This window comes from Prevotella sp. TF12-30 (assembly GCF_003436715.1).
Classification (GTDB): Bacteria; Bacteroidota; Bacteroidia; order Bacteroidales; family Bacteroidaceae; genus Prevotella; species Prevotella copri_A.
In genome coordinates this window covers 1-46,738 of sequence record NZ_QSQJ01000032.1, presented here as the reverse complement: position 1 = coordinate 46,738, position 46,738 = coordinate 1, and the positions used below count along the sequence as shown (strand labels likewise).

Below are 46,738 nucleotides of genomic sequence, written 5' to 3'. Positions count from 1 at the left end.
TGCAATGCAATGCGGGAGAGTAGGTAGCCGCCTTCTTTTATTTATTTTAACCTCGATTACGTCCTGTAATCGAGGTTTTTTTGTTTATTCACCTTCTATTTAACATAATAAAGAGGCTCATATTTCTTGTATTTTTGGCGAACTGTATGATTGCCTGCAAATACGAAAAATATGAGCCATAAAGAAAATGCAACTATTTTGCTCTTTAGGTATAACTATATCCCTTTTGTCTTGGGTATTAATTCTCCTTGATGAATACCAATTTCTTAGGGATCTTAACCCATTTGCGATTTCGCGCAATCTTGATGCTGCTTCCTTCTTTTTGCTGGAGCTCGTAGGTGCCATCCGAGAGTATAACTAGGTCAGCAACAAGATCTTCGCTTCCATAATCATTAATAATGGAGAGGTGAGCTATCTTGCCATCTACATTCGCATCAGTGATCAGCCATTTTCTGCTATCCAGTCTATCTCCAAAGTAACCAGGCATCTCTCCAAACACTTCCTGCCCCGGAACTTTGAGATTCTTGTGGTAGAAGTCGATGCTCATATAGACGTTCAACTCCTTGTTAGTCAGTTTACCTTTGAATAAAGTACTATCGTTTTGTGCCATGCATACTATGCTGATAAGGCACAATAATGTTATTAAAAATCTTCTTTTCATATATAAAATTCTATTAACTGCACAAAGTTATTCATTTAAATCAAGAAAACATTATTTTTTTTATGATTTTAATGAGAGATATTTGTTTTTTTGCAAATATTTACCTATCTTTGCGGTGTTTTATTGATATTTATATGGAAAAGAACAGATTATTTCCAGATTATATATTTGAGTCTAGCTGGGAAGTGTGTAACAAAGTTGGTGGTATATACACTGTTTTGTCGACACGAGCTTTGACTCTTACGGAAAAGTTACAGGACCGACTCATATTTATTGGTCCTGATTGTTGGGGAGAGAAGGTAAATCCTTATTTCTCTGAGGATGATACGCTTTATGCGGAGTGGAAAACAGAAGCTCTTAAAGAGGGCTTGAATGTAAAGGTAGGTAGATGGCAAATCCCTGGCGAGCCTGTGGCAGTCTTGGTAGATTTCCAACCTTATTTTGAACAGAAAGACCAAATCTATGGCCAGCTTTGGAATGATTATCAAGTGGATAGTCTTCATGCTTATGGTGATTATGATGAGGCATCCATGTTCTCTTATGCTGCTGCATTGGTTGTAGAAAGTTTCTATAAGCATGTTGTGGGCAAGGGTAAGAAGGTTATTTATCATGGAAATGAATGGATGACCGGTCTTGGCGTGCTCTATGTGAATAAGTATTTGCCAGAAGTTGCTACTGTATTTACTACACATGCTACTAGCATTGGTCGCAGTATTGCAGGTAATAATAAGCCTCTCTATGACTATCTTTTTGACTATAATGGCGATCAGATGGCACAGGAGCTCAATATGCAGAGCAAACATTCAATTGAAAAGCAAACCGCAAAGTATGTTGATTGCTTTACTACGGTAAGTGATATTACAGCCAATGAGTGTAAGGAACTCTTGGATAAGCCTGTTGACTTTGTATTACCTAACGGATTTGATAATAGTTTTGTACCTAAAGCTTCTGCATTCACCAAGAAACGTAAGGAGGCAAGAAAGCGTTTGCTCGATGTAGCTAATGCATTGATGGGTACCGACTTGGACGATGATACACTTATTGTTTCCACCAGTGGTCGTTACGAGTTCCGCAACAAGGGCATTGATGTCTATATCGAGGCGATGAACCGTTTGCTTCGCGATAGCAATTTGAAGAAGAATGTTTTGGCATTCATCGATGTACCTGGTTGGGTTGGTGATCCACGTCAGGATCTTCTGGAGCGTTTGGAAAGTGGCAAGAAGTTTGATACTCCACTTGAAGTTCCAGAGATTACCCATTGGTTGCACAATATGAGTCATGACAATGTCTTGGGTATGTTGAAGTACTTCAATATGCATAATAACAAGGAAGACAAGGTTAAGTTGATATTCTTGCCTTGCTATTTGACAGGAGATGATGGTATCATCAACAAGAGTTATTATGATGTAGTTTTGGGTAATGATCTCTGCATCTATCCTTCTTATTATGAGCCATGGGGTTATACTCCATTAGAGGCTGTTGCATTCAAGGTGCCATGTATCACCACCGACTTGGCTGGCTTTGGTCTTTGGGCGAACTCAGAGAAGGGAAGTTATAGCGAGATAGAGGATGGTGTGAAGGTAATCAAGCGTACCGATTACAATTACTCAGAGGTCGCTGATGCTATCAAGGATACTGTAGCCAAGTATTCTGGTATGACCAAGACTCAGGTGAACAAGTGCCGCAAGAATGCCGAGAAACTCTCTGAGAAGGCATTGTGGAAGCATTTCATCGAGTATTATTACGATGCCTATGACTTCGCATTGCGTAAGGCAGAGAATCGTATGAAGCAATAAGAATTCTCTCTCTTAATAGGGAGAAATCACAATATAATTAATGAGATATAAATAGTTTAATATAAATCGAAACACAATGAAAATTAAAGCAGACTATGCTAATGCTCCTCAATGGAAGGAGACTACTATTAAGTCTAGCCTTCCTAAGGAATTGAAGTGCTTGGACGAGATTGCTCACAATATGTGGTGGGCATGGAACTATGAGGGTCGTGACTTGTTTAAGAGTCTCGATGCTGATTTGTACGAGAAATGCAACGCTAACCCAGTATTGCTTTTGGAGCGTTTGAGCTACGATCGTAAGGAGGCTATTGTTAAGGATAAGGAGACAATGGCTAAGGTTAAGAACGTCTACAAGATGTTCCGTGAGTATATGGATGTGAAGCCAAACTCAAAGCGTCCTTCTGTAGCATACTTCTGCATGGAGTATGGTATCAACCAGGTGGTTAAAATCTACTCTGGTGGTCTTGGTATGCTTGCTGGTGACTACTTGAAGGAGGCATCTGATAGCAACGTGGATATGTGTGCCGTTGGTTTCCTCTACAGATATGGTTATTTCAAGCAGTCTTTGAGCATGGATGGTCAGCAGATTGCCAATTATGATGCTCAGAACTTTAATTCTCTTCCATTGGAACGTGTTCTGGATGAGAATGGCAACCCTGTTGTTATTGATGTACCTTATACAAACTATCAGGTTCACGCTTATGTATGGCAGATGAACGTAGGTCGTATCAAGTTGTATCTCCTGGATACAGATAATGATATGAACTCAGAGTTCGACCGTCCTATCACTCACTCACTCTATGGTGGTGACTGGGAGAATCGCTTGAAGCAGGAAATCTTGCTTGGTATCGGTGGTATCTTGACTTTGAAGAAACTCGGCATCAAGAAGGAGATTTATCACTGCAATGAGGGTCATGCTGCACTCTGCAACCTGCAGCGTCTCTGCGATTACATCGAGGAGGATGGCTTGAACTTCAACCAGGCTCTCGAGCTGGTTCGTGCTTCTTCTCTCTATACTGTTCATACTCCAGTTCCTGCTGGTCACGACTATTTCGACGAGGCTCTCTTCGGCAAGTATATGGGCGGCTATCCACAGCGCCTCGGCATCTCTTGGGATGAGTTCATCGGTATGGGTCGTGAGAATGCAGACGATCACAACGAGCGTTTCTGTCTCTCTACCTTCGCTTGCAATACTTGTCAGGAGGTTAACGGCGTAAGTAAGCTCCATGGTTGGGTAAGCCAGCAGATGTTCTCTAACATCTGGAAGGGTTACTTCCCAGAGGAGAACCACGTAGGTTATGTAACCAATGGTGTTCACTTCCCAACTTGGACAGCAACAGAGTGGCGTAAGCTCTATGATACATATTTCGACAAGAACTTCATGAACGACCAGAGCAACGAGGAAATCTGGCATGCTATCTACAATGTTTCAGATGCAGAAATCTGGAATACCCGTATGACATTGAAGAAGAAGCTCGTAGCTTACATCCGTGAGAAGTTCACACAGACATGGTTGAAGAACCAGGGTGATCCTGCTCGTGTAGTATCTTTGCTCGAGCGTATCAATCCTAACGCTCTGATGATCGGTTTCTGCCGTCGTTTCGCTACATACAAGCGTGCTCATTTGCTCTTCACCGACTTGGATCGCTTGGCTAAGATCGTTAACGACCCAGAGCACCCAGTATTGTTCTTCTTCTCTGGTAAGGCTCACCCAGCTGATGGTGCTGGTCAGGGCTTGATTAAGAGAATCTTCGAAATCAGCCAGCGTCCTGAGTTCCTTGGCAAGATTATCTTCCTCGAGGACTACGATATGACTTTGGCTCGTCGCCTGGTTTCAGGTGTTGATATCTGGATGAATACTCCTACACGTCCATTGGAGGCTTCTGGTACATCTGGCGAGAAGGCTGAGATGAACGGTGTTGTCAACCTCTCTGTACTTGATGGTTGGTGGGTAGAAGGTTACCGCGAGGGTGCTGGTTGGGCTCTTCCTGAGAAGCGTACATACCAGAACCAGGGTTACCAGGATCAGCTTGATGCTGCTACTATCTACAACCTCTTGGAGAACGACATCATCCCAATGTACTATAACAAGAACAAGGAAGGCTTCAGCAAGGAGTGGATCCAGGTAGTAAAGAACTCTATCGCTACTATCGCTCCTCACTATACTATGAAGCGTCAGTTGGATGACTACTATGATAAGTTCTACAACAAGGAGGCTGCCCGCTTCAAGAAGTTGAGTGCTAACGACAATGCTTTGGCTAAGGAGATTGCACTCTGGAAGGAAAGCGTTGCTGAGCGTTGGGATGGTATCCACGTAGTATCTAAGGATGACAGCAAGTTGATGGCTGCTGAGACAGGTCAGAAGATCAAGGTTCAGTATGTTATCGATGAGCAGGGGTTGAACGATGCAGTAGGCTTGGAGCTTGTTGTATTGAAGGATCAGCCTGAGGATGGCAAGCAGATTTATGCTGTTTATCCATTCAAGATGGTTGGTCATGAGGGCAACAACTTTACATTCGAGGCTGAGATTGAGCCAATCAATGCTGGTTCATTCAAGACAGGTGTTCGTATGTATCCTAAGAATGAGAAGTTGCCACATCGTCAGGACTTCTGCTACGTTAAGTGGTTGGACTAATAGGATAGCGGATTTCTATTCGTATCATATAAATATAATGAATCCTGCAGCTCGTATAGAGGTGCAGGATTTTTTTTGTTTTTTTCTCGGATTAGAAAGAAAACCGGGTATTCTTTGTAATCAGAAAATAGAAGAAGAATCAGAAAATAAACAAAAGAAAAGGAGCCTTCCCGCTCAAGAAGAGTAGGGAAGGCTCCTTTTTTTGTTTATATATAATAATGTGGGAATTATTATACGAGATACTGAGAAGAAATACTCTCGTTGTCCTCTACGCGGCGGATAGTCTCAGCAAACATATCAGCGATGGTGAGCTGCTTAACCTTGTCGCAACGCTTGGTGTAAGGGATTGAATCTGTGAAAACAATCTCCTCGAGAGCAGAATTCTGTACGCGTTCCGAAGCAGGACCACTCATTACGCAGTGAGAAGCACAAGCGCGAACAGTCTTAGCACCAGCCTGCTTCATAATATCAGCAGCCTTTGTGATAGTACCTGCGGTATCAACCATGTCATCGATGATGACTACGTTCTTGTCCTTTACATCACCAATGATCTGCATGCTGGCAACTACATTTGCACGAGCACGAGTCTTGTTGCAAAGTACGAGAGGGCAACCGAAGTACTTGGCATAAGTGTTGGCACGCTTAGAACCGCCTACGTCTGGAGAAGCAATTACCATATCCTCGAGGTGCAAGCTCTGCAGGTATGGCAAGATAACGCCAGAAGCATAGAGGTGATCTACTGGAACATCGAAGAAGCCCTGAATCTGGTCTGCATGGAGGTCCATAGTGATGAGGCGGTCGATTCCGGCAACGCTAAGCAAGTCGGCAACCAATTTAGCACCGATGCTGACACGTGGCTTGTCCTTACGGTCCTGACGAGCCCAACCGAAGTAAGGCACAACAGCGATGATGTGGCGAGCTGATGCACGCTTGGCAGCATCGATCATCAAAAGTAACTCCATCAAGTTGTCTGAATTAGGGAAGGTACTCTGCACGAGGAATACGTCGCGACCGCGGATAGATTCCTCGAAAGAAACGCCAAACTCACCATCAGAAAACTTGGTTACTACCAAATTACCCAGTGGGCAACCTAAACTAGCGCAGATTTTCTCTGCAAGGTATCTCGAGTTAGTACCTGAGAATACCAAATAAGAGTTCTTGTCACTCATTTCCTTTAGTGTTTACGTGTATTAATAGTTATGTATTATTCTAGATGATATATATATGAATCATTGCGAACTGGTTTTTAGCTGATAGCTTTTCTCAGTCTTTCGAAATGCTGAATCAGCTCCTTGAAGTCAGTCTCATTATGGATATCAAAGCGGTTCCAGATGTCTCCGCAGATTACCACGCCTCCAAATCCCAGGTCTTTGGCCATTTTGAGATTTTCCAGGCTCATGCCTCCCAGGGCGTATACCTTTTTGTCTATGAGACCAGCCTTTGCAGCCATCTCTAACTGCTGTGTAGAGAATGAGGATTTCTCGTCCTTGAATTCGATGCAGTCGAATATGTTTTTCAGAAAAACATAGTTTGACTTCTTCTTCATCTCCTTCAGCTTTAATAGGTCAGTACAGGTGCGGCTGTATTTGCCCTTGTAGCCATCAGGGACAGGAGCAAGAGGATCATCGATGTGTATTCCCGCCAAGTCGTATTCCTGCTTGAGGTAATAATGGTCGTGAACCGTAACCTTGCGTCGGTAGTCTTCTGGCAATAAAGTGAGCAAGCGCTCAGAGTATATGGGCGATGAACCTGGCTTGAAGAGATGCAGGTTGTCCATCCCCTCGTCGAACAGCGAGGTGAGTATTTTATCTTCCTCCACAAAGAATGTGGACTTGGTCATTATTGCTAATTTCATTGTCAAAATGCATTTTATACTGCAAAAGTATTAAAAATTTCGCAATCCTGCAATTATATCGGGATAAAAAGCTATCTTTGCACCATAAAATTAATATTTATCAAGAAATGAGAGTAAATTTATCGACTTTTTGTGAGATTCACACCCCAATTTATGTTTTGGAGGAGGAGAGACTGAGACGCAACCTGAGTCTTATCAAAAGTGTGGCAGAACGTGCCGATGTGGAGATTATTCTTGCCTTCAAGGCTTATGCCCTGTGGAAGACTTTTCCGATTTTCAGAGAGTACATTCATTCTACTACGGCGAGTTCTTTGAGTGAGGCGAAACTGGCTTTCGAGAAGTTTGGAAGTCCGGCGCATACATTTTCGCCGGCTTATACGGATTATGAGATTGATGAGATAGCCCGCTGTTCGAGTCATCTTTCGTTCAACTCGCTTTCTCAGTATGAGCGTTATCATGAGCGTGCCCGATTGGCAAATCCGGAAATCAAGTACGGATTGAGAGTGAATCCTGAATATTCTGAGGTGGAAACCTTATTGTATAATCCATGTGCTCCGGGAACCAGATTTGGCGTATCGGCAGATAAGTTGCCGGAAACCTTGCCTTCCGACATAGAGGGATTCCATTGTCATTGCCATTGCGAGAGTGGGGCGGATGTCTTCGAACGCACATTGGCACATATCGAGGAAAAGTTTGCCAAATGGTTCCCGCAGTTGAAGTGGATTAACTTTGGAGGTGGTCACTTGATGACTCGCAAGGATTATGATGTTTTACACCTTATTAATATATTAAAGGGATTTCATGCCCGTTATCCTCATCTGAAGGTTATCCTGGAGCCTGGTAGTGCCTTTGGATGGCAAACTGGTCCGTTGGTAACCCAGGTAGTAGATGTGGTAGAAGATAAAGGTATCAAGACTGCGATTATCAACGCCAGTTTTACCTGCCACATGCCAGATTGTCTCGAAATGCCATATATGCCGGCAGTGAGAAATGCTGAAACTTTGGAGGTTGAAGACCCGATGAAGGCTCCGGAGGGCGAACATATATATAGAATAGGTGGCAATAGTTGCCTGAGTGGTGACTTCATGGGGTACTGGAAATTCGATCATGAGCTGGAAATTGGCGAAAATGTCATCTTTGAAGACATGCTCCACTACACCACAGTGAAGACAAATACCTTTAATGGCATCACTCATCCGGCTATCGGAATCGTACATTTGGACGGAAATTTGGAAATTTTGCGTGAATTTGGATATGAGGACTATCGCGACAGGATGGATTGATGACTGGTTATTTGATGAAGTTTGTCCCTAAAATGGACGAATCATGCTTGAAATACGCCTAAAAATGCACGTTTTTCCTCTAAAATGAAGAAAAATGTGCATTTTTTATAAAAAAAACGCTGAAAAATTTGGTGGGTTCAAAAAAATGTAGTACTTTTGCACTCGCATTCAGAGGAACGCTCCTATGAAAGTTAGGAAATAAGCGGAAATAGCTCAGTTGGTAGAGCACAACCTTGCCAAGGTTGGGGTCGCGGGTCCGAGTCCCGTTTTCCGCTCCATTCTTTTACATATCTAGTTAGAAGGGGTGTGTATTTTTGAGCCCAAGTGGCGGAATTGGTAGACGCGCACGTTTCAGGTGCGTGTGTTTCACAACGTGCAGGTTCGAGTCCTGTCTTGGGCACTGATGTTCAAAATGGCATCTAAATGTTGGAGAGGTGGCGGAATTGGTAGACGCGCTACTTTGAGGGGGTAGTGACAATTGTGTCGTGGGAGTTCGAGTCTCCTCCTCTTCACTTCTTGAAGTTGTACAAGCGGAAATAGCTCAGTTGGTAGAGCACAACCTTGCCAAGGTTGGGGTCGCGGGTCCGAGTCCCGTTTTCCGCTCGAACATTTTGGACAACATGTCATTCTGTATTAGGTATGGAATTTCAAGGTAATGGAGAGGTGGCGGAATTGGTAGACGCGCTACTTTGAGGGGGTAGTGACAATTGTGTCGTGGGAGTTCGAGTCTCCTCCTCTTCACCATTTTCATTATTTTTGTTAGGCGGAAATAGCTCAGTTGGTAGAGCACAACCTTGCCAAGGTTGGGGTCGCGGGTCCGAGTCCCGTTTTCCGCTCTATTTTATTTGAAAATAGAGAAACATACCTATTATGAATTTATATTTAAGATATTTCGATCAGGAGACATTAGTAAATAATGTCGATGAAGCAATAGATTTTTTGAAAGGTATCCCGGAAATTGGTATGGATGCTGAGCTAGAGGCAGATATTAGAGATTACGCCGCTAGCGATGTTTGCTATCCTAAACGTTATAAAGTTCGTCCTCGTATTTATTTCATAGTTATCAAGACGGCTGCTGCTACGATGCAGGATTTCAAGGATAAGAAGGCCTTGCGTTCGTCTGCGCCTGCAGAACGCCAGGAGAATCCTGTAATGCTGAATCTAACACAGGAGTTGGCTGGCTGGTACGAGGGATCTTTGGATTTCAAGCGTGTTGTGATGGTGCCTGCTACGGGAAAGTTTGAATACCGAGATACTCACTTCGTGGCTCATGTAAAGGCTATGTCGGGGTTGGATTGCTACACTCGTATTGTAGAGCACTTGAAGGAGAGAGTTGACTCTCGTAGTCAGTTCCCTTCAGCTAAGGGTAAGAATTTCCATTTCCGCTATCTGGGAATGTGGAAGTAAAAAGATAATTATTAGGAAACTATGAATAAGGTAATGTTGATTGGTAATGTGGGCAAGGAACCTGTTGTGCATTATTATGATGCAGATCAGGCGGTAGCCCAAGTGTCTTTTGCGACAACGGAGAAAGGTTACACCCTGGCTAATGGTATGCAAGTACCAGATCATACCGATTGGCATAACCTCGTGTTCTTCCGTGGTCTTGCAAAGGTGGTGGAGAAGTATGTACACAAGGGCGACCGACTCTATGTGGAAGGCCGGATCCGCTATCGACTCTATGATGACAAGCAGGGTAAGCGACATAATATCACCGAGATATACGTTGATAATATGGAGATGCTGACCTCGCGGGCGGGAGCTTCTGCTCCAACTTCAGCTCCTGCTTCATCAACCCCATCTCCTGCAGAGACTACTGAGAACAAAGATTTACCATTTTAAATTTTAAGCTCAGAAATTGGATATATCGACCATAACGGATGCTTTTAGTGATGTGCTGCTCTTGCAGCCATCTACTGGTGTTTTTGTAGCTGCTATATTGGCAGCTATCCTGCTTGGTATGTCAGCTTTTGCCAGTGGTTCCGAAATCGCTTTTTTTAGTTTATCACCAGCGGATGTTGCGGAACTGGAGGACGAGAAAACTGACTGTGACAAGAAAATTCAGATGTTGCGTGAGGATTCAGAACGTACATTGGCTACCATTCTGATAACCAATAACTTTGTGAATGTCACCATCATCATGCTCCTCAATTATGTTTTTGCCGGAATCGTGGAGTTTGGTCCTAAGGCTTATTGGCTTCAGTTCCTTATCATCACGGTAATCCTTACATTCTTGCTTTTGCTCTTCGGAGAGATTATGCCTAAGGTTTATGCCCGACAGGATCCTCTCAAGTTTTGCCGTAGATGTGTGGGCGGCATTATGTTTGCACGCAAGGTGTTCTGGGCATTGGAGAATGTACTGCTGAAGAGTGGAATCGTTGCTGAAAAGATTATACAGAAAGAGAATCATGTCCTGAGTGTGGATGATTTGGAACAGGCTCTGGAACTCACCGACAAGGAAGATATCAAGGACGAGCAGAGCATGCTGAAGGGTATCATCCGATTTGGCGATGAAACTGCCAAGGAGGTGATGACTACTCGTCAGAACATCGTTGACCTGGATATTCGCAGTACCTATCCTGAGGTGTTGAAGTGTATTGTAGAGAACAACTACAGCCGTATTCCTGTTTATCAGGATAATACGGATAATATCCGTGGTGTGTTGTATATCAAGGACTTGTTGCCTCATCTGACGAAGACATCCAACTTCCGTTGGCAGAGTTTGATTCGTCCTCCTTACTTCGTTCCTGAAACCAAGAAGATAGATGATCTGCTTCGTGAGTTCCAGGAGAATAAGGTTCATATCGCCATTGTGGTAGATGAGTTTGGCGGTACTTCCGGTATCGTAACCCTGGAGGATATCCTGGAGGAAATCGTTGGCGAGATCAATGATGAATATGATGAGGAGGAGAAGTTCTATTCGAAATTAAATTATAATACATTTATCTTCGAAGGCAAGACCTTGCTTTCAGACTTCTGCAAGATTCTGAATGTAGATGACGAAGAGTTCGAGGAGGTTGAGGGCGATGCAGATTCTCTGGCTGGTCTGCTCTTGGAAATCAAGGGTGATTTCCCAAGTATGCACGAGAAGATAGATTATAAGAACTATACTTTTGAGGTGATGAATATCGAGGAGCGTCGCATCAGCAAGATTAAGGTGACGGTACATCCGGTAAGAAACGAAGAGGAGAATTCCTCCAAGTAGTTCATCCTCCTTATATTTGTAATATTTTGATTATATAGTATGGCAGTTGTCAATATACGAGAAGTTTATCCGGGAGTGAGTCTGGGCTTATGGCAGATGGATGAGACTGTAGAACAGTTGGTTGAAGCATATCCACTTCTGCAGGCTTACCGTTCCCAGATGGAAGAGAAATATAAGAACGATGGCAGGAAACTGGAGTTTCTTGCCATTCGTGCATTAATGTATGAGATGCTCAAGACGAACGGAGCTTCCAAGGGCTTGCTTTCTCATGCGGGTGACATTACTCACAACGAGGCTGGAAAGCCATTGTTCCGTGGTTATCATATCAGCGTTTCGCATACCAAGGGTTATGCTGCGCTTATCCTTTCCAAGAATCAGGAAGTGGCGGTGGATATCGAATACTTCAGCGATAGGGTAGAGCGCATCGCTTCCAAATTCCTGCGAAAGGATGAGAAGGCGGAAGATCTGGATGCCAAGCTGGTGCATTGGTGTGCCAAGGAAACGGTCTTCAAGTTATTCTCAGAGGAAAAACTGATGTTTGAGGATATGCGGGTAAAGCCATTTGATACGATGGCAGACTGGTCGTGTGATGTGGAGAATCTCAAGAGCAGAAAGACGGCGCATGTGGATTTCGAATTAACCATGGAGTTTGTTCTTACCTATGCTGCGTTGTAGTATCCTGACCATCTTCCTGGCATTCAGTCTGTTGGCTGGAGCACAGGATTGGAAAGTAGTGAGAGAGAATTCTCAGAAGGCTTTTCCTAATACAGTGGCTGCGGGCAACTACAGCGGCATTGCTCATCTGTATGATGATATCTATGCGGTGGTAAGCGACAAGTCGGATAGTGCTCTGTATTTCAACTTCCGAATTCAGGTGAATCCCAAGACCGGCGAACTGGAACAGGTAGAGAACCTGGGTTTTACCGAGAGAACAGATGGAACGCTGAACGACGGCAAGCCTTGGCAGGGGCTGGAGAAGGGATTTGACCATGAAGCCATCGTGAAGGTTTCTGATTCTACCTTGGTGATAGCAAGCGAAGGATATTGCCGTTTAAAGGAGTATCCTATTCTGCCTATTTCGGCGGATACTGCCAAGGTTGGCTATCGGCAGAACCTTTGGGAAAGCAGATGGGCTTCATCTGATTTTTATCCTAATTATAATTTTGAGTCTCTGGCTTTTGATTCCGTCCATCAGTATCTCTGGACAATACCTGAGAGCACGCTTCGCAAGGACGGACAGCCTGCTACTCCTCAAAACGGATTGACCAACCAGCTTCGTTTGATGAGGCTTGATTGGGGAAAGATGAAGGAAGATAGTAACAAGGAAGAGTATAGCGAGCAAGTGAATAGCAAGAAAGACTCTCGTTATATGACTACCTATGCCTATCAGATGGATCAACCTTCTACCCATAAGAAAGCAGATATCTATGTGATGGGTGTGAGTGAGCTTTGTGCCTTGCCCGATGGACAGCTTCTGGTTCTGGAGCGTGAGGCATTTATTCCTAAGATCAAGATAGGTGCTTTCTGCAAGTGCAAGCTCTATCTGATCAATCCTTTGAATTCTGAGGAGTTTTCTATGAAAGAGAAGTTTTCATCAGATACTCCTTTCTTGAAAAAGAGATTGCTCACGGAATGGAAAACCGGCTTGTCTCTTTCCAAGCGTTCCTTTGCCAATTACGAAGGTATGTGTCTTGGTCCTATGCTGGAAGATGGTTCCCAGGTTGTCATCCTGCTGTCTGATTCGCAGGATCAATATGCTGGAGTATTGAAAGACTGGTTCAAGACGATAGTCATCAGAAAGGAATAAAGTTGTTATGTTGTAATCTTCAATCTCATCCATAACCATCTAGGAATGAGTCGCCAGAGGAAGACGAGGATATCATATCTCCAGTCTATCACCTTAACTTCCTTTCCGTTTTCGATAGCATTCACTATATGTTTCGCCACGTCTTCCGATTTGAGCTGCAGTGGATAGCTGCTGCCTGCGATGAGGTCGGTCTTTACGAAACCTGGTCGGATATCTGTAATGGCGATGGGGAGATGACGCATCCGTGCCTGCTGCGACAGGCATTCCAGATAATGGTTCTGGAATCGCTTGGTGGCAGAGTAGGCAGGGGCTGCACCGAGACCTTTGGTTCCGGCGATGGAAGTGATGCAGGCAATGCGGAAATTCTGATAGGCATGGTTTGACTTCTTCTTACTTTCAGGAACAGAAAACTTACTCTTATTGGTAGGAGTAGAAGACTGGGCGGCAAACCAGTTGAATGCCGTATCCACCATTCTTGTGAATCCCAAGCCGTTTGTTTCCACGGTCTTCAATTCCTTTTCTATATCCAGCGTATTATTCTGCCAGCCAATGCCTGAACTATGGAAATACAAGTCCATGCCTCCCAACTTATCGATGAGTTCCTGAAGTTGGGCAGGAGCATCGGGAGAAGTTACGTCTATTTGCTGATAGCAGGTAATGCCGCCCTGCGAAATCAGAGCCTGCAATCTTTCGATTCTTCTTCCGGCTATTCCTACCTGCCATCCTTTTGCTGCAAGCAGTTTCGCCACTTCCATTCCGATGCCCGATGTGGCACCCATTACAATTGCTTTCTTTTCCATATTGTCTTATTATATAAGGTGAAATCTTGATATTCCTATTTTATAAAGGTGAAGTCTTGATAGTTCTTATTTTTATATAAGGTGAAGTTTTGTCTAACTCTATCTAAGCATTTAAATCGCTTTTACTCTTCAGCAGGTCTTCCGCCTTCTTCACGCTTCCAGCTTTCAGAATCAGTTGCTTTACTTCTTCGTAATCCGTATATTCCGGATTGCGTTCCATGAAGATGCGGCAGGCACGGTCGATGAGTTTATGATTGATGAGCTTGGCGTTCACCATCTTGTTGCCTTCCACTCGTCCTTGACGAATCTGAAGAGAAGTACTGATCATATCCAGAATCATCTTCTGCGATGAACCGGCTTTCATGCGGGTACTTCCCGTTACGAACTCCGGTCCCGTGATGACTTCTACAGGATAATCAGCAGCCTGGGCGATGGGAGCGTGGGGATTGTTGACGATGCATCCCGTAGGAATACCTGCCTCCTTGCAATGCTTCAGGATGGCGAGTACAAAGGGAGTAGTGCCACTTGCCGAGAAGCCCAGCACGAAATCTTGCCTTGAGATATGCTTGTCGCAGAGCTGATGCCAGCCATTCTCCAGGTCGTCTTCTCTTGATTCCCTGGTTTGTGTAAGGCAGCCGATGCCTCCGGGGAAGATGGCCTGTATCTGTGAACCGTCAATACCATAGGTGTTCTGCACCTCGATGGTATCGAGCGTAGCAAGTCTTCCGCCCGTTCCGCAACCGGCATAGAAGAGCCTTCCGCCCTTCTTCAGCTGCCCTTCGATGGCGGAAATCAGTTGGTTGATGGCAGGCAATGCTTCTTCTATTGCCAGAGCCACCTTCTTGTTTTCTGCATTGATATGAGCGGTGAGTTCATCCACGCTCATCTTTTCCAGATGCTCGTAGAGTGAGCTTTGCTCAGTTATTCTTTTATCTACTTTGTTTAACATATTACCAAAATCTTTAGATTGTAGAATGTCTTGGAGTATCCTATGTATAATTGCTGATCATATTTTATAGCCATCGTTCTCTTCTTTCTGTTTAGCGATACAAAGGTAATCTTTTATTCTTAAACTACCAAATAAAAATGGCACTAATATGGATGAGTGGTGGGTGCAAAGGTACTACTTTTTTGAATCCACCCAATTTTAGGGGGATAAATTTGCTGAAAATATTTAAGGTAGATAATAAATCTCCTTTCACGGAATGCGGATTGTGTTGAAAATGAGAGAGTTAAGTGTGAAAGGAAAAACCTCTTTATTTTGAGATGATAATTGATGGCTAAGCTTAAATTTGGCGATGTGCCTTGCTTTTAATGAGTATGGTATAGGTGGGGCAAGGATCTGGTATAGTCAATAATAGATGTTTTGATAATGAATAATGAGCGTCTTGATAGTAAATAGCAGGTATTTTGATAATGAATAGTGGGTGTCTTTGTTATGAATGTTGGGATGAAGCATAGTAACTAGAAGGATGAGGGATAGATATTGGCAGGCGAAAAGAGGCGATTTATCGGCTGGATGACTAAGGTCGTCTATATGGATGACTCGGGTCATCTATATGGCTCACTCCCGTCATCTATATGGATGACCCGGGTCATCCGATACAAAGAAGCCTTTTCTATTCCTTTTGTGATAGTTGCTTTCTCCTTTAGACTAAGTTGCCTTCTCCTTATATTAATAGTCCTTTCGGCTGATTATTATTGTTGTTTCAGCTCAAGGTAAATGGTGCGGTGGTAAGCGCAGTTGGTTCTTTTGTCGTTTCCCATGATAGCCGTAGTACTGGGGTGTTGAATTCTCCTTTCACACTTAAGTGATTGACTATAAGTATATTCTGGTGTTTGTGAAAGGAGAATAAAATTATAATTGCTGTTTTTGAGAAGCTATTTCTGAAGGTTAGTTTATGTTGAATCGGCTCAAAATACCATTGTATATTCAAGTTTCGCAAGTTCAGAAGTTAAAGAAGTTATCGCTCGTTGCGGTCGCAGAGGAGTTAAGACTTTAGTATATTACATCCACACGCTTTTGCAGTTGCCCCTCTATCTAATATCTTAAAATATGCGTTTGGGGAGTTTTTTATCTCGGTGATCTCTATGGCTTCATCTGCTTTTACGGTTAATTATCTGTAAATAAACAATCCAATAGAGTTGTAATCAAATAAAAATATGTACTTTTGTAGCCGAATAGCGTATTTAAAAGAGATCCGATGGCTTATCGGAGAACAGATAGAAAGAGTAATATTCAGAATAGCTTATGAATAAAGAAAAAGACGATTTCTTCCTCCATTCCAACGAGGTGAATCATATCAACAGAGAAGATTACGAGAAGATTGAATTATTGGTGAATGCGGCAAAGGCCTTTGCCCGCAGCACCTACCAGTGCGTCTATATCATCGACTATTTTCATCAGGACTTCATCTATGCATCAGATAACCTCGCTTATCTCTGCGGATTGGAACCGGAGCAGTTGATGGACGCAGGCTATCAGATGTATATAGACCATGTTCCGGATGCTGACCTGCAGATGCTGCTCGAAGTGAACAAGAAAGGTTTTGATCTTTTCAATGAATTGCCTGTGGGCGACCGTCTGGACTATACCATCTCGTACGATTTTCATCTTACCAATGGCAGACATAGCCGATTGATTCATCATCACCTTACTCCGATACTTCTTTCTGATGATGGAAGAATCTGGCTTGCCCTCTGCACCGTATCATTGGCAGCAACCGATGAACCGGGGCATATCATCATGCAGAAGAATGGTGAGCGTAGCTATTTTGAATATTCCACATTGCGCCATAAGTGGGAAAAGAAAGAAGGCATAACCTTGAGCGAGACTGAGAGAGATGTTTTGAGATTGTCTGCCCAAGGTTACACGATGAATGATATTGCCGACCGACTATGCAAGTCGGTGGATACGATAAAGGCTTGCAAGCGCAACCTTTTCGCCAAGATGGGCGTGAAGAACATTGCCGAGGCGCTGTTTCATGCCACGAACTATCAGATGATATAATCGCAATCATATCTCTTCCAACAATGGCGAGAGATAGAACTTGGGGAAGTATTTCACCTCCTTGCCTTCCGCAAGGTTTGCGAGAATGTTGGCACAATAGCCGGCGGCTATGTATGCCCCGATGCCCAGTTGCGGGAAAGATTCCTCAGAATAGTGCCTGATGGCTTCATCCACCCAAGGCACAGGCATCTGCCAGAACATTCCATACTGAGAGATATACTTGCCCAGTGAGCAACGGAAATCATCCGAACCTTTTTTCACTACTTCGCTGAATGGATAGCCTTTCGATTTCTCTACAGCGAGAAAGGCAGCCTTGCCAAGATTGACGGCATGGATAACGGGGATGCCCTGCTCCTTGCATTTCTCATCGAAAGCAAAAGAGGCTTCGTTGTCATGCAAGGTTGCATTCACCGCATATCGGATGCCCGACAAGTCGCATGCATCCACATCTTCCATCGTCAGCGTATCCTTTTCTATGCGATAGATTTGAAATCTATCTTCCTGCCGAGGGCTTTCATGGAAGTCATGGTGCAAGGCACAGGAAGCTATCAAGCCTCCCATGTCTGCGCCACTAATCAACAATTTTATTGGGTTGTTCATTTATAGAGAGATTTATTGTCATTACACCATTACCGGATGCTGCAGACAGATTACATTCTGTTCTTCTGGCTTTCTCCAGCACCCGTACCCTTATATTTGCTTCTTGTTGTGTTGAACTTATACCGTACAGTAAGCGAAACTTTGCTTGTTGACAGTCCATCATACACCATTTCCTTTATTTTGCCAAAATGAGCAATCATGTGGCTATCGTTTGTCCCGAACAAATCATAGATGAAGAGCTGAAACGACAAACGGTCTTTCAAGAAAGCCTTATATGCAGAAACATTCGTGCAAAACATTGGCTTGTACAGATACTGATTCTCTTCATGGCCTTTCGTGATATACGACATCATCAACGTAAACATTCCCAATTTGGTGTTGAGCGTATTGTCAAAACGGAAAGAAGCCATTGGCTTGTTGAGCGCTTTTCCATCGTGCGTCTCCATATCAAACCATTGCTTGTCAACGGATGCGGTAAACGAAGGATACCAAATGCCAAACGAAGGGCGCAAGTTGATGGATGCCTCTACGTCATTATACGAATTCCCATTCAAAGGCTTCAACAAGCCTATTGCAGGATTATCCTTATAAGTCTCCACTGTTGACATAATTGGATGTGAAGTATGACTGTAGGTCATGTCGAAAGTCAACCACTTGTAAGCCAATTCGTAGTTGAGATTTTTGCTTATCTCAGACACTAAGAATGGATTTCCCGTTTCATACGTGTAGCGGTTGTCATACTGTATGCCGCTGCGTAAATTTTGATAGGAAGGGCGATTGATGTCGGCTGCATAGCTCAGCTGCATCTGTACATTGCCCACAGGCAGCGACACGCTGAGCGATGGGAACCAATTGCCGTACGACTTGCTTTGCTCTGGCACATACTTGCCATACTCATAGTAATTGAAGTCGATGTACTCGTATCTCAATCCTGCCTCCATGCTCACGTTTCCGAAATCTCTTGAATAGGTCAAGAATGAAGAAGTCATGCTTTCTGTAATACGGCTGTCATCATCCGACACAAAGTTGGTTGGCACAACCTGATACTTTGAGGTACGATGGGTGTTAGAATATTCGCCACCCAAAGACAATTCACCACCTAATAATGGATAAGAAAGAACCAGCTTGGAAGCGAGCAAATGATAGTTCTTGTTAGTCAAGCTATGAACCGTCTGGCTTTGTGCATTCATCCCCACTTCCTGGTATTGCTCTTTGGTAACATCGTTCTGGTATTCCTTCGACCATAGCCAGTCGGTATTGAAGTCGATGCCGAGTTTGCCAATCTTTCCCACATAGTAAATGTTGCTTGAAAGATTATTCTTCTGCCAAAAGAAATCAGCATGACTATCAGAACTTTCAGACAATTCTTCGTCTTGCAATATAGAAGAACTCATATCGCCGTTCCATGTTTGTTTTGGATTTCTTAGAAAACCAAAGTTGGCACCTATAGAGTTATTGGCATCCAACTGGTAGCTGGCATCCAATCGAAAGTTCATGGCTTCGATAATACCTACTTGTCTTATCTCACTTTTCTGGTTCCACGTCTTGTCAAGATAAGTCTTCTGCTGTAAGTCTTTGTTATCGGGTTGGTATTGCTTTGCTCCAAAGGCGTATGCGCCCAGCTCTAATCCATTTTTGCGATAGTTCATATTCAGCCTGCCATATCCTCCAATGTTCTTTTTCTCGTCGTACGATCCTTCTGTTGTAGCGTCAAATCCGAAGCCCTCGCCTTGTATCTTCTTCGTTGTGATACGGATGACCGCCTTGGTGCTGGCTGCGTAACGAGCACCAGGGTTAGTGATGACTTCCACCGACTTGATGTTATCGGAATGCAAACGGTCCAGCTCGCTCTTGTCTCTCATCTGTCGTCCATTGATATAGATAACAGGCTCACCACGTCCGAATACCTTGATGCTGCCATTTTGGGCAGAAACGTTAGGGATGCGGTCGAGCAGGTGTTCCATGGTTCCTGCCTTCTCAAGAACAGAGCCGACAATGGTTGTTGTCATTCCGCCATTCTTCAGGATAGTCTTAGGCAGAGATGATTTCACGACTACTTCGCCGAGCATCTTGCTGTCTTCTTCCATCTTGATGATGCCCACATTCTCGCCCTCGCAATCCTTGCAGATTGTCTTATAGCCTACGGATGTCACCTTGATGATTCCGCCGTTGCAGGAAGAGTCGATGACAAAGCTGCCATCCGCTCCACTCACTGCGCCCTTGACGAAAGCCGAGTCTGTTCTATTCAATAATACTACATTGGCAAACGCCAAAGGTTCTCCCTTGGTATTCATCACCTTGCCGGTGATATTCTGCGCCATCATCGGAGTCATAGCCGAGAGGTACAACACTGTGGTAAAAATTACTTTTTCCTTCATATTGCTACAGTTTTGCTTGATTCATTTATTTTTCTGCTGCAAAAGTATAGCTTTATAGGAAAAAGCCTTTGACACAAAAGTGTATTTCTCAAGAGTGCGGCTTAAGAATTACACTTTTGTGTATAAAAAGAAAGGATAAATAGCGTTTGGTGATAGATTTTTGATGAATTTACCTTATTTTTTCATCACCAAATCAGCGAGCACGATGGCGGATTCCTTCTCATCCCTCGGTGCATCCTTTGACTTCCATGCCACGATGAAGCGGATTCGGGCAGCGGTTACCTTGTAACCTTTCAACTCCCATTTGCCTAGTTTCTCTTTCATCTTGATGGAGAGCTGGGCTATGTCTCTGCCTGTTGATGGGAGACAGAGGCAATGGTCGTGATAGGTTAGCGGCATACCGCTTCTCAGGCAAAGGATAGCATCCTTGTGAGGCTTGGAGAAGCCCAGGTTTACATCCTTGTGTGAGAGCTGAAGTACTATTTCTTTGGGCTCATCGTAGGCTTGGGCATCATAGAGATGCTGGGCACTTTTCAGACTGTCGAAGAGATTGCCGTTGGTGTGGATGGCAAGCGTACGCTTGGCACGGGTCATGCCCACATAGTATCGGCGCAGTATGTCATCTGTAGGATGCTCGGGATGGGTAATGAGCATCAGTACATGGTCGAACTCATGGCCTTTTGCCTTGTGGATGGTGCTGACCACGATGTCTGATTTCGAGATGTCACAGAAGTCTTCTACTGATGATTCGAACACGAACTCCCTCAGGTCGCTGTAGTACTTGGCACGATTGGTCTGCTCAAATATCTGTAGGCTGCGGCGCAGGTATGGCAATGCCTGGCTGGTGGCATACTTTTGGAATGTCTGCTGCTTAGCTGCTTCCCAAATATCATCAGGGATGATAGGGGATTTCGTCTCCTTGATGCCTTGGTCTATCTTCTTCAAGAAATATCTTACCTCTGCCAGATTCCAGAAGCGCAAGCCGTCCATTGATTGCACCAGCTTGGCCTTGATGCCATGACTGTGAAGAAGAGCCAGCATGATGACAGCCTCCTCATTGGTCTGCGTGAGGATACTGATAGTTTCGTTCTTCTTGCGGGAAGAAGCATCGGCTTTTTTTGAAGCGTTACTTCTTAGTAATCGCGTAACATCTTCAAGAATAGGCTGATACATATAAACCTTTTTCTTCTGAATCTCGTATGGATGCTTCACGATTCTTACCTCTCCATCTTCTTGACTCATGGAGATGATAGGGGTAGATTTGATTCGTTGGCGGATGTTACGGGCGAAGTCGTTGGCAGCATCCACAATATGGCGAAGGCTGCGGTAATTCTCGGTCATCTCAATGAAACGGCTGTGCTCTGTCTGGGTCAGTTCATAGAGATACTGTGAGTTGGAACCCCTAAACTCATAGATGTTCTGGTCATCATCGCCTACGGCTATCACCCTCATCTCTTCGTTGGCTTTCATTAGAGCTGTGACTAGAGCATAGTCATCCTTGCTCATGTCTTGCGCCTCATCGATCACGAGCACGGTCTTGCTGATGCGATTGGGTTCCACTTCTCCATTGTTGATCATTTCGGCAGCTTGCTTAACCACATCTCCAGCTTCATCCAGATTGCCAACCCTACCTAACAGGTCGAAGCAGTAAGAATGGAAGGTTTTGATTTCTACGAAATGGGCGGCATTGCCGATGAGTTGCATCAGTCGCTGCTTGAACTCGGTAGCGGCTGCACGCGAGAAAGTGAGCATCAGAAGTTGTTCGTGCTTTACATCTTCCAACAGCAGGAGAGAGGCAAGCTTATGCACGAGCACACGTGTCTTGCCGCTGCCAGGACCGGCAGCGACTACGATGCAGCGAGACTCATGGTCGTCGATGATTTCCTTCTGTCGCTTGGATAGCATTCCGAAGAGTTGTTTGTACTTCGAAGGTGTTACGTTGCGCTCTATCTCAGTCTCCCGGTTGCCCTTAAAGTACTTTAAGATGAAGCGGTGGTAGTCCATCTGGAAATAATCCTGCACATATTGAAGGGCGGCATCATAATCCCTTACCATCAGGTTGGCATATTCGCCCACGATGTGAATCTGCTGAATCTTCTGTTTGTAGAACTCATTGAGCATGCGATAATCCTCCTGCTTATAGCGCAGTCGGAGTTCCTTGGTACGCTTAATTGCCATTGCATTGTAGAGTACCAGGAATCCTCCTTCCAGCTTCATGGCTCCTATCTTGGAGAGATAGAGCAAGGCTTCCTCTACGTCTTCCAACTGCAGGGAAGAGAAGTCGGAGAAGAGTGACTGGTTGCTGGATTTCAGATCGTTCAGAAGTTCAACTACCGAGAATTGGAGAGGCTTCTCTCTTGAATTCTCTCTTGAATTCTCTTTTGAATTATCTCTAGAGCCAGAGGCTTTTCCTAAACCTTTTTCTTCAGAAGGATTCTTTTCTTCAGAAGAGCTATTGTTGCTCTCTTCCTCTGCCAGGCTGTATAGTCTTTCGATGATGAATCGGCAAACCTCAATTCGTCTTTCGAATCGCTTGATGATGGTCTCTATATCCTTGTCTCTTGTTACGATGAGATTGCGACCACCATCTTCCTTCTTGTGCGCATATCCCTTCACTGCCAGGAAGTATAGCAGTGTGCGGATTTTCTTTTCGGTTGAAGTGTTGATGCCGTCATGTACGGCATTGTCATTGAGTTGCTTGTATGTGATGTGCAGCGCTTCATCCGGGATATGTTCCAGAATGTATCTTTCCAGTTTGGCGAAGTTCTCCAGCATCTGCTGAGGCTTGCGTTGCTTGTCGCTGATGTCTTGCAGATAGGCAGAGATGTCACGGGTATCGGCAAGGATGCCTTCCTGTCGCATTCTGTCAACGGAGGAGATGACGTCTCGCTTACTGAGTCCTAGGATGTCGGCGAGGTAATCGATGCGGGATTCTGCCTCGCTATCCTGTGCCTTGGCTATATGCTTCTGGGTGATAAGCGACTTGATGATGCGGATGGCATTCTGCATCTCATCTTCCGAGAACAGGGGTGATTCGGTGAGGCGCAGTCTTGCCTCGTCCATGTTCTTGACGGTGATACCTGTGGCATAGACGTGCGGAATATTGTTGCCACGCTCTATGTATCCGCTCTGTTCTAGAGCAGATAGGGCGGTGCGGACACGGGTTTCTATGTCGGATACCGAGTCATCCCAACCGGCTTGACGGGCTATCTCCAGTGCCGAACAACTTACGTGTGGACGCTGCTTGGTAAGAACTTTGATGGTATTCCATACCTGTTGTATCTCGCTGATGCTCAGCTTGGTTTGATTGAGCAGGATGAAGTGCTTATCTAAGTCCTCGTCGCTATAGAGTACATAGCATTTGGCATTGAGGTGTGGATCTCTTCCTGCACGTCCAGCCTCCTGTACATAGTTCTCCAGAGAGTCGGAGATGTCGTAGTGGATAACCAGCCCCACATCGCTCTTATCTACTCCCATGCCGAAGGCGGAGGTGGCAACGATGATTCTAATCTTATCGCTCATGAAGGCATCCTGATTGTGTATCTTCTCATCAGCATCCATCTTGCCATTATAGGGCAGGGCGGATATACCGTCACGTGTCAGTTTTTGGGCGAGTTGCCGGGTTCGCTTGGTGCGGGATACGTAGATGATGGTTGGGCAATCTGCCTGCTCTACCAGCGAGCGCAGTAGATTGTATTTGTTGCCGTCACTATCTACGTGGATAACGGAATAGTGCAGGTTGGTACGTGAGGCTGATGAGGCGAAGAGCTGGAGATCGGTGCCCAGCCAATGCTTGAAGTAGTCGCAGATGTCCTGCACCACCTTCTGTTTTGCTGTGGCGGTGAAGCAGGATACAGGTATCAGGGTATGACCATGATTGCGGTCCATAGCGTCCTTGCCAAACTTGTGTTCCTGATATTTCTTGATAAACTTGCCGATGTATAGGTAATCCACCCGGAAGTCTTGTCCCCATGCAGAGAAGCAGTGAGCTTCATCAATGACGAATCTCACCACATGCCGTGCCATCAGGATGCGCTCGATGGTCTTGGAGCGCAACATCTCTGGTGCTATATATAATAAGGTGGCATCTCCGCTCAGAACTCGTTCGATGGCTAGAGAGCGGGAGATAGGGTCGAGGAGACCATTGATGGTTACGGCATCGGTGAAGCCACGGTCTGCGAGGTTATCTACCTGGTCTTTCATCAATGATTGCAAGGGCGAGATAACCACCGTGAGTCCATGTACGGTTCTGCCATCCATCAGGGCTGGCAACTGGAAGGTGAGCGACTTGCCGCCACCCGTAGGAAATATCGCCAATAGTGACTTGCCATCCACAGCAGCCTGCGATGCCTGTTCCTGCAGCGGTTCGCCGTCATAGGTACGGAAGGCATCATAGCCGAAGAGCTGTTTCAGGTTGTGATGAATGTCGAGCATGCGGTTGCAATACTCGCAGCCATCGGTGCATTGGGTATGGCAGAGCATATAGATGATATGTTCTACTTCGGGATAATGGCAGAGTACCCAACCTGGGGTAACAGATTGGTAATCGTCTGTGCCTATGAGAGCCAAGGCGTATGCCAAGCCGCAAGGCGACTGGGCTGCAAGAGCCGGAATGTCGGCATGGGCGCAAATATGATTCTTGTATTCAGAAAAAATGAATTCTGAAACGCCTATCATTGCGTCATCCTTTTCGATGGCTCCCACATACATCAGGAATCCTTTGAATTCCTCTTCATGCTGGAGCAGCAAGGTGAAGATTTTCCTTTTCCTTTCTGATAATTGATTCCATGCAGCGATTTCATCCATCAACAGCTCCTTGGCTTTCTCGCAGTCATTGACAGGATTGTTCATCTGCTCGCTCATCAATTTGTCGTCCTTTACCAGATGATGGTAAGGGCGCTTGGGGAAGAGGAGCGGGGAGAGATAGAGGGTATCTATCAGTATGCCGTTGAGTTGGAGATAGCGGGCATCGTGATGAATGAGGTTATGACCGCAGATATAGTCAACCTTTCCTTCTTGCAGGAACTTGTTCAGTGCCGTCTGTGATGCTTGGTGAAAGGTGGCTCCGTCATAACTTAATGCCCCGATATCGTGTATTTTATGGTCTTTCAGTCCCACTTCTGTATCCACGAAGGCAATGTTCCTGCTTCTGGCATCTTTCTTCCTGATGTCAGAGCTTACGGTGAGATTGTTTTTCCTTCCAAAGAGGCGACTGAATATTGACATAATAAACTTTTCTTTTTTGCTTTTTAGATGTATCAGAAAGCTGTCTTATCTATGCATAGACCATACCTTCCTCTATGATGTCGCAGACAGATATTTTTATCTTATGCTTTTTCGATTATCCAATTATCGATATTCCCAGTTTTACTGTCGAAGTTGATGCCGACCTTGGTTATTGGCTTGCCGCTTAGCGCAAATCGTTTGTGATAGTTCTTCAGGTTGATTTGCTGCATTGCAGACTTCGCACTCTTGTCTAACTTAATCTCCAACAGGAAAAGGTCTGTATGGGTGAGCAATACGATGTCAACTCTGCCGTTGGGTGTATGAACTTCAACGTCCACCTGATAGTCTGTAAGCAGAGAGAATATGATGAAGAGCATTTGCTGGTAATGTCCCTCATAATGAGCGTTGTTGCAGTAAGGAACGGTTCCCAGAAATGTCTGGAGTAAGGTTAATGCCTCCTCCATATTCTGCTTATCCAATGCCTGTGCGATACGACGGGCTGTATTGGTTGTTGCAAGTGTATTTTGTGTGACGTATGATGGAATCAGTGCCTTGGTCAGTCCCATTTTCACCTCCTTGTTAGGAACATCAAGAACGTAATAGTTGTAGTCTTCATGATATTCCTTGATTGTGATATATCCACTTTGGTAAAGCAGCGGCATGATGGTTGGCATATTCTCCGTAGGAGCATCAAACTCGCTGGCATCAGCCTCCACTCGGGTGATGACATCTGTAGGAACTACCTGATATTTGCGCATCATATTGATGAGATAAGTTGGAGTGCCGGAAGTAAACCAATAGGATCCGAACTTGTTTTCAGCAAAGCAATTCAGCAGGCTATATGGATTGAAGATATCGGGTGAGAATCTTGTAAAATGATAGCCGTCATAATTCTCTTTCAACTTGTCGATTACTTGCTCTTTCGTTATGTTTCTTCTTCGGGCAAGCTCCTTAATATCTTCCGACATCTGCGTCAGAAGTTCTTCTTTGGTGATGCCACAGATACCAGCATAATCATCATTCATGGATATGTTGGTGATGTTGTTCAGTTCGCTGAAGATGCTGACTTGCGAGAACTTGGTGATGCCCGTCAGGAAGACAAAGCGCAGTTTAGCTTCGCTGTATTTCAAAGGACTGAAAAAGTTGCGCATGATATTGCGCAAGGTATCCAACTGTTCTTGCTCGTGAACCACATCCAGCATGGGCGCATCATATTCATCAATAAGTACGACTACCTGTTTTCCGGATTTCTCGTATGCAGTATTGATCAGTTCTGTCAATCGGTTATTGGCATCAATTTGTGGCTGTGTGATACCCCATTTCTTTTCTTCTGTTTCCAGTATGAATGCGAGATATCTCTCCAGCTGTTCTTTATTCATGTGTTTGCCTCCGCTCAAATCAAAGTGGAGCACAGGATATTCTGTCCACTCCTTTTCCAGCTTTTCGATGGCAAGACCATTGAATAAGTCTTTCTTGCCTTCAAAGTAACTATGGAGGGTGGTGAGAAACAGGGATTTTCCAAAGCGGCGTGGACGTCCCAAGAAGAAATAGGTACCGCTGGTGTGCGTCAGGCGGTAAACGTATTCCGTCTTGTCGATATAGAGCTTGTTTTCCTTGCGGATTCGCTCGAAAGTCTGTATGCCTAATGGATATAACTTAAGTGCCATAATCTTCGATGTTTATATTTCCACCGCAAATTTACAATTAATATTTGATATATGCAAATAATCAAGCGCTTTTATATTCTTTAACTATTTTTTGTGCAGTATTCATGCTGGTTTCATATCTATATATAAATAGTACAAAAATAATATACTCATGGATTCAAATATACAAACTTTAGTATTTAAAGCAAAACAAGGAGATAATAGTGCTTTCAGCACATTGTATCAGATATATTATCCTAAAATGAAAGGTATATGTATTAATATTCTTAAAGAGGACAAGGATGTCATTGATGACCTTGTCCAAGATGCATTTATACTAGCGCTTGTATCTTTGAAAGATTTGAAGAATCCTAACAGATTCGGTCAATGGCTTACAAGTATAACTTCTAATCTTGCATTAAAATACAAAGAAAAGGGTAATACATTTAGATATATTTCTTTATCAGACATAGATGAAAGTGTGATTGACAGCTGTGATGATTGTAGAAATACAGTATCTTCTATCCAATACGAGGATATTATGGCTGAAATCGATAAATTACCAGTTGGATACAAAAAGGTATTCAAGCTTTCTGTGCTAGATGGTTTGTCTCATCAGGAAATTGCAAAGTTGCTTGATATAGCTCCACACAGTTCTTCTTCGCAATTAGCGAGAGCTAAGGCTTTGTTGAGAAACAAATTGAGCCAGAGAACAATACTAATTATGGTATTGGTTCTCATTATTATTCCTGTATATAAGCAACTTATAACCCAAAAACAGCTTATTTCAGAAAATGATACCAATATAACACGCAGACGTAAAATAAAAGGTCAAGTTAGTCCAGCATCAAAGAACGATGTTGACTCTACAAACTGTACCTCAAAGCAGAATCCATATACTCTTTATCACAAGATACTAACCGTAGAGACTATAGCAGCAATGCGTGATGATACAACGGAAATAAAACATAATATAATTGCACATATAACAGATACATTGCAAGATGAAAAGCAGTTTGCTGTAAATAGAACTGATAGTATCTTGGTAAAAGATTCTATCATCGCCCCTAATCTCTATAAGGAATCATGGATTACAGAAAATCTTGAGGTTCACAAAAGGAATAAGTGGCAATTACTGGCTGCAACTTCTTTAGGTACGACTCTTGTACAGAGTGTATGTAAGTTTATGAAAAGTAACGATATTACTAATGATTTGCCTTCTGGTCCGGACCAGCCAACAGACCCAACCAACCCTTCTGGGAAGTATTTCACGACATGGGAAGACTATGCAAAAGAACTACATCGCATTTCCCAGGCAGACCCTACTACAGAAAATGTAGCCATGGCAGATATTGCAGACCACAATAGTGGAGAAATAGTAGAAGTAGAACATCATGACAAGCCAATAACATTGAGCATTGCTGCAAATAAAAACATAGGTAAAAGATGGAGTTTAGAGACAGGACTTCAATATTCTTATCTGAAATCATATCTCATTCTTGGTACTGGCAGCTATCGTGTTGACAAGGAACAAAAGCTCCACTATCTTGGTGTTCCTTTCAAACTGTCTTATCAATTTATGAAGTTCAAGAGATTGTCAACTTATGGTTCTGTAGGCACAGGTATTCTGATTCCTGTATATGGAAAAACTGATGCAGATTATATCGTTGGAGATAAGTCTGCATACACAACAGATTGGAAACTGACGCTCCCGATACAGTGGTCTGTAAATACAAACATCGGAATCCAATATCAGTTTGCACCAAATCTGAATCTGTTTATAGAACCAACTATGAATTGGTACATTCCGAATGGTAGCTGTATTAAGAATGCTTGGACAGAACGTCCATTCACATTTACCGTTCCATTTGGAATAAGGTTCTCTTGGTAAAAAGTCTCTTTTCGCATGCAGTCTTTTTGGCAAATTTGTATCTATATGATAAAAGGTCAAAACATTATATAGATATGCAGAAAAGACATACAGATAGAAAGATGTACTTCCATGACTTGGAAATTACCTCTAAAGAGTTTTACGTCAGCTATTTATCAACTTTCAAAAAGTTGACTTCGAAAAGTAGAGTATTAGAGGTGGGTTGTGGCGAAGGAGGCAATTTAGTCCCCTTTGCCCAACTTGGCTGTAGAGTTACAGGAATAGACATAGCAGAATGCAGAATAATAGATGCGAAAGCATACTTTTCGGAAATCTGCGAAAATGCCACATTCGTGTGTTGCGACTTTATGAAATACCATGCGCCAATCAATGAAGAGGAAAAGTTTGACGTGATACTATTACATGATGTAATAGAACATGTTCCAGCGAAAGGAAAATTTCTGTTACACCTCAAAAGTTTTCTAAAGTCAACAGGCGTTCTCTTTGTCGGATTCCCTGCATGGCAGATGCCGTTTGGTGGACATCAACAGATTTGCCGAAGCAAACTCTGTTCGCACTTTCCGTTCATACATCTGTTACCAAACTCTATGTATAATTCATTATTGAAACTATGCAAAGAGGAAGAGGGTACTATAAGCGAGCTGATGAGCATAAAAGAGTGCAGAACAAGTATAGAGTTATTTGAAAAATTGATAAAAAAATGTGAATTTTCTATTGTTGACAAGAAGTTTTGGTTTATCAATCCTCATTATAAGCAGAAGTTCAAGCTTACTCCATCGCTGTTGCCTCGTTTTGTTTGGAAAATTAAGTATGCAAGAAATTTCTTCACTACTTCTTGTTGGTACATATTGAATTTGAGCAATACGTAAAAGTAATACTCTCTTGTAGAGTGATAGAATATAAAAAAGTAAAAAGAGAAATCTCATGCAAGTTTTGAAAACGAGTTGCGTTTATTAATTAGTTATAACCCTTTAATATAAAGAAGCGTATGAAAATTAGAATGATTCTTATGGCATTAGCAGCTTTGCTCTGTTTGACAAGTTGTAGCGATGATGATTCTGGAATTCAGCTCACTGATGACGAAGTAACCGGTGATATAATTACTGGTAAGCAGATTGTTATTAACACTCTTACAACCTATACCGATAGTGGCAGCAAGGTGAATGTTAATGGAGCTAAAGGTAAAGTATCAGCAACTTCTTCTGATGATAGTGTTGCCAAGGTTTCGTGTTCTTCAAATGAGTCTGAGAAGGAGATATACGTAAGTGGCGTTTCTGAGGGAAATGTGACTATAACCGTAACCGACTCAGACGGAAATTCTGCTATCTTAAAGGTAGAAGTAAAAAATTGGACTGCCCGTTGGAAGATATATAGAACGATATATGTGGTAAATAGAAAATGTTTAGTTGAAGGCGTTTCTTCCGAGGATTCCGCAGCTATCGCAGCCGATGCCATAGAGAACGACAAGTTCTATAAATATTATACTTTCCGTACTCCTACTAATAATCCTTTTGGTGTTATAACCAAAAGACTTACCATAACTGACAGTGAAGGAAATACTCGTATGGAGGGAGTTCTTAACATCCAACAAAATGCTGATAATACAGAAGTTTGGTATTTGTTGCCTTTCAAAGATTATAGAGCAGTTGTCTTGGCTACATTCTATAGTGACGGTGAGAGTATCTTTAAAGATGTGACAGATAATTATAAGAAGACTTATCCTCACATTAAAAAGGTCGAGCTACAAGCCATTTGTGCAATAGAGGAATTGGAGCCGGACAAATAAGTAAGAGTGTTTCTTGTAACATTTTTGTGGATAAATCCCGAGGAAAGATTTCTAAAGAAACGTTTCCTCGGGATTGTTGTATTTATACAATTCCAAGAGGCTCGTGAAGATATCTTCAAGGCAGATTAATATGCCCCTAAAACTTTCCAGTCGTCTATGAGTTTGAACAGTCGGGGCATGGCTGGCTTGTAACTGTCGGGATAGGTGAGGGAATAGACGAAGAGTATTCTGCCACTCTTGATGAATTTATCGTAATGACTGTAGCCATCTACTCTTACTCCGTTTTCATAGACAGGACCGGAGAGGATGAATGCCTTATTCGATGCCTGCATCGTCCTTTCCGAATGAAGCTTCTGGGCTAGAGAATCGGCACAAGCCTGGAGGGTGTTGCTATAGTTGGGGGTAACGTAACTCTCCAGAATGATGTTGGCATGATTGGTGAATGAGAAGCGGGCATAGCCCTGATATCCCGATACCGAAGTATCCTCCTGCTGGAAGAAGCAAGGATACTTGACAACGTAGCCGAAGTCCGGATCATTGTATTCCTTCATGGGCGCCATCTCTACCTTGGTCTTGAAATCCGCCATCGGTGTATGCTGCTCTTTCGTAGCCTCATGATGATAGTTGATGATGAAGTTTATCATCATCAGCAAGACAACTGCTATCAAAAAAATCTTCTTCATATCTTTGCTTCTTTTGCTCCTTTTGTATTTTTGCTGCAAAGGTATGAAGAAGATTGAAAACTGCCAAATAACAAGTATGACATTTGACTGTTATTTGCCTGACATTTGGCTGACATTTCTGAACTTATCTGATTATCAGTCGGTAAGACTTGCCTCTTTCCGACTCAATCATGAGGTTGCTATTCTGCTCAATCACCGGTTTGATACGGCGAATCAAGGTATAGAGCGTTTCGCTGGCATCCGGTTTCTTGGGCCAAAGAGCATCACAAATCTCCTGTTTGGAGAGTTGATGATGCGTATTGTTGAAGAAGAGTTGCATCAGCTGGTGCTGCATCGGAGTAAACTTGATGGCTTGTCCGCTTTCCTGATTGTAGAAGGAATCCTCGTCTTGAGAATAGCACATGGTGCCGAACATATCAGTCTCATGATTCCAGGGTTGTTTTCTGCGATGATAGTATAGCGATGCAATTGCCCAAATCATAGCCATGAGGGTAAGCGTCAAAGATGTCCGCTGGTTGCTCATACTCAAAACATCTGCCATCGAACAGTTAGCATAACTTTGGATAGAATGCTCGTTGAGGAGCATCTGTTTGCTGCTGAGTAGGTTGGCGCTATTTACCAGCTGGGAATTGTTCTTGCCTCTTCTTCTGTCTTCCATCACATAGCAGAGATTACTGGTCGACTTCAGCAGGTCGATGCTGAGATGTGAGCGGTAGCTCTGGATGGTATCAGGCGTAATCCATTGATATTTATTTTCCTGAAGAGTCAGAGCCAAAGCTTTGTTCATATCTTGTACAATGGCATACTGTGCCTTGCGGTAGTTACTCACGCTGGAGAATGCCGCAGACATCACAAGGATGGCGAAGATGAGGATGGAATGATATGCTTTCAGTTTCATATTATCTATTCTGTTTAAATGATATACTGTTTAAAGATTCAAATGCAAAAGTACAGAAATTCTATGAAAGATGGAATAAAACTAGATATAATATTCGTTAATTGATAAATGTCAGACTCATGTCAGTCATATTTTTCGCTTTGGTCTTCTCTTTTTGATACCTTTGCAGCAGAAAACTAGTTTTAGAAAAGTATATGATGACAATGAAGAAAAGTAAATTGTTAACAGCTATGGTGATGCTGTGGGCATTGATCTCTTGTGCAGAAATAAGTGCCCAGGAGATCCAGAAGGTATCGAATGATTCTATAGCCTTGCAAGAGGTTGTTGTGAAGGCGGCACGAGTAGTCAACAAGGAAGATGGCAAGTTGATATTCCCAAGCGATATTCAGAAGCAGCGTTCTTTTTCTGGTTTTTCGCTTTTGGGAAAGTTGGCTTTGCCTCATATCAGGGTTGATGAGGCTGGCCGTTCCATTTCTGCTACCGATAATAAAGGAGAAGTGCAGATTCGTATCAATGGCATTCTCGCCAATATGCATGACGTGCAGATGCTGGATGTAGCTTCTATTATGAGTGTAGATTATATCGACAGTCCTGGCGTAAGATATGGAAAGAATATTGCATATGTGATAGATATTCATACCCGCAGGGCTTCATCGGGTGGCAGTTTGGGCTTCAACCTGACTAATGCGCTAACTACCAAGCTCGGTTCGAACGATGTCTATGCATCTGTCAATAGGGGCAAGAGCCAATTGAATATTTTATATGAGCAGACTTATGTGGATAATAAGGCATCCGAATATAATGAGGATGCTCAGTATCTTCTACATGATGGTTCTGAGTATCAGATATCTCGAAAAATCATGCATGGGGCAACTCGAAATTATGATAATACATTGCAGTTGAAGTATAATCTGGCTGATTCTGCCTTATATGTATTCCAGACAACGCTTACCACGGATTTCTGCAATCAGCCTTATACATCGAATGAGATGTGGTTTTCTGAATCAGGGAAGCCTGCGTATCCTGTTTACAGAACCAGCAAGGGTAGGGATTTTACTCCTGCTCTCGATTTGTATTTCTATCATCAGTTGGGAAAGCATCAGTCTTTGTCGGCAGATGTTTTGGGCACTTATATCCACACCAAAGGAGCCTATTATGAAGGTGAGGGTGAACCCTATCAATATCAGGTAGATGGAAAGACCTATTCGCTCATAGCCGAGGCTATCTATGAAAACCGGTTGAAACCCTTTACATTTTCTGCAGGAACCAACTTGAACTGGAAATATATGGATAATCAGTATTTGGGTGATGTGGTTAGCGAGAATGGTATCCGTTCATTGGGTATTTATGGTTTTGCACAAATCAAGGGAAGTTTGGGACAATTCAAGGAAGGAACATCCCGTTTAACTTATGTGGCTGGCTTCGGGTTGAGTAATCAGTCTTATCGACAGGGAGATGAGGAATTTAGTTTTTGGCTTTGTCGTCCGAAACTCACTTTAGTTTATTCCCTTTCTTCTTCGTTTCAGATCCGCTTGGGAAGTGAATTATCACAGCATATTTCGCAGATAGCTATGATTTCGGATACCCGTATTCGAAAGAACAGTATGGAATGGACTGTGGGTAATCCTTCGCTTAAGCCTAACAGTAGATATGAGAACTGGGTTGCGTTCTCTTTCAGTAAACCAAGGATAAATACTGATTTTACCTTGAATTATCGCATCAATCGTCATTGTGATTTGGCGAAATACACCCGCACGGAAAATGATCAGTTTCTTTATTCCCAGACAAATCAGCCCCATTGTAATATGTTGTATCTTACGAATGATACCCGGTTTGACATTATCCCCGACCACCTTATATTATCTGTGAACGCAGGTATTTACCGTTTTTTCAATAAGGGCGATGAGTACAGTCATTGTTATACCGCTTATAATTATGGTGGAACATTACAGGGATATTGGGGAAAATGGACTGTGATACTGTATGCTGATAACGGTTGGAACTTTATGGAGGGAGAGAACATCGGGCATAATCCTCCTTCATTGGCTGCCTCAGCCAGTTATCATATAGGTGATTTCGATTTTACGCTCTATATGCATAATCCGTTTATGGCTCATCCGAAATCCTATTCAGCAGAAATCGTCAACGCATTACTCCGTAAGCAGGTTTGTGGTTATGACAATTCGGAAGGTAATTTGTTCCGTATCGGTGTTGCCTGGAATATCAATCGGGGAAAGGACTACCGTAAGATACAGCGGAATATCAACAATGAGGAGCGCGAAACGGGTATCTTGAAATAGGTGGCTTTGCTTTCTATATGGGTTGCATGGGCAACAGCCGGAATTTATTTCTTCCCTTTATTGATGATATAAATTCCGGCAGTAGCCAATGCGCCTGCTATCAGATACTTCCAGTAGAAGGTTTCACCAAGACAGAGGCAGGAGGTGATGGCTCCTACTACGGGGATGAGCGAATTGTATATCGCTACCTTTCCTACGGGATTGCAGCTCAATAATTTGTTGTAGAGAGCGAAACTGATGGTTGAGATGGCAATGAGCAGCAGAAGGATGGTGATGCCCCAGAGGCTGATGACTGGCAGATAACCACCCATTAACAATGCAGGAATCAACAGCAAGGCTCCACCGATGCTTAGCGAATAACCGGTTCCTACGAAAACATCCACCCTCTTGCTCAATCCTCGGGTCAGCAGGGAAGCACTGGCTCCACACAGGGCATTGAGGATAATCATACCATCGCCCAGGAATGTGAAACTTCCGCTTTCCTTTCCGCCAAGGTTCAAGGCAAGGATGCCCAGGAAGCCGATGATGCAGCCCAATGCCTTTCGCCACGTCATCCTGTCGCTCTTGAAGAAGATGCAGGCAAGGATAACCACCGTGAAGACGCTCATAGAATTGAGTATCGCTGAACGTGCTCCTGCATTATGCGAGAGTCCGAAATAGAAGAAGGCATAATGAAGGGTAGTGTTGAGGAGTGCATAGAGGAGAAGGAACCAGACATTCTCTTGAACAGCTTTCTTCTTGAATCCGAATTTACGGTGCGAGCTTCTGGCGATGGCAAGGATGATGATGCCGGAGATGAAGAAGCGGATGCCTGCAAAAAGCATCTTGCTTCCGGTCATGTCTGCTGTAATCTGATATTCCTCCATTCCCATTTTAATCAATGGGTAAGCCCATCCCCACGAGATAGCAGCCGTAAGGGCGAACAGGCTTACCCATACCGGGCGCTGAAATATACTGAGTGTATTTGTTTCTTTCTTTTCCATTTATATTTATTGTAGGAGTATTGAAGGGTTATTTTACCTCTTCAAATTCCCAGTCTTCTACTGTTCTGGTTTGAGTACTGAAGCTGATACCTATTTTATATATTTTTCTTTCATCTGCGGAGTAAGGAATCATATAACCTTTCTCGTTTATTTGAGCCAAAGCCTCTTGGGCAGGTTTGTTGATCTTTATCTCAAAGACAAAGATTGCTGTAGGAGCAAACATTACAGCATCAGCTCTTCCCCTGCAACTTTTTACTTGTGTATAGGTTGCCACATTCATCATTGAAAGAACGATGTAGAGAATAGTCTCATAATAATATTCGCTCTTTTGCATATTCTCCAATACGCTCTTTCCTCCCTCTGGGTATGGAATAGAAGCAAAGTAAGCCTTCATCTGCTCCATGGCTTGGTCTATGTTACCCGTCAGCAGGTCACGATAGAAGAGTGCTGCAAAACCTAAGGACTGGCTATCGCTCTTGCCGGAATAGATGGGAAGGAGATTCTCCATTAATCCTGCCCTTACCTCTTTGTTTGGAATGCCTAGATAATACCCATTGCTCAGCGGGTCATACTTTTTGATGGTAAGATAGCCGCTTTGGTAGAGCAAAGGCAAGGCATCGCTCATCTTTTCCGTAGGACGGTCGAAGGATGAGGAAAAGGCAAACATATCGTCAAGTGTTGTGACATCTGTATGGAAATGTTGCATCTGATGAATCAGGTAGGTTGATGTCCCCGAAGCATACCAGTAGTTGTCGATGAATCCTGCCGCAAAACTTCTCATGAGACTGTATGGATTGAAGATATCTTCACCTTCCCGGCTGAAGTGGTAACCATCATAGTTTTCTCTTAGCAATTCTCTCATTCTTTCGAATGATACATGATTTTTGCTAGCCAGCAAAGCAATATCTTCTTTCAGAACGGTGTCCAGTTCATCCTTGGTGATGCCGCAGATGGTAGAAAACTCCGGATCCATACTGATGTTGGTAAGATTATTGATGGTGCTGAAGATGCTGAGTTGAGAGAATTTTGTGATTCCCGTGATAAAGGCAAAATGAATATGCGAACTGTTGGCTTTAATAGGCGCATAAAACTCCTGCATGATAGTTCTTACAGCTTCCAGTTTGGTCTCATCATGCAACACATCAAGTAGAGGAGCATCGTATTCGTCAATAATGATAACGACTTTTCTGCCGGTCATCGATTCTGCCTGTTCTATGAGCTGGGTTAAGCGGTTACCGGCACTTTTCCTCATATCTTCTATTCCGAATTGCTTTTCGAACCTGCGTAATTGCATGTCGAATTTTTCAGGAAAGAGAGATAAATCGCAGTTCTTGAAGGTTGACAGATCGAAATGGAGTACAGGATATTCTGTCCATTCTTTCTCCAAAGTTTCGATAGCGAGTCCTTTGAAAAGCTCTTCCCTTCCTTCAAAGTAAGAGTGCAGCGTACTGCTTAGCAGGGACTTACCAAAACGGCGTGGACGGCTGAGAAACACATATTTGTATTTCTTTGCCATATTGTAAATGAGGGCGGTTTTATCTACATAGATCATACCTTCCTCTATGATGTCGCTGAAGGTTTGCACCCCAACGGGATAGATTCTTTCCTTTGCCATAATCTTCGAAGTTTATATTTCCACCGCAAATTTACAATTATTATTTGATATATGCAAATAATCAAGTGCAATTGTTTTCTTTGAAGGCTAGTTTTTATACTAGCCCAAGAGACTCAGCCGAGGTTCAAGGCAAGGATGCCCGGAAATCCGATCTACAAGTCCCCCAGATGTCTTTCTATCGGAATTCCGCGGTTCTTGTCCTTGTCATCCTTGTTGATGTCTATCCAGTTGCGCAGGGTATCCATGGCGATGCGGGTGGCATGGCGAAGATGATCGCCATCCTTCAGTCTGCCCACGATGATGCTGGAGAAGATGTCGCCGGTGCCCGGGAACTGAACGGGGATTTCTTCGTAGGGCAGGAGGAAATACTCTTCTGTAAGATGATTGAAACCTACCACGGCATGCTGACCCTCTACGATGCACGAGGTGATGAGCACGGAGTGGGAACCGATGGCTCTCAGTTTATCTATCAGTTCATAGGCTTCCTTCTCAGAGATTCCCTCTTCCTTATATTCCGAATCCGTCAGCAGACAAGCCTCGGTATAGTTGGGAAAACAGAGATGCGATACGCTCAGCATCTCCTTCATGCATCTCACGGTACTCTCACTGGCTCCACCATAGAGCTTGCCGTAATCGCCCATCACTGGATCCACATAGATGTCGGTGCCCAGTGCAGCCTGTTCTCTGCAATAGCGTGCCACCAGCTTAGCCTGACGCTCCGAAGCCATGAAACCCGTGGTGATGGCATCGAAGTGAATGCCCAGTTCGTTCCACTTCTGCAAGGCTTCCTCGATATACGAAGTGCATTCCAGAATGGCGTACTTGCCGTATGGGAAGGTGTTGCTGATGAGCATGGTTGGCAGATTGAACACGTCGAGTCCCATATAAGAGAGAATAGGCATCTGAACTGCGGCAGATACCTTTCCGTAACCACACATATCGCTGATAATAAGGATATTACTTTTCGCTTTCATTCTTTCTTTTTTCTACTTGCTTTTCTTTCTTATCCTGATTATCTCTTAATAGCTGGCTGTACACTTGATGCCCAGAGCCTCTACACGGTCCTTGATGGCATTGAGAACTTCCTTTGGTGCCTTTTCCAGCAACTTGTCTGGTGTTTCGCGGGCGATGGTATAAACCATTACCTGCTGAGGCTGGATGTCTTTCACTGCCTCCAGCCAAGGAGCTACGAAGTGTTCGCTGGTATTGTCCAAACCGTCACCTCTCAGGAACATGGTCTGGATGATGACGTGCCCCTTGAACATCTTCAGATATTTGATCACATCCTTCACGTCGTAGTTAGGCTGCTGAGGGCGGTCCAGCTTCTTGATGTAATCCATATCCACGGTATCCAGTTTCAGGATGTTGTTATCCACGAGCATCAGCGCCTCTCTCACTTCCTCCTTATATATATAGGTGGCGTTGCTGAGTACGGATACTTGTGCTTCAGGGAAATATTTCTTGCAGAGTTCCATCGTATCTTCCACGATTCCCTTGAAGTCTGGGTGTCCCGTAGGTTCACCGTTTCCTGCGAAGGTGATGTCATCCAGAGGCTGGTTGTTGTCGTGGCGCTCTTTCAGAACCTTCTCCAATCCTTCTCTTACCTCCTCGCGGGTAGGGCGCTTCTTCTTAGGACGGAAGTCGGCGTTGAATCCGCATTCGCAATAAACGCAGTCGAATGAGCAGACCTTGCCATCAGATGGCATAAGGTTGATGCCCAGTGAAACTCCCAGACGGCGAGAGTTTACCGGACCGAATATCGGTGATGGATAAATAATCGTTGACATAATCTTATTCTCCTTTATCTAATCTATTCTTTATTTTATCTTGGTAATACCTATTTTATACCAATCTTATTTACTTGTTCGTAATTTGGTGGGCAAAAGTACTAAAAAATGTTGGAATGAACAAATAAATCAACTGAAAATCGATTTATCCTTACCATTTGTCTTCTATCTCCGATAGTTTGTGTACTTTTGCATTCCAATCCGGGGAGATTCTTGGTGATTTCGATTCGGATTTAAAGAAAAAAACAAAAAAGTTGATGTTTTGCTTAGTTTTTCGCTTGGCTCAACTGTATAGATAGTATATGAACAGAAAAAAGGACATAGAACAGTTATTCCGTCAGCATTACGCGAAGATGTACAATCTGGCCAGATGCATTCTTTCGGATGATGACGAGAGCAAGGATGTGGTGAGCGAAGTATTCGCCCAGATTCTTGCCGATGATGTGGTTCTGGTGCCTGGAAGTGAGGAAGGTTACTTGATGCGGAGCGTACGCAACCGCTGTCTCAACCTGATAGCTCATAAGAGCGTGAAGGAAAGGGTGGCGAAGCTGCTGCTGGATGATGCTGACGTGATTCTCTCGGAAGAGACCGACGAACGGCTCGACCGGCTGATGCTTCTCATCGAAGACCTGGAACCGCCTATCCGGCAACTCATTTTCCGCCTGCGCTATCTTCAAGAGAAATCTTATCAGGAGGTGGCTGATGAAGTGGGAGTGAGCAAGGTGACGGTATTCAACCATCTCTCGAAGGCGATGGACTGGATTAAGAAACAATTTAAATGAGCAAGACAATGACAAACATGAGTAAAGACGAAAAGCGGATGATGCTCTTTGACATGCAGGAGCATCCCGAGAAATATACCGACGAGCAGGTGGAGCACTTGCTTGCCGATGAGGAAGTGAAGGAGTTCTTCCATGAACTGGCGATGGCGAGAATGGCTGGCAAGAAAGCCAATCCGAAGGAGGTGGATGTGGATGGGGCTTGGAAGGAATTTGTTCAGGCACATCACGAGGGTAAGATGGAGATAGATGCCGGCAAATTCAAGAGCGTTTATCGCAACCGGATGAAGATTGCTGCATCCATCGTCGGCATCATCTTTCTTTCGGGTGTAGCCTTGGCTGCGATTCACAATGGTTGGTTGGGATTCCCGGCTTCTGATCAGGCAGCGGATAACAAGGCTGCGACAGAACAGAAGGCAATACCCCAGGCGCTTGCGAATGACAGTATTCGTGCTGCAACAGCAGAAAACAAGGATTCGCTTGATATGAAGCCGGTGGTGTTTGATGATGCTGAATTGGGAACCATTCTGGCTCAGCTATCCGGTTTCTATCATGTCAAGGTGGAGTATGTAGATGCCGGTGCCCAGCACATCCGTCTCTTCTTCAACTGGAACAAGACGAAGACTTTGGAGCAGAACCTTGAGATTTTGAATGCTTTCGACCGCATACAGATAGAGTATATTGGCGGTACATTGATGGTGAAATAAGATAGGAGGAAATGTTTATGAGAGATTTTTGGAAACCAATGCCCGTTAACGGCAAGCCTGTCAGAGAGCTTCTTCTCCTCTTCCTGTTGCTTTTGGTTCAGCAGTCTTATGCCCAGCGCATCACCCGACAATATAATAATGTGTCGTTCTCTGCGGCGTTGAAGGATTTGAACGCCCGCCAGCATAAGTACACCATCAACTTCGTGTATGATGAACTGGAGGATTTCAGGGTAACCAAGAGCATCAGAAACCAGAGTGTTCCCGATGCCATCATGCAGCTGATAGGATTCTATCCCATCAAGATGACGCAGGTGGAGGATAATATTATTGTGGAGTGTACGCAGAAGACTCCCACCAAGATGATAGGCCGTATCATCGACAATAAGAAACGCCCTGTAGATTTCGCCAATGTAGCCCTGCTGAATGTTAGTGATTCTTCATTGATAAATGGTGGCGTGACGAATGAGAACGGCCAGTTCGTGATTCCCTGCGGAGCCACAAAGGCGATAGTTAGAGTAAGTTGTGTGGGCTATCATACGGCTGTAGATACTTATAATACAGGTAAAATTGGGTCGATAACATTGAAGGAGGCAACGATGAACCTGCAGAAGGTGGTTGTGAAAGCCGAAAGAGGACATGTCGTCAAGAAGAAGGGAAATGTCAAGACCTTCTTTTTCAGTCACCACGCCAATGAAACCAAGGATATTTATACAGCCTTGACAGAAGTCCCAGATCTGCGTATTGATCCGACGATGAAAGCCATCAGTCTCGCCAAAGGTGGTGCGCCATTGGTCTTGATAGATGGTATTCCCAAATCTCACTCCTTGGCAAGTATCTCACCAGCTATGATCGACAAGGTGGAAGTTTCAAACAGCGTTCCTTTGGAATATATGGGACAGGGATATTCTGGTGTTGTCAATATCATAACCAAAAAGCATAAGGAAGTGAGCAGATACTTCAACATGGGAGTATTGTCTCATCCCGTCGTGGCTTTTGGTTCGGCTGATGCAAGCTTCTCCTACGATAAGAGCAGGTTTTCTATCTACTCTGGGTTGACCGGTTTCGCCTTTTTGGATAATAAGTCGAAGACAACAGATGCATTAACCGTGTCTGGCAAGAATCAAAATACAGAAACCGAACGCACCAATTATTATAAAGATTGGAAAGCTATGGTAGGAGGAGATTACCGGTGGACAGACAAATCGGTCTCTTCCTTAGGCTTTGTATTTGAACTGATTCCTCAAAACTCGTTCGATACAGGTAAGATAGAATATTCATCAGAAGATGACTTGCTCGGAAATAATATTTTGGATTATCATCGTAAATATGATGATGACTTATACAAGTATCAAATGAATTTGTATCATAAATCTTCATTCGGCAAAGCATCTTCCTTGACATTCCATTTTAGTGGCATCTATTCCTACAATACAAATACCACTAAGCGTCAGGAGAATCAAACCGAATATCTTTACTCTGCTAAGTATAGACAAAAAGAAGTGAATGGTGGACTGGATTATGCCTTTCCATGGGTTGCAGCTAATTGGAAGATAGGAGCCAATTCCGTATTCCTGTGGCACAACATCCAGTCGCAGGCTGACCATACTCTGTCAAAATATAATGAGTGCAACAATTATGGCTATCTTGAGGTAGAAAAGAACATGGGAAATCTTGATGTTTCTGCTTCCTCGGGAATAAACATCGCGTATAGGAGTATGGGGAACGACCATTTCAGCTTTGTCAATTGGCATCCGATCTTAGACTTGTCATATCATATGGGAACCAATCACAATTTGGAATTCTCTTATGAATATGCAAGTTCGAATCCGGAGATAGACCAGTTGTGTGATGTAAACTCTGCCACTAATCCTCTGTTTGTGAATGTAGGAGATAAGAACATCAAACCGGCATATACTCATGATTTGCAATTGGATTACACAGCCAATATTAAGTCTCTGTACATAGATGTTTTTGCTCAATATGAGAATATCCGACAGCGCATAGCCCAGTATAGCAAGGTGAATATGCAGCAAGTGGTGATGTCTTACTATAACGATAAGAACAGCTACAATCTGTATAACTGTGGCGCAACTGTCCGGTATATGATTCCTCACTTTGTCTTATTGGGGATGATACAACAGAATTGGGTGAAATGTGCAGGCTATTCTGATAACTATTTCTACGGGATGCTCCAGGGACAATATTACAATGATAGAGTCAATGTCAATTTAATGTTTGATACGAATGAGGTAAAGAATTCAACGCCAGAGGCAAGGTATAAGACTTCTCCGGAATCACAGTTTACTATATCTTATTCCATATCGAAAAGCTTTGACATCAGTCTCGGAATGCGTTATCTGTTTACCCATAAGCATATATGGAATACCGTACAGACTGCGCAAGTCCAGGAATCCTATTGCAACAACTTCAGTACAAGACAGAATTTGGTGATGTTGGGTTTCAGATATAACTTTAATGGGCAGGACAAGAAGAATCATAGCGACCAGGTTTTCAAGTCTGCCAATTCAAAGAGTTTTATCAAGGATTATTGATGGTTCATTGAGTCCACTTGAAAAAGTTGTCTAGGTTTGAAATCGATCAAGCGAAAGCAAAACCATATTGGCTTGCTCTTTGCTTGACCGATTAAAATTTTGTCTTGTGATGGAATCTTTACAGGTGTGGCGTGAGCCCAAAAAGCCTTTAAGGAGATTTATTCCTTCCCTTAAGGAAAAATATATTTTCTCTTAAGGATATTTTTATTTTTCCTTAAGGGAAAATTTTAAATCTCTTTATGCCCCGTTTTTCTAGCATTTCAGGCGAATATGTATTTCCTGGAATATTGTTTACATAGATATGTTTTTTATCTCTGTTACTTCCTCTTTTTGGGGCAACTCTTTCTTCTTTCCTTGCCCTCTCAGCATCTTGCAGAGTGGGAGGGTGAGGAGAAGCCAAAGCTGGCGATGTATGGAAAAACTCCGACATCTCCGGCAAAACCATATTGGTTTGCTCTTTGCTTGACCGATGTTTTTTATTAAGTCCCTTTGTTGTTTTGTTATATTTTAATTAAATATGGTTAAATTCTGTCGTTTTGTTGTGTTGTTGTTTTTTTTTTGTACTTTTGTAAGCGAAATATAAGGTTTTACTAACTCGAAAGAAATATGAGGAGATTTTTATTCGTTATAATCAGCTTGCTATCATTAGTCATGGTAAAAGCGCAGGAGCCCAATTCGGGAGTTTCACAGCAGAATGTTTTTCATGGAGAAATTGTGTCGAAGGAAGGAAATGGCGGAATTGCAGATGGCTATGTCCTGCTTATACTAGATGGAAAGATATTTAAAACCACCGCTTCTGATAAAAAAGGGCATTTTTCAATGAAGAATGTTCCTGACGGTAATTATATTGTAGAGGTGACGTGCTTGGGTTATCAGTCGGTAAGTGATTCTCTTAAAATAAAAGGTTCAACCCGTCGTAATTTTCAGTTAATAGAAGAGGCAAAGGAATTGGGAGAAGTGACAGTTGTTGCAGACCGTAGCCAAATAGTAAAAAGGACAGCTAATGGTGAAGTGTTCTATCTGTCGTCTGCAGCCAAGAAAATGAGCAATCCTTTCAGGGCTTTGCAGGAGATTCCTGCCATCATATCAGATGCTAACACTTCGTCTGTAAAGACACTTGACGGTAAAGCTCCTTTGATTCTCATCAATGGCAATATGGTCAATTCGGGTATCGGACCGATTTCTCCAGCAGACATTGAGTCTGTTGAGGTTGTAAACTCAGTATCTGCCCGCTATTTGCAAGAAGGTGTTACGAGTATTTTGAACATAAAGCTAAAAAGACATACCAAACCATATTTATGGCTTGAAGGGGCAACACGTCATGAAATTCCTGTTGGCAATGGTTTTGGTGTGGGGTATTTTGAAGTGGGAAACCATAAGATAAGTCTTTATGGTAGAGCTGCCTATCACTATAAATATCATGAAGATGTGGAATCTTCTGTTAATCGCACGAACACAGGTTATAAACAGACTTATGACCAGTCAACTCGTAATGACACTCACAAATGGATAGGGGAATTGTTACTGAAGTATCTGATTACGTCTAATGATTACTTTGCGGCTCAGTTCTACGACTCATATAATTCTACAGAAGGAAAAAGCTTGGCACAGGGAAATTATCTTACGGATATTTCGCAGTTGTATGGCTTTCAATCCTTTGATAAGAATAAGAGTAATATTCTCACAACGAGTCTGTATTACAAACATTCATTTTCAAAAAGTAGTGATTTGGAGTTGCGCTTAGCATACAATTTCAATAAAAACGATTATAGTGCCAATCGTGTAGATTATTACGACGAGCAGCAGGTTGATGCTAATACTCTATATAACAACAAGCGTCATTCTGGAAGTTTTAATATAGACTATTCCAAAGAATATGCCAACAATAGCTCTCTTATAGCGGGAAGTCATAGTACGCTTATTATGGATGACATCGATAATGCCATTGGTGAAAATCCTCTTTTCAAACATCATAGCTATAATCAATATGTGTATGTAGGTTATGGTGGTTCTTTCAAGCAATTACGCTATAATGCATCAATAGGAATGGAGGGTATATGGGCAAAGGCAGGCGAAGCCAGCTACAGTTATTTCCGTCCAAGGGGCAATGTTAGTATGACATGGATAGCCAACAAACACAACTCTGTTCGCTTAAGTTACCAGCTTACAAATATGGCTCCGAATGTCGCCTATCTGAATCCTTACAATACATCAACAGATTCATTGTTTGTAAGTTTAGGTAACCCGAATCTGAAACCTCAGATGACACATTACGCCTCTATGTCATATACTTTGAATGTCGGAAAACTCTACTTTATCCCTACTGTTGGGTATAAATACGTAAGTGATGTGATAGAAAACTACGGTTATTCCGATGGGGGCATTTATTATAGCACTTATGCCAACACTGGGCATTTCTCCCGAGTATCAGCAGGCGCAGATTTGAGTTATCGTTTTAAGTGGGGACGGGTCTATGCCGGTGGGGGCTGGAAAGCCGATCGTTATATGGGGCAAGATGCCAAAAACTCTGCTTATGCTTCATTTGGCTTTAACGCACAAGTGAAAAACTTTTCATTCTATGGTGATGTAGATTATAATTCAAGAGATTACACGGCATTGGCTTGTACCAGATATAAGCATCCGTCAGTTGCCAATCTTCAGGTAAATTTCAATTTTACGCCAGACTTTTATATGGGTGTCTGCTTACAGCATCTTACGGGTGAATATCAAAGCAAGGTGACGACGGTTGACGGATCTTTCCATTCTGTAATAGAGAATCATTACAAGGACCAGAAATTCCGTCCATGGGTAATTCTAAGATATACTTTCCGCAAGAATGCTGAGAAGAAACATAAACTCGGCAAAGTCTTGAATAGCACAGAAGAGGGTATCTCTATTTTGAAGAAGTAGAGTTCTTAGGTTTGAAATCGGTCAAGCGAAGGCAAAACCATATTGGTTTGCTCTTTGCTTGACCGATGTTTTTTATAATTCTTCTATCATCTTATTGATTGTTTCTAACATTCCAGGGAGTTTGTTCTTGACTACATCAAAGACAATAGATTCATCTATGTCAAAATAGTGATGAGCAATAATATCACGGATACCCATAGCTCCTTTCCAATCTACTTCTGGGTAGTTAGGTAGAAGCTGCTTTTGAGTCATTTTATCAATACCTTTGATACTTTCTCCTATTGCAAGGAGCAACATACAGGTACTTTCGAGACGTTCCATGCCAGCAGGAGAAAGTACATAGTATTGAGAATCATCAATTGTTTTGGAGTTGTTGATGATTCTTTCAATAGTTGAAGCTATTCGTTTGAGTGAATAGTATAAGAGTTCTTCGTCATGCATAGATTCCATCTCTTTTAATTTGCTTCAAAAGCATCGGATTCATGTTATTGCGAAGTCGGACAATATCTACAGGCTTACCAAAGAGCTCTTGCAGTTCTTCCTTGATGTGAACCATTGTAAATAAGTCGGGCTTTTTCATTTCCACACAAACATCAACATCGCTGTCTTCGGTCTGTTCGTTTCTAGCCACAGATCCAAAGATTCCTATCTTTGTAATGCCATAAGCATCTGCTTTGGTGCTCAGGTATTTGCGAAGTATGGTAATATAATCGTTTGTCGTATTCATTATCTTTCCATTTTTGCCACAAATATACGATTTTATTTTTTATGTTCCAAGTTTTTGCAGGGTTTTCTTGCAATGATAGTTCAAAATTCTTGGTTTTATGGTGTTTTTTATTACCTTTGCATAAGTTTTTCGAAAAAAATAGAAAATTTCTTCATTTTAGGGGTAATTGATTTCAGGAAAGCTTGTATATAAGAGTAGAAACAAGAAGAAAATGACGT

General features: G+C 43.1%; 35 protein-coding genes and 6 tRNA genes. 23 read left to right on the top strand and 18 right to left on the bottom strand.

Going from position 1 to position 46,738, the window contains the following annotated elements; all coding sequences use genetic code 11:
* Window positions 1-238: 238 nt before the first annotated feature.
* Window positions 239-661 carry a hypothetical protein gene (locus tag DXD25_RS11720; protein WP_117663662.1) on the bottom strand — a complete coding sequence of 141 codons (423 nt, stop codon included), beginning with the start codon at window positions 659-661 and terminating at the stop codon, window positions 239-241.
* Window positions 662-795: 134 nt separating this feature from the next.
* On the opposite strand from DXD25_RS11720, the gene DXD25_RS11715 reads away from it, so the two are divergent.
* Window positions 796-2,457, top strand: a complete 1,662-nt coding sequence (locus tag DXD25_RS11715) for a glycogen/starch synthase (RefSeq protein ID WP_117663664.1) — start codon at window positions 796-798, stop codon at window positions 2,455-2,457.
* Between the two features lie 76 nt (window positions 2,458-2,533).
* Window positions 2,534-5,092: an alpha-glucan family phosphorylase gene (gene glgP / locus DXD25_RS11710; protein WP_117663661.1), complete on the top strand. Its 2,559-nt coding sequence runs from the start codon at window positions 2,534-2,536 to the stop codon at window positions 5,090-5,092.
* Between the two features lie 230 nt (window positions 5,093-5,322).
* Here the strand turns inward: glgP and DXD25_RS11705 are convergent, their stop codons facing one another.
* Window positions 5,323-6,261, bottom strand: a complete 939-nt coding sequence (locus DXD25_RS11705; RefSeq protein ID WP_117663660.1) for a ribose-phosphate pyrophosphokinase — start codon at window positions 6,259-6,261, stop codon at window positions 5,323-5,325.
* A 77-nt stretch (window positions 6,262-6,338) separates the two neighbouring features.
* Window positions 6,339-6,947 carry a thiamine phosphate synthase gene (locus DXD25_RS11700; protein WP_089544501.1) on the bottom strand — a complete coding sequence of 203 codons (609 nt, stop codon included), beginning with the start codon at window positions 6,945-6,947 and terminating at the stop codon, window positions 6,339-6,341.
* A 107-nt stretch (window positions 6,948-7,054) separates the two neighbouring features.
* Here DXD25_RS11700 and nspC point away from each other — a divergent pair, with 107 nt between their 5' ends.
* The 12 genes from nspC (at window position 7,055) to DXD25_RS11640 (ending at window position 13,242) form a co-directional block, all read left to right on the top strand.
* Window positions 7,055-8,230, top strand: coding sequence for a carboxynorspermidine decarboxylase (nspC, locus tag DXD25_RS11695; RefSeq protein ID WP_089544502.1), 1,176 nt, complete (start codon window positions 7,055-7,057; stop codon window positions 8,228-8,230).
* Window positions 8,231-8,432: 202 nt separating this feature from the next.
* A tRNA-Gly gene (locus tag DXD25_RS11690) sits at window positions 8,433-8,508 on the top strand.
* Between the two features lie 40 nt (window positions 8,509-8,548).
* Window positions 8,549-8,630, top strand: a tRNA-Leu gene (locus tag DXD25_RS11685).
* A gap of 28 nt (window positions 8,631-8,658) precedes the next feature.
* A tRNA-Leu gene (locus tag DXD25_RS11680) sits at window positions 8,659-8,742 on the top strand.
* An 18-nt stretch (window positions 8,743-8,760) separates the two neighbouring features.
* Window positions 8,761-8,833 (top strand) — tRNA-Gly (locus DXD25_RS11675).
* A 54-nt stretch (window positions 8,834-8,887) separates the two neighbouring features.
* Window positions 8,888-8,974: transfer RNA gene (locus DXD25_RS11670), tRNA-Leu, on the top strand.
* A gap of 19 nt (window positions 8,975-8,993) precedes the next feature.
* Window positions 8,994-9,066 (top strand) — tRNA-Gly (locus tag DXD25_RS11665).
* A 34-nt stretch (window positions 9,067-9,100) separates the two neighbouring features.
* Complete coding sequence (locus DXD25_RS11660) at window positions 9,101-9,637, top strand: hypothetical protein (protein WP_089544503.1); 537 nt, start codon at window positions 9,101-9,103, stop codon at window positions 9,635-9,637.
* Between the two features lie 21 nt (window positions 9,638-9,658).
* Window positions 9,659-10,072, top strand: coding sequence for a single-stranded DNA-binding protein (locus DXD25_RS11655; RefSeq protein WP_117663659.1), 414 nt, complete (start codon window positions 9,659-9,661; stop codon window positions 10,070-10,072).
* 16 nt (window positions 10,073-10,088) lie between these two features.
* Window positions 10,089-11,435 carry a gliding motility-associated protein GldE gene (gene gldE / locus DXD25_RS11650; protein ID WP_117663658.1) on the top strand — a complete coding sequence of 449 codons (1,347 nt, stop codon included), beginning with the start codon at window positions 10,089-10,091 and terminating at the stop codon, window positions 11,433-11,435.
* Window positions 11,436-11,474: 39 nt separating this feature from the next.
* Window positions 11,475-12,110 carry a 4'-phosphopantetheinyl transferase family protein gene (locus tag DXD25_RS11645; protein ID WP_117663657.1) on the top strand — a complete coding sequence of 212 codons (636 nt, stop codon included), beginning with the start codon at window positions 11,475-11,477 and terminating at the stop codon, window positions 12,108-12,110.
* Window positions 12,097-13,242 (top strand): esterase-like activity of phytase family protein, encoded by a 1,146-nt coding sequence (locus DXD25_RS11640; RefSeq protein ID WP_117663656.1) that lies wholly within the window; start codon window positions 12,097-12,099, stop codon window positions 13,240-13,242. The genes DXD25_RS11645 and DXD25_RS11640 overlap by 14 nt, the downstream gene beginning before the upstream one ends.
* Before the next feature lie 5 nt (window positions 13,243-13,247).
* Here the strand turns inward: DXD25_RS11640 and DXD25_RS11635 are convergent, their stop codons facing one another.
* Both DXD25_RS11635 and DXD25_RS11630 read right to left on the bottom strand, forming a co-directional pair.
* Entirely contained in the window at window positions 13,248-14,042 is a 795-nt protein-coding gene (locus DXD25_RS11635; protein ID WP_117663655.1) for an SDR family oxidoreductase, read from the bottom strand.
* Between the two features lie 103 nt (window positions 14,043-14,145).
* Entirely contained in the window at window positions 14,146-14,991 is an 846-nt protein-coding gene (locus DXD25_RS11630) for an N-acetylmuramic acid 6-phosphate etherase (RefSeq protein WP_117663654.1), read from the bottom strand.
* Window positions 14,992-16,293: 1,302 nt separating this feature from the next.
* Between DXD25_RS11630 and DXD25_RS11625 the strand changes: the two genes are divergently transcribed.
* A complete protein-coding gene (locus DXD25_RS11625; RefSeq protein WP_117663653.1) occupies window positions 16,294-17,052 on the top strand; it encodes a helix-turn-helix transcriptional regulator in 759 nt (252 codons plus the stop codon).
* A gap of 6 nt (window positions 17,053-17,058) precedes the next feature.
* On the opposite strand, the gene DXD25_RS11620 is transcribed toward DXD25_RS11625, so the two are convergent.
* The 4 genes from DXD25_RS11620 to DXD25_RS11605 all read right to left on the bottom strand — a co-directional run bounded on the left by DXD25_RS11620 (window position 17,059) and on the right by DXD25_RS11605 (window position 26,923).
* Complete coding sequence (locus DXD25_RS11620; RefSeq protein ID WP_147327903.1) at window positions 17,059-17,652, bottom strand: hypothetical protein; 594 nt, start codon at window positions 17,650-17,652, stop codon at window positions 17,059-17,061.
* 50 nt (window positions 17,653-17,702) lie between these two features.
* Window positions 17,703-20,030: a TonB-dependent receptor domain-containing protein gene (locus DXD25_RS11615; RefSeq protein WP_117663651.1), complete on the bottom strand. Its 2,328-nt coding sequence runs from the start codon at window positions 20,028-20,030 to the stop codon at window positions 17,703-17,705.
* A 174-nt stretch (window positions 20,031-20,204) separates the two neighbouring features.
* Window positions 20,205-25,256: a RecQ family ATP-dependent DNA helicase gene (locus tag DXD25_RS11610; protein WP_117663650.1), complete on the bottom strand. Its 5,052-nt coding sequence runs from the start codon at window positions 25,254-25,256 to the stop codon at window positions 20,205-20,207.
* A 101-nt stretch (window positions 25,257-25,357) separates the two neighbouring features.
* The gene (locus tag DXD25_RS11605; protein ID WP_117663649.1) at window positions 25,358-26,923 is read right to left on the bottom strand and encodes an ATP-binding protein; all 1,566 of its coding nucleotides are present in this window, start codon (window positions 26,921-26,923) and stop codon (window positions 25,358-25,360) included.
* A 151-nt stretch (window positions 26,924-27,074) separates the two neighbouring features.
* Here DXD25_RS11605 and DXD25_RS11600 point away from each other — a divergent pair, with 151 nt between their 5' ends.
* From DXD25_RS11600 to DXD25_RS11590, 3 genes are all read left to right on the top strand, one after another.
* On the top strand, window positions 27,075-28,793 hold the full coding sequence (locus DXD25_RS11600; RefSeq protein ID WP_117663648.1) for a sigma-70 family RNA polymerase sigma factor: 1,719 nt from the start codon (window positions 27,075-27,077) through the stop codon (window positions 28,791-28,793).
* A gap of 74 nt (window positions 28,794-28,867) precedes the next feature.
* Entirely contained in the window at window positions 28,868-29,662 is a 795-nt protein-coding gene (locus DXD25_RS11595; RefSeq protein ID WP_117663647.1) for a bifunctional 2-polyprenyl-6-hydroxyphenol methylase/3-demethylubiquinol 3-O-methyltransferase UbiG, read from the top strand.
* 119 nt (window positions 29,663-29,781) lie between these two features.
* Window positions 29,782-30,579, top strand: a complete 798-nt coding sequence (locus DXD25_RS11590) for an Ig-like domain-containing protein (RefSeq protein ID WP_117663646.1) — start codon at window positions 29,782-29,784, stop codon at window positions 30,577-30,579.
* A gap of 125 nt (window positions 30,580-30,704) precedes the next feature.
* Here DXD25_RS11590 and DXD25_RS11585 read toward each other — a convergent pair whose 3' ends face one another.
* Together DXD25_RS11585 and DXD25_RS11580 are read right to left on the bottom strand one after the other, a co-directional pair.
* The gene (locus tag DXD25_RS11585; protein WP_117663645.1) at window positions 30,705-31,262 is read right to left on the bottom strand and encodes a hypothetical protein; all 558 of its coding nucleotides are present in this window, start codon (window positions 31,260-31,262) and stop codon (window positions 30,705-30,707) included.
* 124 nt (window positions 31,263-31,386) lie between these two features.
* Window positions 31,387-32,160, bottom strand: coding sequence for a helix-turn-helix domain-containing protein (locus tag DXD25_RS11580; protein ID WP_233522297.1), 774 nt, complete (start codon window positions 32,158-32,160; stop codon window positions 31,387-31,389).
* 203 nt (window positions 32,161-32,363) lie between these two features.
* Here DXD25_RS11580 and DXD25_RS11575 point away from each other — a divergent pair, with 203 nt between their 5' ends.
* Window positions 32,364-34,460: a hypothetical protein gene (locus DXD25_RS11575; RefSeq protein WP_147327902.1), complete on the top strand. Its 2,097-nt coding sequence runs from the start codon at window positions 32,364-32,366 to the stop codon at window positions 34,458-34,460.
* Between the two features lie 44 nt (window positions 34,461-34,504).
* Here DXD25_RS11575 and DXD25_RS11570 read toward each other — a convergent pair whose 3' ends face one another.
* The 4 genes from DXD25_RS11570 to DXD25_RS11555 form a co-directional block, all read right to left on the bottom strand.
* Complete coding sequence (locus tag DXD25_RS11570; protein WP_117663643.1) at window positions 34,505-35,443, bottom strand: DMT family transporter; 939 nt, start codon at window positions 35,441-35,443, stop codon at window positions 34,505-34,507.
* A 28-nt stretch (window positions 35,444-35,471) separates the two neighbouring features.
* Complete coding sequence (locus tag DXD25_RS11565) at window positions 35,472-37,058, bottom strand: ATP-binding protein (protein WP_117663642.1); 1,587 nt, start codon at window positions 37,056-37,058, stop codon at window positions 35,472-35,474.
* Window positions 37,059-37,210: 152 nt separating this feature from the next.
* Complete coding sequence (locus tag DXD25_RS11560) at window positions 37,211-38,032, bottom strand: bifunctional hydroxymethylpyrimidine kinase/phosphomethylpyrimidine kinase (RefSeq protein WP_117663641.1); 822 nt, start codon at window positions 38,030-38,032, stop codon at window positions 37,211-37,213.
* A gap of 45 nt (window positions 38,033-38,077) precedes the next feature.
* Window positions 38,078-38,845, bottom strand: coding sequence for a radical SAM protein (locus DXD25_RS11555; RefSeq protein ID WP_117663640.1), 768 nt, complete (start codon window positions 38,843-38,845; stop codon window positions 38,078-38,080).
* A 302-nt stretch (window positions 38,846-39,147) separates the two neighbouring features.
* Between DXD25_RS11555 and DXD25_RS11550 the strand changes: the two genes are divergently transcribed.
* From DXD25_RS11550 to DXD25_RS11540, 3 genes are read left to right on the top strand one after another with little or no spacing between them, the layout of a single operon-like run.
* A complete protein-coding gene (locus DXD25_RS11550) occupies window positions 39,148-39,627 on the top strand; it encodes a sigma-70 family RNA polymerase sigma factor (RefSeq protein ID WP_117663639.1) in 480 nt (159 codons plus the stop codon).
* Between the two features lie 17 nt (window positions 39,628-39,644).
* On the top strand, window positions 39,645-40,331 hold the full coding sequence (locus DXD25_RS11545) for a DUF4974 domain-containing protein (protein ID WP_233522296.1): 687 nt from the start codon (window positions 39,645-39,647) through the stop codon (window positions 40,329-40,331).
* A gap of 17 nt (window positions 40,332-40,348) precedes the next feature.
* Window positions 40,349-42,883: an outer membrane beta-barrel protein gene (locus DXD25_RS11540; RefSeq protein ID WP_158556332.1), complete on the top strand. Its 2,535-nt coding sequence runs from the start codon at window positions 40,349-40,351 to the stop codon at window positions 42,881-42,883.
* A 214-nt stretch (window positions 42,884-43,097) separates the two neighbouring features.
* Here the strand turns inward: DXD25_RS11540 and DXD25_RS11535 are convergent, their stop codons facing one another.
* A complete protein-coding gene (locus DXD25_RS11535) occupies window positions 43,098-43,328 on the bottom strand; it encodes a hypothetical protein (protein WP_117663636.1) in 231 nt (76 codons plus the stop codon).
* Window positions 43,329-43,489: 161 nt separating this feature from the next.
* Between DXD25_RS11535 and DXD25_RS11530 the strand changes: the two genes are divergently transcribed.
* On the top strand, window positions 43,490-45,793 hold the full coding sequence (locus DXD25_RS11530; protein WP_117663635.1) for an outer membrane beta-barrel protein: 2,304 nt from the start codon (window positions 43,490-43,492) through the stop codon (window positions 45,791-45,793).
* Window positions 45,794-45,865: 72 nt separating this feature from the next.
* Here DXD25_RS11530 and DXD25_RS11525 read toward each other — a convergent pair whose 3' ends face one another.
* The gene (locus DXD25_RS11525) at window positions 45,866-46,234 is read right to left on the bottom strand and encodes a DUF86 domain-containing protein (protein ID WP_117663634.1); all 369 of its coding nucleotides are present in this window, start codon (window positions 46,232-46,234) and stop codon (window positions 45,866-45,868) included.
* Complete coding sequence (locus DXD25_RS11520; protein WP_117663633.1) at window positions 46,227-46,520, bottom strand: nucleotidyltransferase family protein; 294 nt, start codon at window positions 46,518-46,520, stop codon at window positions 46,227-46,229. The genes DXD25_RS11525 and DXD25_RS11520 overlap by 8 nt, the downstream gene beginning before the upstream one ends.
* Window positions 46,521-46,738: the final 218 nt, after the last annotated feature.

Excerpts from the sequence above, each read along its gene's own strand:
- DXD25_RS11540 (WP_158556332.1), top strand. The coding sequence starts at position 40,349 with ATGAGAGATTTTTGGAAACCAATGCCCGTTAACGGCAAGCCTGTCAGA.
- DXD25_RS11630 (WP_117663654.1), bottom strand. The coding sequence starts at position 14,991 with ATGTTAAACAAAGTAGATAAAAGAATAACTGAGCAAAGCTCACTCTAC.
- DXD25_RS11610 (WP_117663650.1), bottom strand. The coding sequence starts at position 25,256 with ATGTCAATATTCAGTCGCCTCTTTGGAAGGAAAAACAATCTCACCGTA.
- DXD25_RS11585 (WP_117663645.1), bottom strand. The coding sequence starts at position 31,262 with ATGAAGAAGATTTTTTTGATAGCAGTTGTCTTGCTGATGATGATAAAC.
- DXD25_RS11520 (WP_117663633.1), bottom strand. The coding sequence starts at position 46,520 with ATGAATACGACAAACGATTATATTACCATACTTCGCAAATACCTGAGC.
- DXD25_RS11655 (WP_117663659.1), top strand. The coding sequence starts at position 9,659 with ATGAATAAGGTAATGTTGATTGGTAATGTGGGCAAGGAACCTGTTGTG.
- DXD25_RS11535 (WP_117663636.1), bottom strand. The coding sequence starts at position 43,328 with ATGGTTTTGCCGGAGATGTCGGAGTTTTTCCATACATCGCCAGCTTTG.
- DXD25_RS11605 (WP_117663649.1), bottom strand. The coding sequence starts at position 26,923 with ATGGCACTTAAGTTATATCCATTAGGCATACAGACTTTCGAGCGAATC.
- DXD25_RS11570 (WP_117663643.1), bottom strand. The coding sequence starts at position 35,443 with ATGGAAAAGAAAGAAACAAATACACTCAGTATATTTCAGCGCCCGGTA.
- DXD25_RS11580 (WP_233522297.1), bottom strand. The coding sequence starts at position 32,160 with ATGAAACTGAAAGCATATCATTCCATCCTCATCTTCGCCATCCTTGTG.
- DXD25_RS11615 (WP_117663651.1), bottom strand. The coding sequence starts at position 20,030 with ATGAAGGAAAAAGTAATTTTTACCACAGTGTTGTACCTCTCGGCTATG.
- DXD25_RS11645 (WP_117663657.1), top strand. The coding sequence starts at position 11,475 with ATGGCAGTTGTCAATATACGAGAAGTTTATCCGGGAGTGAGTCTGGGC.
- DXD25_RS11575 (WP_147327902.1), top strand. The coding sequence starts at position 32,364 with ATGAAGAAAAGTAAATTGTTAACAGCTATGGTGATGCTGTGGGCATTG.
- DXD25_RS11660 (WP_089544503.1), top strand. The coding sequence starts at position 9,101 with ATGAATTTATATTTAAGATATTTCGATCAGGAGACATTAGTAAATAAT.
- glgP (WP_117663661.1), top strand. The coding sequence starts at position 2,534 with ATGAAAATTAAAGCAGACTATGCTAATGCTCCTCAATGGAAGGAGACT.
- DXD25_RS11550 (WP_117663639.1), top strand. The coding sequence starts at position 39,148 with ATGAACAGAAAAAAGGACATAGAACAGTTATTCCGTCAGCATTACGCG.
- DXD25_RS11640 (WP_117663656.1), top strand. The coding sequence starts at position 12,097 with ATGCTGCGTTGTAGTATCCTGACCATCTTCCTGGCATTCAGTCTGTTG.
- DXD25_RS11560 (WP_117663641.1), bottom strand. The coding sequence starts at position 38,032 with ATGAAAGCGAAAAGTAATATCCTTATTATCAGCGATATGTGTGGTTAC.
- DXD25_RS11625 (WP_117663653.1), top strand. The coding sequence starts at position 16,294 with ATGAATAAAGAAAAAGACGATTTCTTCCTCCATTCCAACGAGGTGAAT.
- DXD25_RS11590 (WP_117663646.1), top strand. The coding sequence starts at position 29,782 with ATGAAAATTAGAATGATTCTTATGGCATTAGCAGCTTTGCTCTGTTTG.
- DXD25_RS11635 (WP_117663655.1), bottom strand. The coding sequence starts at position 14,042 with ATGGAAAAGAAAGCAATTGTAATGGGTGCCACATCGGGCATCGGAATG.
- nspC (WP_089544502.1), top strand. The coding sequence starts at position 7,055 with ATGAGAGTAAATTTATCGACTTTTTGTGAGATTCACACCCCAATTTAT.
- DXD25_RS11705 (WP_117663660.1), bottom strand. The coding sequence starts at position 6,261 with ATGAGTGACAAGAACTCTTATTTGGTATTCTCAGGTACTAACTCGAGA.
- DXD25_RS11545 (WP_233522296.1), top strand. The coding sequence starts at position 39,645 with ATGAGTAAAGACGAAAAGCGGATGATGCTCTTTGACATGCAGGAGCAT.
- DXD25_RS11720 (WP_117663662.1), bottom strand. The coding sequence starts at position 661 with ATGAAAAGAAGATTTTTAATAACATTATTGTGCCTTATCAGCATAGTA.
- DXD25_RS11595 (WP_117663647.1), top strand. The coding sequence starts at position 28,868 with ATGCAGAAAAGACATACAGATAGAAAGATGTACTTCCATGACTTGGAA.
- DXD25_RS11555 (WP_117663640.1), bottom strand. The coding sequence starts at position 38,845 with ATGTCAACGATTATTTATCCATCACCGATATTCGGTCCGGTAAACTCT.
- DXD25_RS11715 (WP_117663664.1), top strand. The coding sequence starts at position 796 with ATGGAAAAGAACAGATTATTTCCAGATTATATATTTGAGTCTAGCTGG.
- DXD25_RS11525 (WP_117663634.1), bottom strand. The coding sequence starts at position 46,234 with ATGCATGACGAAGAACTCTTATACTATTCACTCAAACGAATAGCTTCA.
- DXD25_RS11565 (WP_117663642.1), bottom strand. The coding sequence starts at position 37,058 with ATGGCAAAGGAAAGAATCTATCCCGTTGGGGTGCAAACCTTCAGCGAC.
- DXD25_RS11600 (WP_117663648.1), top strand. The coding sequence starts at position 27,075 with ATGGATTCAAATATACAAACTTTAGTATTTAAAGCAAAACAAGGAGAT.
- DXD25_RS11620 (WP_147327903.1), bottom strand. The coding sequence starts at position 17,652 with ATGAACAACCCAATAAAATTGTTGATTAGTGGCGCAGACATGGGAGGC.
- DXD25_RS11530 (WP_117663635.1), top strand. The coding sequence starts at position 43,490 with ATGAGGAGATTTTTATTCGTTATAATCAGCTTGCTATCATTAGTCATG.
- DXD25_RS11700 (WP_089544501.1), bottom strand. The coding sequence starts at position 6,947 with ATGAAATTAGCAATAATGACCAAGTCCACATTCTTTGTGGAGGAAGAT.